Raw genomic sequence first — 55,679 nt, forward strand, 5'->3', positions numbered from 1 at the left:
CCGGGTCGCCGAAGGGCTGTCGGCCGATCCGGAGCAGGCGTTGCGCGTGCACGTGCGCGAGGAGCTGGGCGTCGACCCCGACGACCTGCCCTCGCCCTACCTGGCGGCCGGCTCGTCGTTCCTCGCCTTCGCCGCGGGTGCGCTGGTGCCGCTGGCGCCGTTCCTGTTCGGGGCGTCGGGGCTGTTCCTGGCGCTGGCGCTGAGCATGGTGGCGCTGTTCGGGTTCGGCGCGGCGGTGGCCGTGATGACCGCGCGGCCGTGGTGGCTGGGCGGCCTGCGCCAGCTCGGGCTGGGCGCGGGCGCCGCCGCCGTCACCTTCGGCCTCGGCCACCTGCTCGGCGTCGCCGTCTCCTGACGCGACCGCGCGCTGGTTCACGGCCGGGCCGTCGAGGGGCCGGTCAAGGGCGGCCGGCGACGGCCAGGTTGACGCCGAGGCCGATGAGCGCGGCGCCGGTCAGCCCGTCCACGGCCTTGCGCACGCCGGGCCGGGCGAACACCCGGCGCAGCGTGCTCACCACGTTCGCCACCGTGAGGAACCAGACCATCGTGCCGGCCAGCGCGACCGCCGACAGCAGCAGCGTGTCGCCGAACGCGGCCCCCTCGCTCACGAAGTTCGGCACCAGGGCCACGAAGAACAGCGCGGCCTTGGGGTTGAGCACGTTGGTCAGCAGCCCCTCGGCGAAGGCCGCCCACGGGCCGCGGTCGGCGGGGGCGGGCAGGCCGAGGTCGAGCGCGCCGCCCTTGCGCAGGGCCGCGCGCAGCGCCTTGACCCCCAGGTAGAGCAGGTAGGCGGCACCCACGATCTTGACCACGGTGAAGGCCGTGGCCGAGGCCGCCAGCAGCGCGGCCACGCCGGTGCCGGCGGCCATCACCCAGACGGCCACGCCCACGGCGATCCCGGCCGCCGCGGCCATGCCGTGCCCGCGCCCGGACAGCGCCGAGCGGCGCACCACGACCGCGAAGTCGGGACCGGGCGACATCGCCCCGAGCAGCACCAGAGCGCCGAATCCCACGAACTGCGTCAAAGAGGTCATCATGGCGTCCACCTTACGAGGACCCGGCCCTCGGGGATCAAGGTGGACAGCTCCCACGTCCAGCTCGGCACCGTGATCATCTCGGCCGGGTGGTCGAGCGGGACGGGCGTGTCCAGCAGCACGGAGTGCGAGGTGAGCGGCAGCCCGCCTTCGGGGACGACGACGCTCACCAGCGGGGTGCGCAGGCTGGGCCCGTCGGGCTCGTCCAGGTCGCTGGACACCCAGGTGGGCTCGCCGTCGAAGAACGTGCACACCAGCGCCCCCGCCGGCGCCGCGCCGGAATGGCGCAGGGCGCCGGCGGGCAGCCAGGCGTGCTCTCCCGGCAGGTACGCCACCCCCGACACCCGCAGCTCGCCCTCCAGCAGCACGAACTCCTCCCCCGCCAGGTAGTGGCCGCGGCCGGGACGGCTCCACCGGGGCGGGAAGCGGACCAGCGACGTGCCGCCGCCCAGCGGGGCGACCCGCACCGGCAGGTTGGAGCCGGGCAGCAGCGCCTCGTGGCCGGGCAGCCCCGCGTCGAGCAGATCGATGAGCACGTCAGATGATGTGCCCCCGTTACCTCCTGTGACGCCACTTCTTGAAGATGGTCCGGATCGTCAGCACCAGGGCGAGGCCGACGAGCTGGCCGCCGAGCACGATCCGGTTGACGTCGACGGCCGGACGCCACTGCACGTCGCCGTCCTTGATGACGAACACCCCGGCGGGGGTGGCGCTGTAGCCGAAGCCGCCACCGCCGCCGCTGCCGAGCTCCTCCCCCTTCTCGTCCCGGCCCTGCCCCTGACCGGCCCCGCCGCCCTGGGCGACCCGGGCGACGGGGATGACCAGGACGTCGCCGTGGTGGATCGGCTCACCGAAGACGCGCCTGACGGTGACGGCGTCCTTCGACTGTTCCAACAGCTCCTTGATGTCCATGGGCCCATCGTTCACCCGGATCGGCCGCTAGTCGAACGTGGTGGAGATCTCGTGCCAGCCGCCCGGCGGAATCTTCTCCGCCGGTTCGGGCCCCCAGGTGCCCTTCTCGTACGGCAGCGGCTGGTCGGGCAGGTCGAGCAGCCGGCCCACGATCCGCCACGACTCCTCCACCAGGTCGAACCGGGCGAACCGCCGCGGGTCGCCGCTGACGGCGTCGGTCAGGATGCGCTCGTAGGCGGCCTCCATCGGCCCGAGCACCTTGGTGAAGTCGACGCTCACCGGCACCGGGATCGTCCGCTGCCGGCCGGGCTCCTTGGCCAGCACGTCGAAGGTCACCCCGGCGTCGGGCTGCAGCCGGAACCTGATGAGGTTGGGCCCCGGCGGCACGTCGCCGCCGCGGAACATCGTCACCGGCGGCTTGCGCAGCTCGGCCACGATCTCCAGGTCGGTGGTGGGCAGCGCCTTGCCAGAACGGATGCACCAGGGCACGCCCGCCCACCGCCAGCTGTCGATGTAGAGCCGCATGGCGACGAACGTCTCGGTGGTGGAGCCGGGCCGGACGCCGGGGGTGTCGAGGTAGCCGTCGTACTGGCCGCGCACGACGTGGGCCGGGTCGACGGCCTGGACGGCGCGCAGCACCCGCCACTTCTCGTCGAGCTGCGCGCGGGCGTCCATGGACGGCGGCGGGTCCATCGCCAGGATGGCCAGCAGTTGCAGCAGGTGGTTCTGGACCACGTCGCGGACCGTGCCGTTGGCGTCGTAGAAGCCGCCGCGGTCGGCGACGTCGAAGTCCTCGGCCATGGTGATCTGCACGCTGCGCACGTAGTTCCGGTTCCACAGCGGTTCGAGCAGCATGTTGGCGAACCGGAACACCATGAGGTCCTCGACCGGCTCCTTGCCCAGGAAGTGGTCGACCCGCCGCAGGTGGTCCTCGTCGAAGTACTTCAGCAGCTCGTCGTTGAGCCTGCGCGCGGAGTCGAGGTCGTGCCCGAACGGCTTCTCCACCACGAGCCTGGCCTCGTGGTTGAGCCCGGCCCCGGCCAGCCCCTCGGCGACGACGGAGAACAGCGCGGGCGGCACCGCCAGGTAGTGGACGAGGAACCCCTTGCCCTCGACCTCCTGCCGCAACTTCGCGAACGTCTCGGGGTCGCGGTAGTCGCCCGCCACCAGCCGCAGGTTGCCGGCCAGCTTCTCGAAGGCGGCGTCCTGGACGCCGCCGCACGCCTCGCGGGCGTGCTCGCGCAGCGCGTCGAGGTCCATGTCGGTCTTGGCGACGCCGATGATCGGCAGGTCGAGCCTGCCGTCGGCGGTCAGGCGGTAGAGCGCGGGGAGCAGCATCTTGCGCGCGAGGTCGCCCGTGACGCCGAACAGGACCAGCGCGCCCGCCCGCCCCATCTCTAGGCCCGCCTTCCGCGCAGCTCGCGGTACCTGCGCACGAGTTGTTCGGTCGAGGAGTCGGGGAAGGTCTGCGGCGGCTCGTCGGAGGTGAGCGCGGGCGCCACGTCGAGCGCCATCTTCTTGCCCAGCTCGACGCCCCACTGGTCGAAGGAGTCGACGCCCCAGATCGTGCCCTCGACGAACACGATGTGCTCGTAGAGCGCGACGAGCTGGCCCAGCGTGGACGGCGTGAGCTTGGTCGCCAGGATCGTCGAGGTGGGCCGGTTGCCCGGCATCACCTTGTGCGGCACGATCTCCGGCGGCGTGCCCTCGCCCGCGATCTCCTCGGCGGTCTTGCCGAAGGCCAGCGCGCTGGTCTGGGCGAGCAGGTTGGCGGTGAGCTGGTCGTGCATGCCCTCGCGGTCCTCGAACGGCTCGGCGAAGCCGATGAAGTCGGCCGGGACGAGCCGGGTGCCCTGGTGCAGGAGCTGGTAGAAGGCGTGCTGGCCGTTGGTGCCCGGCTCGCCCCAGAAGATCTCGCCGGTCGGGACGGTCACCGGGCTGCCGTCGGCGCGCACCGACTTGCCGTTGGACTCCATGGTGAGCTGCTGGAGGTAGGCCGGGAAGCGGTGCAGCCGCTGGCTGTAGGGCAGCACGGCGCGGGTCTCGGCGCCGAAGAAGTCGGTGTACCAGATGCCGAGCAGGGCCATCAGGACCGGCATGTTGGCGTTGAAGGGCGCGGTGCGGAAGTGCTGGTCCATGCTGTGGAAGCCGGACAGCATCTCGCGGAACCGGTCCGGCCCGACGGCGATCATCAGCGACAGGCCGATGGCGCCGTCGTAGGAGTAGCGGCCGCCCACCCAGTCCCAGAAGCCGAACATGTTGTCGGTGTCGATGCCGAACTCGGCGACCTTCTCGGCGTTGGTGGAGACGGCCACGAAGTGCTTGGCGACCGCGTCCTCGCCCAGCGCGCCGACCAGCCAGGAGCGGGCGACCCTGGCGTTGGTCAGCGTCTCCAGCGTGGTGAAGGTCTTGGAGGCGACCACGAACAGCGTGCTGGCCGGGTCGAGGTCGCGCAGGTTGCCCAGGATGTCGGCGGGGTCGATGTTGGAGACGAACCTGGCCTCGACGCCGGCGTCCACGTAGTCGCGCAGCGCCTCGTAGGCCATGGCCGGGCCGAGGTCGGAGCCGCCGATGCCGATGTTGACCACGGTCCTGATCGGCTGCCCGGTGGCGCCCTTCCACTCCTTGGACCTGACGCGGTCGGCGAAGGCGCTCATCTTGTCCAGCACCGCGTGCACGTCGGCCACGACGTCCTGGCCGTCGACGACCAGCTTGGCGTTCTCCCGCATGCGCAGCGCGACGTGCAGGACGGCGCGGTCCTCGCTCACGTTGATGTGCTCGCCGCCGAACATCGCGGCGATGCGCTCGCGCAGGCCCGCCCGCTCGGCCAGGGCCACCAGCAGGTCGATCGTCTCCTGGGTGGCGCGGTGCTTGGCGTAGTCGAGGTAGAGGTCCCCGGCGCTCACCGTCATCCGCCCGGCTCTGCCCGGGTCCTCCGCGAACAGCTCACGAAGCCGCTTTCCCGCCAGCTCCTCGTGATGCTTGCCCAGAGCCGCCCACTCCTGGCTCTGGCTGATGTCGCCGTTCACCGCTTCCTCCTCATACGTCGTCAAACCTGATCACATCGTCCCGCACTCGCGGGAGATCCGCTGAGCCGGGCTCCCGTAGGGAACCCCGTACCCCACGGGGAAGATTCCGCGCATGGCGCCGGGCACTCTTTGCTCTCAATGGGACTCCCGGCCGGGGGCGTCGCCGGAGGAGCCCGTCAGGAAGTCGAGGTCGGCGCCGAGGTGCGCCTGGGTGACGTGGTCGACGTACAGGCGCTCCCAGCCGCGGGCCGGCCGGGCGTGGCCGGTCATGACCGGCTCCCTGGCGGCCAGCTCGGCCTCGGGGACGTCCACGTCGAGCCTCCTGGCGGCCACGTCGAGCACGATCGGGTCGCCGGTGCGCACCCGTGACAGCGGGCCGCCGGCCGCGGCCTCCGGCGAGGCGTGCAGGACGACCGTGCCGTACGCGGTGCCGCTCATCCGGGCGTCGCTGACCCGCACCATGTCGCGCACGCCCCTGGCCAGCAGCTTGCGCGGCAGCGGCAGGTTGCCGACCTCCGGCATGCCCGGGTAGCCCCTGGGGCCGCAGCCGCGCAGCACCAGCACCGAGGTCTCGTCGACGTCGAGGCCGGGCGAGTCGAGCCGGGCGCGGGCGTCCTCGACGCCGTCGAAGACGATCGCCCGGCCGCGGTGGCGCAGCAGCTCCGGCGAGGCGGCCGCGGGCTTGATCACGGCGCCGTCGGGCGCGAGGTTGCCGCGCAGCACGGCGATGCCCGCGTCGGGCAGCAGCGGGTCGGAGCGCCGCCGGATCACGGTGTCGTCCCAGATCTCGGCGCCGGCCAGGTGCTCGACGAGTGGCCTGCCGGTGACGGTGATCGCCCCGGGGTCGAGCAGGTCCTCGACCTCCCGCAGCAGGGCGGTCAGGCCGCCCGCCCGGAACAGGTCGTCCATCAGGTGGCGGCCGGCGGGCTGGAGGTCGGCCAGCAGCGGCACGCCCGAGCCGGCCCGGTCGAAGTCGTCGAGGCTCAGCTCGACGCCGAGCCGCCCGGCGATGGCCAGCAGGTGCACGACCGCGTTGGTCGAGCCGCCGATCGCGGCCAGCGTCACGATGGCGTTGAGGAAGGAGGCCCTGGTCATGACGTGGCTGGGGCGGCGGCCCGCGCGTACCAGCTCGACGGCCAGCCGGCCGCTGTCGTGCGCGCGTTCCAGCAGACGGCTGTCGGGGGCGGGGGTGCCGGCCGTGCCGGGCAGCGTCATGCCGAGCGCCTCGGCCATGCAGGCCATGGTGGAGGCGGTGCCCATCGTGTTGCAGTGGCCGCGGCTGCGGATCATGGACGACTCGGAGGCGAGGAACGCCTCGCGGGAGAGCGTGCCGGCCCGCACCTCCTCGCTGAGCCGCCACACGTCGGTGCCGCAGCCGAGCGGCACGCCGCGGAAGTGGCCGGTCAGCATGGGCCCGCCGGGCACGACGAGCGCCGGCAGGTCGACCGAGGCGGCGGCCATGAGCAGCGCCGGAACGGTCTTGTCGCAGCCGCCGAGCAGCACCACGCCGTCGATCGGGTTGGCCCGCAGCAGCTCCTCGGCGGCCATCGCGGCCAGGTTGCGCCAGAGCATGGCGGTCGGGCGCACGTTCGTCTCGCCCAGCGACAGGACGGGCAGGTCGAGCGGCACGCCCCCGGCCGCCCACACGCCGTTCATGACGCCGCGGGCGACCTCGTCGAGGTGGGCGTTGCAGGGCGCGAGGTCGGAGGCGCTGTTGGCGATCGCGATGTGCGGCCGCTCGCCCTCGAACGCCTCGCGCGGCAGGCCGCGGCGCATCCAGGCCCGGTGGATGTAGGAGTTCCTGTCGTCACCGGAGTACCAGAGGGAACTGCGCAGCGCCATGTGACGGCACATTATCGGCAGCCCGGGGATTCAGCACCGCCTGCGGAGGAATGGGCAAGGACATGGACCACATAGACGCGTACTGGCGGGCGGCCAACTACCTGTCCGTCGGGCAGATCTACCTGCTGGACAACCCGCTGCTGACCGAGCCGCTGCGCCCCGAGCACATCAAGCCGCGGCTGCTCGGCCACTGGGGCACCACCCCGGGGCTGAACTTCTGCTTCGCCCATCTCAACCGGGTGATCTCCGAGCGCGACCAGGACATGATCTACATCGCCGGTCCCGGCCACGGCGGGCCCGCCGCCGTCGCGCACGCCTGGCTGGAGGGCTCCTACACCGAGCGCTATCCGGACGTCTCGCAGGACGTCGAGGGCATGCGGCGGCTGTTCCGGCAGTTCTCCTTCCCCGGCGGCATCCCCAGCCACGTCGCGCCCGAGACGCCCGGCTCCATCCACGAGGGCGGCGAGCTGGGCTACTCCCTGGCCCACGCCTACGGCGCCGCGTTCGACAACCCCGGCCTGGTGGTCGCCTGCGTCATCGGCGACGGCGAGGCCGAGACCGGCCCCCTGGCCGCCAGCTGGCACTCCAACAAGTTCCTCGACCCCCGGCGCGACGGCGTCGTGCTCCCCATCCTGCACCTGAACGGCTACAAGATCGCCAACCCCACCGTGCTCGCCCGCATCCCCGAGCAGGACCTGTTCAAGCTCATGGAGGGGTACGGCTACCGCCCCCACCTGGTCGGCCCCTCGCACGAGGAGATGGCCGCCACCCTCGACACCGTCTTCGACGAGCTGGCCGAGTACAAGGACGGCCAGGACCGGCGGCTGCCGATGATCGTGCTGCGCACCCCGAAGGGCTGGACCGGCCCGCGCGAGGTGGACGGCAAGCCGGTCGAGGGCACCTGGCGGGCCCACCAGGTGCCGCTGGCCGGGGTCCGGGAGAACCCGGCGCACCTGGCGATGCTGGAGGAGTGGATGCGCTCGTACCGGCCGCAGGAGCTGTTCGGCTCCGACGGCAAGCCGGTCGGGGAGGTGCTGGCGACGGTGCCGCGGGGGCCGCTGCGGATGAGCGCCAACCCGCACGCCAACGGCGGCGAGCTGCTGCAGCCGTTGCGGCTGCCGGACTTCCGCCGGCACGCGGTCGAGGTCAAGTCCCCGGCCGCCCAGCTGACCGAGCCGACGCGGGTGCTCGGCGGGTTCCTGCGCGACGTGATCGCCGGCAACCCGCGCAACTTCCGGCTGGTGGGCCCCGACGAGACCGCCTCCAACCGGCTGCAGGACGTGTTCGAGGTCACCGACCGGGCGTGGGAGGCCGAGCTGCTGCCCACGGACGAGAACCTGGCCCCGGGCGGCCGGGTGATGGAGGTGCTGAGCGAGCACCTGTGCCAGGGCTGGCTGGAGGGTTACCTGCTGACCGGCCGGCACGGCCTGTTCAACTGCTACGAGGCGTTCATCCACATCATCGACGCCATGTTCAACCAGCACGCCAAGTGGCTGGAGTCGTCGCAGAAGATTTCGTGGCGGCGGCCGGTGGCGTCGCTGACGTACCTGCTGTCGTCGCACGTGTGGCGGCAGGACCACAACGGCTTCAGCCACCAGGACCCCGGCTTCCTCGACGTGGTCGTCAACAAGAAGGCGTCGGTGGTGCGGGTCTACCTGCCGCCGGACGCCAACACCCTGCTGTCGGTGGCCGACCACTGCCTGCGCTCGCGCGACTACGTCAACGTGATCGTCGCGGGCAAGCAGCCGGTGCTGGACCTGTTCACGATGGAGGAGGCGATCGCGCACAACACGCGCGGCCTGGGCATCCTGCCGTGGGCCTCCACCGACCAAGGCAGCGAGCCGGACGTCGTGCTGGCCTGCGCGGGCGACGTGCCCACCCAGGAGACGCTGGCCGCCGCGGCGCTGCTGCGCGAGCACCTGCCGGAGCTGAAGGTGCGGGTCGTCAACGTGGTGGACCTGATGCGGCTGCAACCACGGTCGGAGCATCCGCACGGCATGCCGGACGCCGAGTTCGACACGCTGTTCACCGTGGACCGGCCGATCATCTTCAACTTCCACGGCTACCCCTCGCTCATCCACCAGCTCGCCTACCGCCGCACCGGGCACGCCAACATGCACGTGCGCGGCTACAAGGAGGAGGGCACCACGACCACGCCGTTCGACATGGCCATGCTCAACGACATCGACCGCTACCACCTGGTCATCGACGTCATCGACCGGGTGCCGGGGCTCGGCTCCAAGGCCGCGCACCTGCGCCAGCGGATGAGCGACGCGCGGCTGCGGGCCCGCGCGTACACCAGGGAGCACGGCGAGGACCCGGCGGAGATCAGGTCGTGGACATGGCCGGCCGAATACTCGTCCTGAACACCGGCTCCTCCTCCATCAAGTACGAGCTGGTGGACGTGCGCACCCGGGAGCGGCCGGCGCGCGGGCTGGTGGAGCGCATCGGCGAGGAGCGCGGGCGGCTGACGCACCACGCGGACGGCGGGCCGCCGTACGTGCGGGAGGAGCGGTTCGCCGGGCACGCCGAGGGGCTGGCGGCGATGCTGGAGGCGTTCGCGCGGGCCGGGCCCGAGCTGGAGCCGGTCGCGGTCGGTCACCGGGTCGTGCACGGCGGCACCCGCTTCACCGGCCCGGCGCTGGTCGACGACGAGGTGATCGCCGCGATCGAGGAGCTGGCGCCGCTCGCGCCGCTGCACAACCCGGTGAACCTGGCCGGGATCCGGGTGGCGCGGACGGCGTTCCCCGGGGTGCCGCAGGTGGCCGTGTTCGACACGGCGTTCCAGCTCACGCTGCCGCCGCAGGCGTACACGTACGCGGTGCCGCGGGCCTGGCGGGAGCTCGGCGTGCGGCGCTACGGCTTCCACGGCACCTCCTGCGCCTACGTCTCCCGCCGCGCCGCCGCCCTGCTCGGCCGCGACCTGGCCGGCCTCGACCTGGTCGTGCTGCACCTGGGCAACGGCGCCAGCGCGACGGCGATGTCCGGAGGGCGCAGCGTGGACACCTCCATGGGGCTGACCCCGCTGGAGGGGCTGGTGATGGGCACCCGTTCCGGCGACGTGGACCCCGCGATCGCCGGCTACCTGGCGCGGGTGCGCGGCATGGGCGGCGAGGAGGTGGAGCGCGCGCTCAGCCACGAGGGCGGCCTGCGCGCCCTGGCCGGGACGCTGGACATGCGCGAGGTGCGGGCCCGCGGCGACGAGGAGGCCCGGCTGGCCCTGGAGGTCTACACCCGGCGCATCCGCAAGTACGTGGGCGCGTACTACGCCCTGCTCGGCCGCCTGGACGCCATCGTGTTCACCGGCGGCGTCGGCGAGCACGACGCGGCCACCCGCGCGGAGTCGCTGGCCGGGCTCGACCGGCTCGGCATCACCGTGGACCCCGCGCTGAACGCGGCCGGCCCGGCCGGTGAGCGGGCGGTCTCGCCGCCGGGCGCGGAGGTGGCGGTGCTGGTCGTGCCCACGGACGAGGAGTGGGAGATCGCCCGTCAGTCCCTGGAGGTGCTCCCCCGCCGCTGAGCGCCGCTGCGGTCAGGCGTGGGGGACGGCCGGGACCCAGAAGTCCACGGTGGTCCCGGCCCCCGGCCGGTCGGTCAGGCTCCACCAGCCGCCCGCGATCTCGGCCCGTTCGCGCATCTCGATCAGGCCGAAGTGGCGCAGCGGCCCCTCGGCGTCCGGCGGCAGCCCGGTGCCGTCGTCGGCGACGCGCACGTGCACGCCGCGGTCGAGCGAGACCAGCGAGAGCCTGATGGAGGTGGCGCGGGCGTGCTTGCGCACGTTGGTGATCGCCTCCTGGCAGATCCGGAAGATGGTGACGGCGGCCTCGGGCGGCGGGTCGGCGTCGAGGCGGTGGTCGATCTCGAACGACAGGCCGGTGCCGGCCGTCACCTGCCGCAGGTAGCCGGCCAGGCCCTCGACCAGGCCCTCCTCGTCGAGGGCCGGCGGGCGCAGCTCGAAGGTCAGGTCGCGCAGGCGGGCGACGGCGGCCTCGACGGCCTCGCCGATGCCGCGCACCTCGGCGGCCCGCTCACCGGCGAGGCCGCGCTCCATCGCGCGCAGGCGCATGCCGACGGCGACCATGGACTGGATCGTGTCGTCGTGCACGTCGTAGGCGATGCGCCGGCGTTCGACCTCCTGGGCGCGGACCAGGTGGGCCAGCAGCATGCCGCGTTCGTCGAGGGCGCGGGCCACGTTGCGGCGCTCGGTCAGGTCGCGGGTGACCTTGCCGAACCCGCGCAGCTCGCCGCGGTCGTCGTGCAGGGCGGTGATGACCACGCTGGCCCAGAACCTGGTGCCGTCCTTGCGGACGCGCCAGCCCTCCTCCTCCCACCGGCCGTCGGCGACGGCGACCTCCAGCTCCATGGCGGGTTTGCCGGCCGCGACGTCCTCGGGCGGGTAGAAGACCGAGAAGTGGCGGCCGATGATCTCCTCGGCGCGGTAGCCCTTGATGCGCTCGGCGCCGGCGTTCCAGCTGACGATCCGGCCCTGGGCGTCGAGCATGAAGATGGCGTAGTCGACGACGTTCTGGACCAGCAGGCGGAAGCGCTCCTCGCTGTCGCGCATCGCCTGCTCGGCCAGGCGGCGCTCGGTCAGGTCGCCGGTGACCTTGCCGAACCCGCGCAGCAGGCCCCGCTCGTCGCGCAGGGCGGTGATGACCACGCGCGCCCAGAACCGGGCGCCGTCCTTGCGGACGCGCCAGCCCTCGTCGGCCACCCGGCCGGCCGCCGCCGCGCGGCCCAGCAGTTGTTCCGGACGACCGGCCGTGACGTCCTCGGGCGGGTAGAACACCGAGAAGTGGCGGCCGATGATCTCCTCGGCGCGGTAGCCCTTGATGCGCTCGGCGCCGGCGTTCCAGCTGGTCACATGGCCCGCGGGGTCGAGGAGACAGATCGAGTAGTCGACGACGCTGCGGACGAGCAGCTGGATGTCCTCTGACTGCCTGTCTTGACCGGGCATACTGCAGCTTCGCACGGCCCGGCGGCAGACCGAAACTCGATCATGCCCTGGAGCGCTCCTGGGCGGGCGCGACGACGTGCGGCGCCAGCTCGCACCACACCACCTTGCCGCCTTCGCCGGCCCCCTCGGCGCGGGAGACGCCCCAGCCGGTGGACAGCAGCTCGATGACGTGCAGGCCCCAGCCGTTGTCCGGACCGGGCTCGCGCGGCTCGGGCAGGCGGTGGCCGCAGTCGCGCACCTCGATCCGCACGTGGGCGGGGGTGCAGCGGATGCGTAAGGCGGGCGGGCCGTCGCCGTGCACGAGCGCGTTGGTCACCAGCTCGGAGACCACGAGCAGGACGTCCTCGCGGCGCCCGCGGTAGCCGCACGCGGCCAGCACCTCACGTGCTCTCTGTCGGGCCGCGGTGATGCTGCCCATCTCTTCCGGCAGCTGGGTGTCCACCTGGTACGGCGCAGCGAAACTGCCCATCCTCCTACTGTCGGGCAGTACAGGACTGATCACGAGACGCAGTGGAACCACCTCTACCGGTGCGGATGAGGGGCGCCGTCTGGTGCGTCTGCGTCAGTCGAGCAGCCCTTCCCTGCGCGCGACGGCCACGGCCTCCAGCTTGGACCGGGCCCCGAGCTTCTCCAGGACGTGCTGGACGTGGTTGCGCGCGGTGTTGCGGGCCACGCCGAGCCGCGCGCCGATCTCGTCCGTGCTCGCCCCTTCGGCCAGCAGCCGCAGCGTCTCGCGCTCGCGCGCGGTCAGCGCCGCACCCGGGCTCCGCACCCGGCCGGTCAGGCGGTCGAGCACGCCGGGCAGCAGGCCGGGCGCGAACACCACGCCGCCGGCGGCCACCTCGCGCACCGCCGACTCCAGCTCCTCCAGCCTGGACGACTTCACCAGCAGGCCCGCCCCGCCCGCCTCCACCACCCGCGCGGCGACCGAGGCGGTGGCCTCGCCGGTCAGCACCAGCACCCGGGCCCCGGGCGCGACCGCCGCGAACCGGCTGATCGCCTCGACGCCGTCGCCGTCGGGCAGCCGCCGGTCGAGCACCACGACGTCGGGCCGGCGGCGGGCGGCCGCGGCGAGTGCGGCGGCGACCGTGCCCGCCTGCGCCACGACCTCGATGCCGGGCGCCCGGCCGAGCGCCAGGCCGATGGCCTCGGCCACCATCGCGTGGTCCTCCACGAGCAGCAGCCGGATGGAGGAAGTGGTCGGCATCGCTTCGTCTCGCCTCTCCCGCGGCAACGTCCCCGGCATCTTCCCACCCGCGTCCCGCCCGCGCCGCCCGTTCCCGGCGGGCCGGACGGGTGCCGCCGCGGGCGGCCGGAGAGCGCCGGACGGCAGGCGAGGGCGGGATACGAGGAGGTCAAGCGGGCGGAGACCGTTGGTAGTGTTGTCCAGAAATATGCATATTTTTTGGGATGGGTGGGATAGGTGGAGGTTGAGCAGACAGCGTTGCCGGGCATCGGGCTTCGGCACGATTTCACCACCCGCGCCGGCCAGCGGGTAGGCATCGTCTCGCACCGCACCGGCCGTCGCGACCTGGTGATCTACGACAAGGACGACCCCGACCGCGCCTGTCAGACGGTCAAGCTGAACGACGAGGAGGCCGACGCCCTGGCCGAGCTCCTCGGCGCCCCCCGCATCGTGCAGCGGCTCAACCAGCTGCACCAGCAGGTCGAGGGCCTGGTCAGCGTCCAGCTCCCCATCCCGTCCGGCTCCCCCTACGCCGGGCGCGCCATGGGCGAGGCCCGGGTCAGGACCCGTACCAGCGCCTCCATCGTCGCCGTGGTCCGCGGCGGCCAGGTGTTCGCCAGCCCCGGCCCCGACTTCGTCTTCCGCGAGGGCGACGTCGTGGTCGTGGTGGGGAGCGCGGACAGCACCGCGGACGTCGCCGGCATCCTGGCTGACGGGTAGGACCGCGGGTGCACGAAACCGCGGTCATCTTTCTCGAGTTCGGTGCTGTTCTTCTGGGTCTGGGGGTTCTGGGCGCGCTCGCGCTGCGCGTCGGCATCTCACCGATCCCGCTCTACCTCATCGCCGGTCTGGCGTTCGGCACGGGCGGCGTGCTGCCGCTGGCGACCAGCGAGGAGTTCATCTCGGTCGGCGCGGAACTGGGCGTCGTCCTGCTGCTGCTGACGCTCGGCCTGGAGTACAACGCCGACGAACTGGTCACCAGCCTCACGAGCAACGCGCGGGCCGGCATCGTCGACCTCGTGCTGAACGCCGCCCCCGGCGCGATCTGCGCCTTGCTGCTGGGCTGGGGGCCGGTCGCGGCGGTGGCCATGGCGGGCGTCACCTACGCCACCTCCTCCGGCATCACCGCCAAGGTGCTGTCCGATCTGGGCTGGATCGGTAACAGGGAGACGCCGACGGTGCTGTCCCTGCTGGTGTTCGAGGACCTGACCATGGCGGTCTACCTGCCGGTCCTCACCACCTTGCTGGCGGGCCTGAGCCTGGTCAGCGGGGCGATCTCGGTCGGCATCGCGCTCGGCACGGTGAGCGTCGTGCTCGTCGTGGCGCTGCGCTTCGGGCGCTTCATCGAGGCGTTCGTGTCGAGCCCCAACTCCGAGGTGCTGCTGCTGAAGGTGGTCGGGCTGGCGCTGCTGGTGGCCGGGCTGGCCCAGCAGCTGCAGGTGTCGGCGGCGGTCGGCGCGTTCCTGGTCGGGATCGCGCTGTCGGGGCAGCTCGCGCACGACGCGCAGGCGCTGCTCGCGCCGCTGCGCGACCTGTTCGCGGCGGTGTTCTTCGTCTTCTTCGGGTTGCAGACCGATCCGGCGAAGATCCTGCCGGTGGCGGGGCTGGCCGCGCTGCTGGCGCTGGTGAGCATGGTGACCAAGCTCCTGACGGGCGCGTACGCGGCCAGACGGGCGGGCATCGGCAAGGCCGGTCAGGCACGGGCGGGCATCGCCCTCATCCCGCGCGGCGAGTTCAACATCGTCATCGCGGGCCTGGCGGTGGGCGCCGGGGCCCATCCCGACCTCGGGGCCCTGGCGGCGGCGTACGTGCTGATCCTGGCGGCGTTCGGGCCGCTGGCGGCCAAGCTCGTCCAGCCGCTCATCACGGCCATCGCGAACAAGGCGTGATCCGCTAGTTTGTTCGCATGGCCGACCGTAAGCACGGGGTCCCCGCGCCCCCGATCGAGACGACGATCCACGCCGACGACTGGGACAGGACGGAGATCGCCGGTGAGACCTTCCACCGGGTCCTGTTCCAGGGCGTCGACCTGACCGAGCTGGTCGACCAGGGGGCGTCGTTCGAGGAGTGCACGTTCAGGAACGTGCGGCTCAACGTCTCCACCCACGAGGACGCGCGCTTCCTCAACTGCCTGTTCAGCCGGTGCTCCCTGTTCGACGCCACGTTCAGGGGGTGCAAGCTGACCGGCAGCATGTTCGACGGCTGCACCTTCGGGCTGCTGAAGGTCGACGGCGGCGACTGGTCCTACACCGGGCTGCCCGGCGCCGACCTGCGCGGCAGCGCCTTCCACGGCGTCCGGCTGCGCGAGGCCGACCTGACCGGGGCCCGGCTCGCCGGGGCCGAGCTGCGCCGGGCCGACCTGTCGGGGGCCTGGCTGCACGGCGCCGACCTCACCGGCTGTGACCTGCGCGGCAGCGACCTGAGCACGCTCGACCCGCACACGGTCACGCTCAAGAAGGCGGTCATCGACCCCTTCCAGGCCACGGTCGTCGCCGAGGCACTGGGCCTGGAGGTCCGCTCCTGAGCGCCGGCCTGGAGGTCCGTTCCTGAGGCGCCGGGCCTTGAGGTCCGCTCCGGCGGCGGGTCGGCGATGATGGCGGTGTGCCGAACGCCGATCTCAACGACGCCGAGCGGGCCGTGGCCGCCGCGCTCGCCCACGGCCGCGCCGTCGACCTGCGCACCGGCGACCCCGCCGCCGACGACCCGGCCGCGGCCGCGTCCTGGGATCCCGGCCGCACGGTCCGGGGCGAGGTGCTGGCCGGGCTGCTGCTCGGCGGGTTCGACGAGCCCGCCGCCAAACCCCGGCTGATCCTGGCCGGGGCGCGGATCACCGGCGCGCTCAACCTGGCGTTCGCCGAGCTCCCCTTCCCCGTCACCTTCCAGGGCTGCGCCTTCGACGCCGCCCCCGACCTCTACCACGCCCGCACCCGCTTCCTCAGCTTCAGCGGCTCGCGGCTGCCCGGCCTGACCGCCTCGAACGTCCAGGTCGAGGGCAACCTGCGGCTGGCGGGCAGCCACGTCACCGGCGAGCTGCGGCTGCCCGGCGGCCGGATCAGCGGCAACCTCGTGCTCAACTGCGCCCGCCTGAGCCATCCGGCGGGCACGGCGCTCAACGGCGAGCACCTCGACGTGGCCGGTCACCTGCGCGCCCAGGACGGCTTCGCCTGCGACGGCACGCTCGTCCTGGCCTCCGCCCGGATCGGCGGCGCGATCGAGCTGGACGGCGCCCGCCTCAACGCGCCGGGCGGCACGGCCCTGGAGGCGTCCAACGTGATCGTCCAGGTCGGGCTGTTCGCGCGGGACGTGGAGGCCGACGGCGAGGTCAGCCTGCGGTTCGCCCGCGTGTCCGGCCCGCTCACGTTACGCGGCTCGCGCATCCGGCGGCCGGGCGGGCTCGCGCTGCGCGCCACCGGGCTCAACGCCGAGGCGAGGCTCTTCCTGGCCGGGCTGACGGCCGAGGGGCAGGTGCGCCTCAACCGCTCGGTCATCGGCGGCACCCTCGGCCTGGAGGGCGCGCGGCTGAGCGCCCCGGGCGGCGTGGTGGTCGCCGCCGACGGCCTCACCGTGAACGGCTCGCTGCTGGCCTGGCGGGGGCTGCGCGCCGAGGGCGAGTTCAGCCTGCTCGACGCCACGGTCACCGGACCGGCGCACTTCGAGGGCGCGACCCTGGTCAACCCCGGCGGGGCCGCGCTGTCGGCCAACGGCCTGTCGGTGGGCAAGGTGCTCAACCTCTGCGACGGCTTCTCCGCCCGCGGCCGGATCAGGCTGACCAGCGCCCAGGTCGGCAGCCGCCTGTGCCTCGACGACGCCACCCTGTCGGCGCCCGGCGAGGTGGCGCTGAAGTGCTGGCGGCTGGAGGCCCGCGAGCTGGCGCTGCGCACGGCCGCGCCGGTCGAGGGGGTGGTGGAGTTACGGTACGCGCGGATCGGCGTCCTGCGTGACGACCCCGCCGGGTGGCCGCGGGCGATGCGCATGGACGGGCTGTCGTACGAGGTGCTCGACCCCATGCTGCCGGCCGCCGGGCGGCTGCGCTGGCTGCGTGCCGACCCCGACGGTTACCTGCCGGGCGCCTACGAGCAGCTGGCCGCGATGTACCGGCGGCTCGGCGCCGACGCCGACGCCCGCGAGACGCTGCTGGCCGGCCAGCGGCGACGCCGCGCCGCGCTCCCCGGGTACGCCCGCTTCTGGGGCCACCTCCAGGACGCCACCGTCGGCTACGGCTTCCGCCCCCTGCGCGCGGCGGCCTGGCTGGCCGCGCTGCTGGCCGCGGGCACGGTCGTGTTCGGGCTCGACGTGCCGCCGCCGTTGAAGCCGGGCGAGGCGCCGCCGTTCCACGCGCTGGTCTACACCCTCGACCTGCTGCTGCCGATCATCGACCTCGGGCAGGAGAAGGCCTACAACCCGCAGGGCGGCGCGCAGTGGCTGGCCTGGGGGCTCATCATGGCCGGCTGGGTGCTGGCCACGACGATCGCCGCCGGTCTGACCCGCTCGCTGCGCCGGACCTGAGGCGCGCGGCCCCGGGGGCCGTCAGCACAGCGCCATGGCGGCCCGTCAGCACAGCGCCATGGCCGTCTGCCACAGGCTGGGCAGGGCGGCCAGCACGTGGTCGCCGCGGCGGCGCCGGTCGGCGAACGTCTCGGCGCCGAGGTCGGCCAGCAGCTCCTGGAAGCCCTCCTCGTACCCGGCCGGCGCGCCGGCGGCGGCGCGTTTGTCCAGGCAGCGCGCGTACGTGGCGACCAGCCAGAACACCGCCTCCCGGTGGAGCCCGGCGGCGACGAGCTCGCGGCTGCCGTCGATGGCGATCGGACGCGCCTGCGGCGTGATGTCGGAGGTGAAGCGGTAGGACGGCGCCTCCAGCCCGGCGGTCGCGTCGAAGACCGCCTCCAGGGCCGCCAGGTGCCGCTCCACCCGCTGCGGGGTCATCCGCGCGCAGCCCAGCAGTTCGAGCAGGTGCTCGTGCCAGTCGAGCCGGCCGTGCCCGGCCAGCAGCTCGCGCACGGCGGCGTACCGGCGGCGCACGGTCGGGTTGCGCAGCCCGGCGACCAGCAGGACGTGCGTGGTCACGCCCGTGCCGAACAGCCAGGACGCCACCTGCTCGGGGACGGGCGCGTTCTCGTCCATGGAGTTGATCCAGCCGCGCACCCGGTCCATCGCCTGCGTGCAGCGGGCGATGATCCAGGGTCGTTCGGCGAAGTCGCGGGCCACCAGGCGCTGGATCTCGCCGAGCCGCCCGGTCGGGTCGGCCAGCACGCTGGGCAGGTGGAAGCTGCCGGCCAGGTGGTAGTCGCTCAGCACCTCGTGGGTGGAGCCGATGCGGGCGATGCCGGAGACCTCCAGCAGGACGCCCTCGTAGCGGAACTTGCCGATCGCGGGCGGCGGGTCGGCGAGCACCATCACGTCCACGTCGGACGTGGGGCCGAGCTCCGTGCCCGGGGCCGCCCACAGCGCGGACCCGGTCAGGAACGCCCCTTCGAACCCGGGCAGGCGGGCGCCCTCGTCGAGCACCCACTGCCGCGCGAGCTGCCTGGCCCGCTCAACCAGCATCCACGTCCTCCCGGTCAGGGCCGCGGCGCGCGCCCCTGATCAGGAGGACCGCGCCCAGCACGACGAGCACCGCCAGCCCGCCCCAGATCCAGCCGGGGACGCCCGTCGCGGCGGGCCGTTCCTCGACGGGCGAGGGCGCCGCTGCCGGTTGAGAAGTAGATCCTTTCATGACGAACGGGATTTCGCCCTCGATCGGATGGCCGTCGGAGGACACGACACGCCAGGCGATCACGTACGAACCGGGCGCGGGCTGCCGGGGCACCTCGGCGAACACCTTGGGCCCCTCGACGCGGGGCTTGCCGACCTCGACGGCCTTGCCCGCCGCGTCGTGCAGCACGACGAAGGGGAACTGGACGTGGGCGTTGAACTCCAGCTCGATCCGCTCGATCGCGGACAACTGCGCGTTCTTGGCCGGTGAGCTGCTCTTGAGCGTGTCGTGGGCGAGCGCCGCGGTGGACGGCAGCAGCGCCAGGAGGGCCGCGCAGGCGAGCGCGGCCAGGCGGAAGGGCCAGGAGGGTTTCATGGGAACTCCGGATGCGGACGGCCGGACCGGCGCCGGGGCGCCGTCCGGGCACGGAAGAGCACGGAAGAGCACGGACGGGGACGCGTCCTGAACCGGACGCGGGACTTCAGCGGAGGCGGAGCCGCCGGGGTGGTCCTCGCCGGGTGACCGTGCGGCAGGCGGTCCTGCCCATCGGAGTGGGGACGTCGGCGTACGCCGGAGCGCGCCCGTCGGGGCGGCGCGGCGGGATCGGCGCCTCGACCGGCGCGAGCATCAGCGGCCCGAGGATCGGGGGCGGCGCGGCGGACAGGCGGATCATGAGCCACAGCGCGCGCTCGCCGCGGTGCAGCCACCAGGCCGTCAGCGCGGCCACGGTGAGGTGGACCAGCGCCATGGCGGGCGCGGGATGGCCGTGCCCGGCGGCGGCGCCCGTGGCGGGCGCGAGGCGTTCGAAGAGCTGGTGCAGCACGAGCTGGGTGAGCGTGGTGGCGGCCAGGATCGCCGCGGGGCCGCGCTCGCGGCCGTTGATCGTGAGCGCGGCGGCGAGGGCGGCCAGCACCCCGAGCGCGCCGCCCCAGAGCGGGACGGCCCCGCCACCGGCCAGCAGGTGCCCCGCCGCGGACACCAAGCCGCAGACCGTCGCGAACACGACGGCCCGCGACAGACGCAGCCAGACTGACGCGGCGGTCACAGCCGCCATCCTTACACAACCGCCACACTTACCAGGCGGCGCGTTCGGCGTGTCCGCGCGGGGGCAGCTGACTCTGATGGACTTCGCCCGAGGCGATGGGCCGGATCTGGAACTGGTGGTCCGGCGGGAGCTGACCGACGCGGGTTTCAACGTCGAACCGTCCCTGCTGCCGGTCGACGGGGGGCTCACCGTCTGGCTCGATCCGTCCCGCGGCGTGGTGGTCGTCTGGGGTCCGGCCGGCGCCGACACCGCCGCCCACCTGGCGAAGTACGCGACCATCCGCACCGCGGTCCTGCTCGCGCTGCGGATGGTCCTGGCCGGGGCCGGCCATGAGATCCGGGAGGATCAGGAGGGCCTGGAGCTGGTGGTCACCTCCTGAGGGGCGCGCAGCGGCGCCCCGACGTCGTGCAGGTGCCGCATGGCCTGGGCCCACGACTCGACGAGCCCGCACTCGACGTACGCGACGCCGAGCTCGCGGCAGTACTCGCGCACGACGGGCCGGGCGCGGCGCAGGTTGGCCGAGGGCATGCCGGGGAACAGGTGGTGCTCGATCTGGTAGTTGAGGCCGCCGAGCGCGACGTTCATCAGCCGGCCGCCGCGCACGTTCCTGGAGGTCAGCACCTGGCGGCGGAGGAAGTCCAGGGAGTCCTCGGCGGTGAGCACCGGCATGCCCTTGTGGTTGGGCGCGAACGTGCAGCCCAGGTACACGCCGTAGCAGGCCTGGTGGACGGCGAGGAAGGCGAGCGCCTTGCCGGGCGGCAGCACCGCGAACACCCCCGCGAGGTAGGCCAGGTTGTGCGCGACGAGCAGCAGCCCCTCGGTTCGTCCGCCCTTCACCCTGCGCAGGGCGCGGAAGCCGGCCACCTTCAGGTTCAGGCCCTCCAGCGTGAGCAGGGGGAAGAACAGGAACGCCTGCCACCTGCCGATGAAGCGGGGCAGCCCGCGGCTGGCCTCGGCCTGCCGCCGCGACCAGATGAGGATGTCGGGCGCGACGTCGGGGTCGTGGTCCTCGTGGTTGGGGTTGGCGTGGTGGCGGGTGTGCTTGTCCATCCACCAGCCGTAGCTGAGCCCGACGGTCAGGTTGCCGACCACCAGCCCGGCGATCCTGCTGCGCCGCCGCGACCGGAACACCTGGCCGTGCGCCAGGTCGTGGGCCAGCAGCGTGACCTGGGCGAAGGCGACGGCCAGCAGCGCCGCGACGCCGAGCTGCCCCCAGGAGTCGCCGACCGCGGCGAACAGCGTCCACCCTCCGGCGAACAGGGCGGCCACCAGGCCGATCCTGATCGCGTAGTAGGCGGGCCGCCGCTCCATCAGCCCCGCCTGGGCGATGCGGCGCGACAGCTGCGCGAAGTCGCTCCCCCGGGGCGCGGCGCGAGGGGTTTCCACCACGGTCAAGGCTCTCTCCGATGCTGGTGAGGCGGGCGTGAACACTCCTCAGCATCGCGGCGGCGGCCTTCCGGCGGACCCCCGCTGTCACCCGTCCTGATGGTGGGGCAGGCACTACCATCGGCGGCCCCCGGCGGGGCCGCGCGGGTCAGCGGTAGTAGCCCTCCAGCGGGGCGCTGGCCTCGGCGTACAGGGCCGGGCCCTCCTGCGGGACGTGCGGCCAGCCGGGGCCGGTCTTGAGGCCGGCGAGCTGCTCGTTCGACAGGGCGTACACCACGCGGCCGAGGCCGGAGCGTTCGATGGCGCCCGCGCACATGCCGCACGGCTGGCAGCTGGTGTACATGGTGGTGGCGGCCGCGGCCTCCGGGGTCAGCTCGCGGGCGGCCCAGCGGGCCAGCTTCAGCTCCGGGTGGGCGGAGATGTCGCGGTCGCCGAGGACCGTGTTGTGCTCCTCGGCCAGCACCTCGCCGCCGGGGCCGGCCAGCAGCGAGCCGAAGGGGGCCTCGCCGTTCGCGCGGGCGCGGGCGGCCAGCTCGATGGCCCGGCGCAGCAGGGTCTCGTCATCGGGGGTCATCGTCGTCCTCCTTGGACAGGTCGCGGGATTCGAGGTCCCAGTGGCCGGCCACGGCGGCGAGCGCGTGCCAGGCCGTCTGGGGGTGCAGCGTCTCGGCGGGGTCGCCGGCGAACGGGTCGAGCACGACGGTGTCGGCGCCCAGCTGCCGCAGCGCGTCGAGGTCGGCCAGGATCTGGTCGAGGGTGCCCTCCCCGGCGTGGCGGCCGGGGCCGGTGACCGGCTCGGCGGTCAGCCGCAGCAGGATGCGGGGCGCGAACGCGGGCACCGGGCGGCCGAGCTCGCCGGCCACGTCCGCCAGCCGCCCGGCGGCCTCGCGCAGCCAGGGCAGGGTGTTGCGCAGGGGGTGCCACGCCTGGCCCAGCCGTACGGCGCGGCGCAGGCCGGCCTCGCCGTTGCCGCCGACCCAGAACGGGATGGGCCCGGCGCGGTAGTCGTCGGCGGCGGACCAGGCGGCGCGCATGGCCAGCAGGTGGTCGTCGGTCAGTCGTCCGCGCCGCTCGAACGGCACCCCGAGCGCGTCGAACTCCTGCCGCGCCCAGCCGATGCCCACGCCGAGCACCAGCCGGCCGCCGCTGAACCGGTCGAGGTTGGCCGCCATCCGGGCCATCACCAGCGGATGCCGGTACGGCACGATGAGCACCGAGGTGCCGAGCCTGACCCGCGTGGTGATCCCGGCCAGCCAGGAGAGCGTGGTGAACGGCTCGTAGAAGGGACCCGGGTACTGCTGGGCGACGTCGGGGGTGATCGCGACGTGGTCGGAGATCATCAGCAGGTCGTAGCCGAGGCCCTCGACGGTCTGCGCCCATCGCCGCAGCGTGGCCGGGTCTGTGCCGGGCCCGAAGTTCGGTACGTTCACGCCGATTCTCATGACACCGAAGGCTATCCAGGCCGTCCCCCCGGGCTGAAGGCCCCGCTCACGGTGTGCGGCGGGGATCGCCGTGGATCTGCCGGTATATTCGCCGGATGGCCGAGGATCTCGACGACACCGACTGGGCGATCCTGGCGGAGCTGCAGCGGGAGGGCCGGCTGCCGCTGACCGAGCTGGGCCGCCGGGTCAACCTCAGCGCCTCGGCGACGACCGAGCGGGTCAGGCGGCTGGAGGCGCTGGGCGTCATCGCCGGCTACCGGGCGGAGGTCGATCTGGGCAAGGTCGGGTTCGGCGTGCTGGCCGTCGTGCGGCTGAAGTATCCCGGCAGCCGGCACGAGCCGCTGCGCCGCCTGCTCGGCGAGCGCCCGGAGATCCTCGAATGCCTGCGCACCACCGGCGAGGACTGCTACACGCTGAAGGTGGCGGCCGGCTCGATGCCTCACCTCGAACGCGTCATCGACGAGCTGGCCCGGTTCGGCAGCACCACGACCAGCATCGTCTACAGCCAGACCCTGCCCTACCGGGGCCCGGCCGCCCCGCCCGCACGGATCTGAGGCGGGCGCGCCGGGGCCTCCCGGAGGGCGGCGGGGTCAGATCGGCTGCAGCGCGGGAGCGGTGCGGGGCGCCGCCTCGTCGCCGTAGATGTGCAGGTCGGCGCGGAAGGCCCGCAGGTACGCCCGCCGGTCGTGGAACGTGGCGGCCAGGGCGTCGCCGTAGTCGATGAGCTGCCGGTGCGCCTGCCGGCGCGGCTCGTAGCGGGCCTGGAGCAGCTTGTCGAGCAGCGGCAGGTCGCCGCCGGCCGCGGAGATGACGTCGGCCAGGATCTCGGCGTCGTACAGGGTGTAGCTCATGCCCATGCCGGTCATCGGGTGGCAGGCGAAGGCGGCCGAGCCGAGCAGCGCGGCGTTGCCCCTGTGGTACGCCCCCACCCGCAGCGACGAGACCCTGATCGGCTGCCAGGCGGCGGCCTGCAGGGAGGCGAAGGCGTCGGTGCTGTCGGTGACGAAGCCCTTCAGCATGTCGGGCAGGCCGGCGGCGCCCCGGCCGAAGACCTCGTCGTCCTGCTCGGGGGGCAGGCCGACGAACACTCTGGCCTGGTCCTTGTCGAGCGGGTACAGGTAGGCGAGCCAGCCGCCGGAGCTGAAGTAGAGCCGGTTGAGCTGGGCGACGCTGGCGCTCAGCGGCACGGTGGCCACCCGCATCAGCAGCCGGTCGTAGGGCATGGTGACCTGGTCGATGTCGAGCGCCCGGCGCACGGCCGACTTGGTGCCGTCGGCGCCCACGACCACGTCGGCGCGCAGCCGGCTGCCGTCGGACAGCGTCAGCAGCTCGATGCGGTCGCCCTCGCGCTCGACGTGCTCGATGGCGGCGTCGAAGCAGAACTCGACGCCCTCCATCGCGCAGCAGGCGTAGATGAGCTCGACCAGCTCGCGGTAGGGGCGGATGAGGAAGCCCCCGTCGGGGAAGCGGCACTCCCTGATCGGCTCGCCGTCGTGGTAGTAGCGGATGAGGTCGCGCCGCAGGCCGTGGCGCTCGACGAGCTCGGCCAGCCCGTGGCGGGCCAGCACCCGCAGGCCGGGGGGCTTGAGGAAGTCGGCGCCCGCGCTGGGGATCGAAGGTCCCTGCTCGATGACGACGACGCGCTGCCCGCGGCGGCGCAGCAGCAGTGCGAGGAAACAGCCGCCGAGCCCGGCGCCGACGATGGCCACGTCGCACGAGGTGGTTGCCATGACGAGAGCCCTTCTTGAGGTTGTACTAGACGTGCGTGGTTCCGTAGGTCTCCGAGCTCTCTGCCGCCCGGGGCCTCGGGATGTGATCCCTGGGGGTCGTGCGGGTCTCGACAGGCAGCAGCGCGTCGGCCTCCGCCGCGACGGTGGCGAGGGTCATGCGCAGCTCCAGCAGCAGCCGGCGCGGCACCTTGATCATGTCGTCGCCCGGGTCGGTCCGCAGCCGGGTGATCTTGGTGAGTGCGATGGCCCCGATGAACACCGAGATGGCCACGCACATGGCGAGCGCGCCGGCCAGCCCGGCCAGCGGGCCGGTCAGGATGAACGGGTGGTCGATGACGAGGGACACCACGGCGATGCCGACGGCCCCGCCGACCATGCGCGCCATGGTGGCCGCGCCGACGGCGGAGGCGTACTGGCTGGGGCGGGCGGCCAGGGTGGTGGCCACGGAGGTGCCGGGCGCCAGCGCGCCGACGCCCATGCCGACCACGACGCTGGCGATCAGGCCCCACACCGTCGGCCCTGACTGGGTCAGCACCAGCACGCACGCGCCGCCGCAGAGCAGGGAGCCGGCGTAGATCAGGCCGTACGCGCCGATGTGCTTGAGCAGCTTGCCGGCCAGGTAGCTGGTGACGACGACGGCCACCGAGGTGGGCGTCAGCCACATCGCCACCTCCAGCATCGGGTAGCCGAGGTGCAGCAGGTACAGCGGCTGCACGGTGAGCAGCCCGTAGGACAGGGCGCCGAAGAACCAGGTGGCCAGCCAGCCCCAGACGAACTTGCGCTGCCGCCACAACGCCAGGTCGATGGCCGGCAGGCGGTGGTGCCTGGCCTGGGCCAGCGCGCCGCCGAGCAGCGCCAGGGCCGCGACGGCCAGCCACACGACGTCCATGCCCCAGGCCATGGCCTTGGAGATGGCCAGCACGATCACCGCGATCCCGGCGGCCAGCAGCCAGGCGCCCAGCACGTCCGGCACGCCCTTGGCCGCGGCGCGCCTGCCGGACGGGAGCGCGGCGCAGGCGATCAGCAGCGCGACGCCCATGACGACGTCGGGCACGAACAGGGCGCGCCAGTCGACGGTGGCGGCCAGCCAGCCGCCGCCGGCCTGCATGAGCAGGCAGCCGAGCCCGGAGGCCGAGCTCCACAGCGCGATCGCGCCCCGGCGCTGCGACTCGGGCAGCTCGCCGAGCAGCAGCCCGAGGCTGGCCGGGATCATCGCCGCCGCGCCCGCGCCCTGCACCGCCCGCGCGGCCAGCACGAACGACCAGGACGACGCGGCCACGGTGGCGATCCCGCCGGCCACGAAGACCACCAGCCCGAACGCCAGCACCCGGCGGCGGCCGAACAGGTCGGCCCAGCGGCCGGCCGTGGCCAGCAGCGCCGCGATCGGGATGAAGGCGGCGCTGGTCAGCCAGACCAGGTCGCCCAGCGGCATGCCGGCGCCCGCGGGGGTGTAACGCAGCACGCCGACGGCCAGGGTGGTGGCCGTGGTGTCGGCCATCACGGTCAGCATCACGCCCGCGCCGACCAGCCGCAGCATCACGGCGTGACGGCGGGTCACGCCGGTTGCTCTGACGGCCACTGGTGTCTCACGCACTCGGTCCTCCTCGCAAGAAAGCCTCAGGTTCCCCGCCGGCCGGCACACTGCGGTGGGTGCGACCGGCGCGGGGTGGTTCGGGGGGTCAGGCGCCGTAACGGCCGGGAGAGAGCAGGCCGTCCGGGTCGAGAGCGGTCTTGAGCCGGTGGAGCATGCCGAGGCTGGCGGTGCTGGTCTCGGACCAGACGTCGGCGGCGGCGTGGTCGATGTCGGAGCGGTAGATGGCGCAGCCGTTGCCGCGCAGCAGGCAGCTCGCGTCGTTGCGCAGCTGGTGGGCGCGGTGGGCGGCGTCGGCGTCGGCCCGGTCGAAGAAGATCTGGATGACGGCGTTGGCCATGTGCGGGCTGACCAGGTTCCACTCCACCATGAGGGCGATGCCGTGGGTGTCGACGGCGGTCTGCAGGGCGTCGAGGATGCGCTCGGTCCTCGTGGCGTGCAGCGGCATCAGCGGCAGCAGCACGAGGAAGCCCATGCCGCCGGCGTCGATCTGGTCGCAGGAGGTGACGCCGAGCGCGTTGCGCACGCCCTGGCAGGTCGGGATGCCCTGGGCGGTGAGAGCCCTGGTGTAGAGCGGGTCGTCGGGGCCGACCGCGGCGGCGTCGAGCACGCGCAGCGTCTCGCCGCCCTCGACCTCGATGAGCGCCTTGCGCAGCATCTCCTCGGCCAGCTCGACGGTGGCGCCGGTGCCGAGCAGCGGCCCGAGGACGGTGAACTTGCCGGTGTCCACGCCCGCCGGCAGCAGCCAGCCGCCGTCGCGGCCGGGCGCGAGGGCGAGCTCGCGGAGCCGCATGAGCCCGCCTGCCGGGTTGCCGCGGCGCAGGAACCCGGTCATCGCGCCGATCGCGGCGCCGACCTGCTCGCGCCGGATGCGCGCGTGCACGAGCCCGATCGTCTCCGGGCGCGGCACCAGCGAGACGGCCATGGCGGTGACGACGCCCAGGTTGTGCTGGACGAACGCGGCCGTCAGGTCGGGCCCGGCGACCCGGCCGTGGTAGACGCCGGTGGGGTCGAGCCCGCCGGTGGTGATCACGCTGCCGTCGGCGAGCACGGCCTCGATGCCGGCCACGTCCTGGACCCGGGAGCGGAAGCAGCCGTCGCCGCGTTCGAGGGCGTTGCCGATGACCGAGGTGTCGGCGCAGGAGGCGGTGACGTTGAGCATCCACGGCGTGTCCCGCAGCGCCTCGGCGAGCTGGGCCTGGGTCACGCCGGGCTCGATGACGGCGTAGCCGGCCTCCAGGTCGAGGCCGCGGATGCGGTTCATCCGGCTGAGGTCGACGACGACGTTGTCCTCGGTGACCGGCAGCGCGGAGCCCATGCCCCAGTTCCTGCCGGTGCTGACCGGGTAGAGGCGGCTCTTGCTCACCATGGCCCGGCGGACGAGGGCGCGTACCTCGTCCAGGGTGTGCGGGGTCTCGGTGCCCGCCAGCGAACGCGGTCGGTGGGCGCCCACGTCACGCGGCCGCAGATCCACTCGCGATAGTCCCTGCATGGCTCTCCTCGGGGGATGCGAAAACACGTCAGGCGGTGTGCTGGAGGAGGTCGTCGATGGAGCCGATGGCCTGGGTGGACATCTCCCTGATCTCACGCAGCCGCTGCTCGGTGAGCGCCTCGTAGGGCGCGGGCGGGACGGCGGCGGGGGCGGGGAAGTCGAGTGAGCCGCGCGGGGCGGCCTGTGCGGGCACGTCGTGCGGGCCGTAGGGGTGGCGGCGGGCGCGGGTGCGTCCGGTGTCGGACGACTCGTGCCGGACGAGCGCGGGCAGATGCGGTGGGGTTCGCATGACGGGAGCTCTCCTACAGGGTTCGTACGGGTTGTGCGTGCTGCCGCCCGTGGAGCGGCACGTGGGTCGTCACGTGCTCTCCTGGTGGCCGGAGCGGGGGATGACGGCCGTGGGGGTCGCCCTCGGCACGCCGTGGTTGATGACGCTGGCGGCGATCCGGCGCTCGGTCAGCCCCATGTGCGGACGGGGCGCGCCGGCCGGACGCACGGCGGCCGTGCCGCGGATGATCGAGCTGGCGTGCACCCACCGGCGGGTCTCGGCCAGCACCTCGCGCTGCGCCCTGGGCAGGTCGCCGTGGGCGGCGTAGTGCTCGCAGACGGACCACGCGAGGGCGCGGGCCATGATCAGGTGCTCTTCGCAGGCCGCGGCCACCTTCGACTCCAGCCCGACCACCTGGGCCAGGAGCAGTTGCAGGTGGGACAGGCCGGAGCTGCGGTCGAACCCGTCGAGCTCGGCCAGCCGGGCCGGCCAGCGCAGCCGCCGCTCGACGGCGGCGCGGGTCGCGGCGGCGACGTCGGCCGCGGTGCGGCCCCGCGGGTCCTCGCCCTCCAGTTGCACGGCCCGCTGCGCGGTGTGCTCGAAGTCGGACAGCCGCTTCAGCCCGCTCTGCAGCAGCCTGATGCGGTTGTGCAGGCAGGCGGCGCTCCAGCCGAGCACCAGCAGCCGGTCGCTGTCGGCCTCGCAGTGCCAGCCGACGAGGCTGACCTCGCGGGCCATGCGGTGGTGGAGCACCCATGCCTCGCGGGGGTCGACGTGGACGGGGGCGTCGATCCACACCTGCAGGCCGCCGGGGGGCAGCTCGCCGACGCCGACCTCGACCCCTTCGGGTGCCACCCTGGCGCAGATGCGCTGGACGACCTTCTGCTGCGCCGCCGTCTCCGGCGCCACCGGCGCCGGGTCCGCCGCCCAGACCGGCGGCACGCGCTCGGGGGCGACTCGCGCCCTGGGCTCGATGCTCATCTGAGGCCACCTCCAGACCCGAAGGTCCCTCCTGCGTAAATTGACACTTAATCCTGCAGCTCTGATCCTCGGGTCGCAGCCGGTCGCTGTCAACTGACACTTAACGAATACCTATCGGACGCACGGTTGGCAACCCTGGGACGCAGGTGAAACAAGGGGCCTGAGGGGGCAGAGACAAGGCATGGCCTCGCCCGTCGCGAGGCGGCCGCCCGCGAGCGGCCACGAGAGGAAGGAGTCCCCGGTGGCGATGCCCAGAGCCGCGCTGGCGGCGGTGTTCCTGGCCGCCGGGCTGCCCGCGGCCCATGGGGTCACGCACGCCGGCGAGACGTTCTGCCGTATGCCGGAGTTCACCGGCAAGTCGGTTCCGGAGGGGCCTTACCTGATCGACACTGATGTCTCACCGCGGTGGATCTACCCGTACCCGACGCCCGCCGAGCGCGAGCCGTCGTCGGAGCAGCGGCTCGACTTCGCCGGGTTCCCGAGCGTGGCGGCGCTGGACACGGTGGGCCGTGACGGCGCTCCGGTCAGGAAGCTCCTGGTCACCTACGCCACCAACGTGGACAAGGTCGTGACCCTCTCCAGCGAGTCGGCGACCTCCGACGACGGCGGCGTCACGTTCGGGCCGAGCAACCGCACGCCGCTGCGGGAGGCGCCGATCGAGCTGCGCGACGGCCGGCTGCTGGCCCTGGAGTACTACCTGCGGCGCTCCGGACCGGGCACCGCCAAGCTGGGCGTGCTGTCCTCCACCTCGGCGCACGACGAGAGCTGGGTGCGCTGGGAGGCCACGGTCTCCTCGCCGGACGCCGGCGCCTCCGGCGGGGCCGCACACGGCCTGCCGATCCAGCTCGCCGACGGCACGATCCTGTTCACGGCCTACATCCGCCAGGGCGACACCGAGGCCTACCAGGCGGAGGTGTTCGCCAGCGACGACGGCGGCCGCACGTTCGCCAGGCGCGGCGTGATCGCCCCGCCCCAAGGGCCGTTCGTCCACAACGAGACCGCCCTGGCCCAGACGCTCGACGGCTCCCTGCTGGCGGTGCTGCGCAGGGACGGCGAGCCGCCCTCCACGCTGCACCAGAGCCGCTCCTCCGACGGCGGCCGCACCTGGTCGCCGGTCCGGCCGCTGCGCATCGACGGCCAGGACTGCCTGGTGCGCGGCGTGGCGCCGCGGCTGCTGCTGATGCCGGACGGCGTGCTCGTGCTCAGCGCCGGGCGTCCGCACAACTGGCTGGCGATCGCCCCCGACGGGATCGGCGAGGAGTGGCGGCAGCAGACGGTGACGTACCGCAACAGCGACGGCGTGCGGGACGTGCACGGCTCCTCGGGCTACACCGCCGTGGCCGCGGTCGGCCCGCACCGGCTGATCCAGGTGTTCGACAACTGCAAGCTGCCCGGCGTGCGCCCCGACGGGCTGCTCAACGAGACGGCCTGCCCGGCCCACGGCAAGTTCGAGAACGGCGGCTGGTACGCGATCAAGCGCCGCCTGTACACCGTCACGCCCCCCGGCCCCGACCTGCTCGACCTGGCCGCCCTGTACCGCCGCGGCGCGCTCAAGGTCGAGACCGACATGCGCTGGACCCGCCCCGGCCGGCCGCGCACCGGCCCGTCGGGCGCCTTCGACGGCAGCACCGACTACTGGTCCGGCGCCGTCGCCGCCGGCCCCGGCCGGTACGTCCTGCACCTCGACCGCCCGTACGCGATCAACCGGATCGGCCTCGCCCTGCGCCCCGGGCACGCGGCCGGCGCCCGCGTGTACGTCTCCGCCGACGGCCGCTCCTGGGGCGAGCCCGTCGTCACCGTCGAGGACCGGACCGACTACGCCATGCGCTACCACACGGTGGCCCGCACCGGCGCGCACGTCATGGTCGTCACCGAGCCGACGGACGACTGCGACGCCGAGATCGGCGACTCCTGCAGCATGCTCAGCGAACTCGAACTCTACGGACGCTGAACCCGGCCGGAATATGCGGATTATCAGGCGGGCCGAAATGGCGCGAGCCTACGGAATGTGACGCCCGGACCCAGTGGGCTTTCCGGGACCGGAGTTTTCCCGGCCGGGCGGAAACGCGCGGCTCGGTTACTGTGACTTCCGTTCCTCTCTGCCCGCCTTCCGGCCCGCCGCGGTGACGAATGGCCGGACCGATGTTCCGGAGAGCCGATAAATTGCCGCCCCACTCCCCCGGCGCCGAGGCGTCGCCGTGCGCCTGATCCCCTCCCGCCCCTTCGACAGCGCCGCCGTGTGCGGTGTGACGGGCACCGTCGCGCTGCTGTGCGCCGCCGAGGCGGCCGGCCGCCTCGGGCTCGTCTCCCAGCTGGAGCTGCCGCTCGCCTCGGCGGTCCTGGCCACCGCCGCCGGGCTCGCCGCCGACCCCGCCTTCCTGGCCGACGTGCTGGCCACCTGCGGCGCGTGGGCGCTCGGGCTGCTGACCGCCGTGGCGGTGGCCGTGCCCGCCGGGCTGCTGCTGGGCAACCTGCCGCCGGTCGAGCGGGCCCTGCGGCCCGTGCTGGAGTTCCTGCGGCCCATCCCCTCGGTGGCGCTCATCCCCCTGGCCGCGTTCGTCTTCACCGGCCGCCTGGAGACGGAGGTCGCGATGATCGTGTACGCCGCCACCTGGCCCGTCCTGCTCAACACCATGTACGGGCTGCGCGAGGTCGACCCGCTGGCGAAGGAGACGATGCGGGCCTTCGGCTTCGGCCCGCCGGCCGTCCTGTGGCGGGTCAGCCTGCCGAGCGCGGCCCCCTTCGTGGCGACCGGCGTGCGGGTGGCCGCGGCCATCGCCCTGATCCTGGCCGTCAGCACCGAGCTGCTGGCCGGCACCAGCGGCATCGGCCACTTCATCATCGTGGCCGAGAGCAGCCCGGACGGCCTGCGGCTGACCATCGCCGCCACCCTGTGGGCCGGCGCGCTCGGCCTGCTCACCAACGCCCTGCTCGCCCACGCCTTCCGGCGGCTGCTGCGCTGGCACACGACGCTGACGGGAGCGGCACGATGATCAGATCCGTGGCGCGGCTGTGGGCCGTGCCCGTCGTCGTGGCCGTATGGGAGCCGGCCACCAGGGCGGCGGGCAACCCTTACTTCCCGCCGCCGTCCACGATCGCGCTGCGCCTGCGCGAGCTGTGGATCAGCCGGACGGCCCTGGACGACCTCTCCCACAGCCTGGGCCGGCTGCTGACCGGCTGGGTGCTGGCCGGCGTGCTGGGCGTGGCGGCCGGGGTCGCCATGGGCCGCTCGCCGCTGCTGTCGAGGTTCGTGGACCCGGCGGTGCAGTTCTGCCGGGCGCTGCCGCCGCCCGCGCTGCTGCCGGTGTTCCTGGCGCTGTTCTCGACCGGCACGCTCATGCAGGTCATGACCATCGCGTGCGGCATCGTCTGGCCGGTGCTGGTCAACGCCGCCGACGGCGCCCGCGACGTGGACCGGCTGCACCTGGACACCGCGCGGGCCTTCAGGCTGTCGGCCGGGCAGCGCCTGCTGCGCGTCGTGCTGCCCTCGGCGGCCCCGAAGATCCTCGCCGGGCTGCGGCTCAGCCTGTCGCTCGCGCTGATCCTCATGGTGATCGCCGAATTCTTCGCCACCGACGGCGTCGGTTTCCGATTGCGCGCCGCCCAGCGTTCCTTCGACCTGCCGGGCATGTGGGCGGCCGTCACCGTGCTCGGGGTTCTGGGTTATCTGCTCAATCAGGTTTTCCTGATTCTGGAACGCCGGTTGGTGGCGCATTATGGCGCGACCGAATAAAGCCGCCCGGGAATGCGGAAGATTGCCGGACGGCTGTTCTTTTTCCCCGGCACGCTTTGTTCGCGAACTCAACTCTCTGGGAGCGTTTTCATGCGTCTGTTACTCGCGGCGGTCGCCCTCGCCCTGGCGATGACCGGGTGCGGCGGGGCGGATCCCCGGCCGTCGTCCGGCGGGCCGGAGAAGGCCGTGCTGAACCTCGGCATGCTGGCCCTTCCCGAGGTCGCGCCCGTCCAGATCGCCATCGACAAGGGGTTCTTCGCCGCGGAGGGGCTGACCGTCAAGCCCGTCGTGATCCAGGGCGGGGCCGCCGCGATGCCCGACCTGATCAGCGGCAAGCTCGACGTCCTGCACAGCAACTACGTCTCGGCGATGCTGGCCGCCGCGCGCGGCGTGGGCCGGTTGAAGGTCGTCGGCGACGCCTACGCGGCCAAGCCCGGCAACTTCGTCCTCATGACGAGGAAGGACTCGCCCGTCACGAAGCTGGCCGACCTCAAGGGCAGGAAGGTCGGCGTCAACACCCTCGGCAACGTCGCCACCCTGGCCGTGAGCGCGCTGCTCAAGCCCGCCGGCGTGGCGCCCGCCGACATCACCTTCGTCGAACGGCCCTTCCCGCAGATGGCCGGCGCCTTGGCCAACGGCGACGTGGACGCCGCCGTGCTGCCCGAGCCGTTCTGGCAGACCGCGGCCGCCACCAGCGGGGCCCGCAGCCTGTCGGACCTGTTCACCGGGGCCACCGCCGACTTCCCGATGGCGGGCTACCTGACCACCGAGGGCTTCGCGGCCGACAATCCGCGCACGGTGGCCGCCTTCCAGCGCGGCCTGCGCAAGGCGGTGGACCTGGCCGTCGCCGACCCGGCCCAGGCCAAGGCCGCGCTGCTCAAGTACACGAGGATCGACAAGGCGACGGCCGACCTGATGGCGCTGGGCGGCTACTCCACCACCGTCGACAAGGCCCGGTTGCAGCGGGTGGCCAATCTCATGCTGGAGTTCAAGGGCAACGGCTACCTGGAGGCGCCGTTCGACGTCTCCACCCTGCTCCTTCCCGGCGGCTCGTCATGACGGGCCTCGCGGGACGACGCCCGCGGCGGGTGGTCATCGCCGGGGCGGGCATCGCCGGGCTCACCGCCGCCCTCAGCCTGCACGCGGCCGGCATCACGGACGTGACCGTGCACGAGGCCGTCAAGGACATCCGGCCGCTCGGCGTGGGCATCAACCTGCTGCCGCACGCCGTGCGCGAGCTGATCGAGCTCGGCCTGGGCGACCGCCTGGCCCGGGTCGGCGTCGAGACGGCCGACCTGACCTTCGTCACCCGGCGCGGGCAGCGCATCTGGACCGAGCCGCGCGGCCGGGCCGCGGGCCACGCCTGGCCCCAGTACTCGATCCACCGCGGCCGGCTGCAGCTCCTGCTCCTCGACGCCGTACGCGAGCGGCTCGGCCCGGACGCCGTGGTGACCGGCTCCCCCGTCACCGACCTCGACCATGACGCCGACCTGCTCGTCGGCGCCGACGGCATCCGCTCCGGCGTCAGGGCCGCGCTGTTCCCCGGCGAGGGCGAGCCGCTGTGGGGCGGTCACGTGCTGTGGCGCGGCACGTCCCGGGCGCGGCCGTTCCTCACCGGCCGATCCATGATCATGGCGGGCGACGGCGCCCAGAAGATCGTCATCTACCCGATCGCGCCGCCGGACCCCGACGGCACGCAGCTCGTCAACTGGGCCATCCAGCACCGGGCCCCCGAGACCGTCCCCCGGGGCGACTGGAACCGGGAGGTGGAGATCGGCAAGTTCCTGCACCACGTGGCCGACGTGCGCTCCGACGCCCTCGACGTCCCCGGCCTCATCGCCTCGGCCGACAAGGCGTACGAGTACCCGCTGGTGGACCGGGACCCGCTGCCGTACTGGTCGTCGGGGACGGTGACGCTGATGGGCGACGCCGCGCACCCGATGTACCCGACCGGGTCCAACGGCGGCACGCAGGCCGTCATCGACGCCCGCGTGCTGGCCCACGCGCTGGCCACCGGCCAGGGCCTGGAGTTCTACGAGAGCCGGCGGCGGCCGGTCACGAACCGGATCGTGCTGGCCAACCGCGAGGACGGGCCCGAGGTCGTCCTGCGGATGGCGCACGAACGCGCCCCCGACGGGTTCGCCGACATCGAGGAGGTCATCCCCAGGGACACGCTGGAGAAGATCGCGCTGCACTACAAGCAGCTCGCGGGCTTCGAGCCGGCCACCCTGAACGCCCGCCCGAGCTGGTCGGTCCCCCCGGACACCGGCCAGGGGTCTGCTTCCCTGAACACCGGCCAGGAGTCGGTTCCCCTGAACGCCGGCCAGGAGTCGGTTCCCCTGAACGCCGGCCAGGAGTCGGTTCCCCTGAACGCCGGTCGGTCCGAGAGCTCGCCCTGACCGCGGGACGTGTTCTGGAGGTGGGTGTGGTGAGGCGGGGGCGCGTGGGCGCCCCCGCGGGACCGGGCGCGGCCTCCTACCGCTTGGGCGGGAGGTCGTCACCGCGGTTGCGGTTGCGGGTGTGCTCGCGCGCGTCGCCGTCCTCGTCGACCTCCAGGCGTTCCCTCCTGACCTGGCCCTCGACGGTCTCCTCGTGCTCGACGCGCTCCTTGTGCACGCGGATGTGCTCGACCGGCCTGGTCTCCTTGCCGATCACCGGCCGCTCCTCGTGCAGGGTGATCTGCTGCTCGTCCTCGCCGATCTCGTACGTGCCGGGCTCGCCGTCCCTGATGGGCTCGCGCTCGATCACGACCTCCTCGTGCGCGAGCGGCACCCGCTCCTGGACGTTCTCGGTCTCGACGTACTTGCGCAGCCGGACGTGGCCGCTCTCGCGGCTCTCCTTGCCGATGTGGAGCTGCTCCTCGGACGTGGTCATGTCGATGTCGCGGTCGCCCACGTCCCGGCCGCGCATCCGGCCCGGCTGCCCCGGCTGGCCCATCGCGCCTGTCTGGCCGGTCGGCGGCTGGCCGGTCATGCCCGGGCGCATGCCGCGTTCCCCGGCCGTCCGCGGCTCTCCGGTGGGCCGCTGGGCCTGCCGCTCCCCCGCGGCGGGCGAGCGCTGGGACGGGATGGTGGACGGCTGCATCCCGTAGTACCGGTAGAGCTCGGCCTCCTCCTCCAGCGACAGGCGGCCGTCCACGTCGATGTTGGGCGCGCCCTTGATCATCTCCTTGTCGAAGGGGACCCTGATCTCGTCCCCGGAACGGCGGGCGTTGGCCAGCGGCACGAAGGTCTGCTTCATGCCGAAGAACCCCGTGCGCACGGTCACCCACTCCGGCTCGCCGGTGCGGTCACTGAGGTAGACCTGGCCCACCTTGCCGATCGACTGTCCGTCCGACCCGATCACATGGCACTCGAGCAGGCTCCGGATCTCTGTTTGCATAGCCACGACGATCCCCCCGATTGTTCGTCCTGGTTCAAAAAGGACAAATACCCCAGAGAGTCGCATTTGCACACACGGGTCGGCCAGTCTTTGCCATGGATCGGCCTATGGCGGAGGCACGCCGCGGCCCTGCCGGGAGCCCTCGTAGGCGGCGCGCCGCAGCCTGGCCGTCCATCCGGCCGGACGCAGGCAGGGGGCGCTGTTGAGCACGGGGTCGAAGGTCAGGTCCTCACCGGGCAGCGCGGTGTGCAGGCGCAGACGGGCCAGATAGCGACCGCCCGCCCACAGGTGGAACAGCAACGGGCCGCAGGCCAGCGCGCCGGGCAGCAGCGCGGGATCGGCGGGCACGCGCTCACCCTCGGGCCGGGCGACCAGCCGGTACCGGCCGGTTCCGTACACGTACGCCGTGAGGCTGGAGTACGGCCCCGACGTGAAGGTGCGGCGCGGCACCGGCACCGGGCCCGCGCCGGTGGACAGCAGCAGGTCCACCCCGTTGGGCAGGCGCACGGCCAGCCCCAGCACGTCGGGCAGCCGGCCCGGCAGGGACAGCCCCTTGGACAGCCGGGCCCGCACCTCGTGCTCGCCCGGCTCGCCCAGCGGCGCCGCCTCGACCGTCAGCGTGCCCGCCAGAAGCAGCCCGCGCCGGTGCAGCGCGCGGCCGTGCCGGAGCCCGGCCAGCACGCGCGCCGCGGCGCGGGCGAAGGAGTCGAGCGCGGCCGGAGGGCCCGTGCCGCCGGGCATCGCGGACGTCTTCGTCAGTAGTCTTCCTGCGCCTTCTTCAGCGCCTTGAGGTGCTCCTGCAGCGTCGGGGACGCGGACTTGGCCAGCGCCACCACCGCCGGCGAGGAGCCCTTGGAGATCTCCTCCTTGGTGGCCTCGATCGCCGACTTGTGGGCCTTGACCATGCCGACGACGAACTCCTTGTCGAACTCCTTGCCCTTGGCGTCCTGCAGGCGCTTGGCCATGGCGGCCTGGGCGGAGGTCGGCGCGGCGGGAAGCTGGATGGCGAGCTGGCTCGCGGTCTCGGTCACCTTCTTGTCGAACTGGGTGTGGTCGTCGACGAGCATCCGGCCGATCGACTTGATCTGGTCGGTGGCGCCCTTCTTCTCGGCCAGGCGGCCCGCCTCGATCTCGGCCAGGTTCCCCTGGTGGATGGTCGCCATCCAGGTCCTGTCCTGCTCGGACGGCTGAGCGTCGGTCCGCGGCGTCAGCCCCGCGGTGTTGGTGGTGGCGCTTTCGCCGCACCCGGACAGGGCGACGACGGCCGCGGCGGCCAGCAGCATGGTCAGACGAGTACGCATGAGGTTTCCTATGACATGGTGACACTTCTCCGACACAGAGAGTAACCATGCGCTCGCGACTTCCCCCTCAGGCGCGCCGCGTCGCACCCCTGGCTGCCGGGTGTCGCGGGCCGCCGCCATGAGCCGTCATCATGTTGACGGACGAGACGCGGTCGGACCTGACCGCCGAGAGCGCGAGGAGAAGGATGACGCCACCGGCCCGATCACCGGAGCAGCGCAAGCGGGACACGCTCGACCGGCTCGAACACGACGTCGACGCCTGGGTGGCCACGGCGGGCGACGGCGGCCCGTACATGACGCCGCTGTCGTTCCTGTGGGACGGGCACCGGCTGCTGCTCTCCACCGCCGACGCCACGCCCACCGCCCGCAACCTGCTCGACGGCGGCACCGTCCGCCTCGGCCTGGGCCTGACCAGGGACGTCGTCCTCATCCACGGCACCGTGACCGCGCAACCGGCCGCCACGATCCCCGGCGAAATCGGCGACGCGTTCGCGGTGAAGACCGGGTTCGACCCGCGGGTGTCGCGCGGCCCGTACACGTACTTCTGGGTCACGCCGGTGCTGGTGCAGGCGTGGCGCGAGGTGAACGAGCTCGCCGGGCGCGACCTCATGCTCGACGGGAAGTGGACCGTCTAACCGAACCCCAGCACCAGCGTGGTGTGCCGCTTCACGATGACGAACTCCTGTCCCGCCCCCTGGGCGGCACTCTCTGAGGTGGGGCTTTCTGACGTGGGGCTCTCTGGGGCGGCGCTTTCTGGGACGGGGCTTTCTGGGGCGGGGCTTTCTGGGGCGGGGGTGCGGTGGGCGGTCAGGCGTAGGTCGGTGGTGCGTGGGCGGCCTGCGGCGGCCCATGCCCTGACGTGCGCAGCCAGCTCCTCGGCCAGCGCCGCGCCGCCCGGCCCGTATCCCTCGGCCACCAGCTCGGCGCCCCCCGCACCACCCGCCGCGGCCGTCGGATCGACGCCCCCCGGACCACCTGCCGCGGCCGTCGGATCGGCGCGCCCCGGACCACCCGCCACGGCCGTCGGACCGGGGGCGTCGGGGTTCCGTCGCCTGGTCGGATCGGCGGCGTCGGGGGTGTCTCGCCCGGTCGGACCGGGGGCGCGGGAGGCGCGGGGGGCGAGCACGGCGATGGCGGAGCCGTCGGTGAGGCCGAAGGTGCCGCCGTAGCCGCCGTTCCGGTAGCCGCCGAGCACGCACCAGCGCGGCTCGTGCAGCGCCAGCCACAACGCCACGTCGGCGCCCGCCTCCGCGAGCGGATCCCGCCCCGCCGCCGGGCCCGCCGTCGCGAGCGGATCCCGCCCCGCCGTCGGGGCCGCCGTGGGGCCCGCTGCCGGTCCTGCTGTCGGGCCCGGCGGCGGGGCCGGCGTCGCGGGTGGTTCCGGGAGCGGGGCGGGCGAGGTGACGGCGACGGTCGTGGGGGCGGTTTCCAGGGCGGTCACGAGGTCGCCCAGCTCGCGCGCCACCGGGAGCGCCAGCCACAGGTCAGGGTCCCGGCGCAGCATGACCACCGACTCCGGCCCCGCGGACGGCCCCCGCAGGCGCATGAACCCGCAGGGCGCCACCGTACGTCCGGCCCAATGGCCGCCCGAACGTTCCAGCGCCACCGACACCTGCACCCCGCGCAGGTCGAGCGGCACCACCAGCCGCCCGCCCGGCGCGAGCTGGTCGAGCCAGGCCGGAGCCAGGTCCCACACGCCGACGGCGGCGATCACCCGGTCGTACGGCGCCGCCCCGGCGAACCCCTCGCCCCCGTCCGCGCACACCACCTCGACCTGCGGGAACCCGGCGGCCGCCAGGTTGCGCCGGGCGTCCCGCACGATGCCGGCGTCGAGGTCGAGGCTGACCACCCGCCCGTCCGGCCCGGCCAGGTGCGCCAGCAGCGCCGCGTTGTAGCCGGTGCCCGCGCCGATCTCCAGCACCCGATGGCCGGGCTCGACACCGAGCTGCCCGAGCATCGTCGCCATGACGGACGGCTGCGACGACGAGCTGACCGGCAGCCCGTGCTCGTCCCGCCGGGTGACGACCGGCACGTCGCGGTAGGCGGTGCGGGGATCGACGCCGGGCAGGAACAGGTGGCGCGGCACGGCGAGCAGCGCGTCCGCCACGTCGTCGGCGATCTCCTGGCGCTCGCGCAGGCCCGCGACCATGGCCTGCCTGAGCCGGACGGCATCCATGTCGCGATTGTCCACCGGCCGGGAATTCACGGTAAAGAAAACGCCAAGAAGGGTTGGGCTCCGGGATGGGGGGAATGGCAGGCAACTTCTGTACGTCGACCGTTTGGAGGAGCCGTAGTGCTCACCCTGACAGCCAACGCAGCCCAGGCGATCCGCGACCTGACCGCGTCCGCGCCGGAACCCGCCCAGGGCGGGATCCGCATCTCGTCGCAGGGCGAGGGCGCGAACTCGCTCACCCTCTCCCTGGCCACGGCCCCTGAGCCGGCCGACGAGGTGGTGGAGACCGAGGGCGCGCGGGTCTACCTCGATCCCGTGGCCGCGACCGTGCTGGACGACAAGTCCCTCGACGCCGGGGCCGACGCGCAGGGAAGCGTGTCGTTCATGGTGACCCCGCAGGCGGTGTGACGGGCAGCCGCCGTACCGGTGCTCACGCCGGTACGGCGGCCCCCACCCGGGTCAGCCGGCCAGGAGCTTGTGCAGGTAGCGGACCTGCTCCTCGGTCTGGTAGCCCGACCCGCCCTCGTGCCCGTTCCAGGGCCAGACGGTGATCTCCTTCGGCCCCTGCCAGTGGTTGTAGGCGGCGAAGACCGTGGAGGGCGGGCAGACGTAGTCCATGAGCGCGACCGAGTACAGCACGGGCACCCGGCCGCGGGCGGCGAAGTTGACGCCGTCGAAGTACGACAGCGTGCGGAACACCTGGTCGGCGCCGTCCCGGCGGGAGGCCAGGAAGCGCACCACCTCCTGGTACGGGTCCCGGTCGGTGATCTCCAGCGCCCGCCGGAAGTGCGTCAGGAACGGCACGTCCACCAGCGCGGCCCGCACCGACGGGCGCAACGCCGCCGTGGCCTGCGCGATCGCGCCGCCCTGGCTGCCGCCCGAGACCACGATGCGCCCGGCGTCCACCGCCGGATGGGCCGCGGCCACGTCGACCGCCCTGGCCGCGTCGGTGAACACGCGCCGGTAGTAGTAGTCCTCGGGGTCGAGGATGCCGCGCGTCATCATGCCGGGCGCCTGGACGTTGGCGCTGCCGTGCGGGTCGCCGGTCGTGCCGGGGCTGGTGGGGCTCGCGCCGCCGTGTCCCCGGGTCTCCATCACGAACACCGCGTAGCCGGCCGCGGGCCACAGCAGGTGGTCCTTCGGGAACCCGCGCCCGCCGCTGTAACCGATGTAGTGCATCACGCACGGCACCGGCTCCCGCACGCCGCGCGGCAGGATGAACCAGCCGCTGATCCGGTGGCCGCCCCACCCGGCGAACGACACGTCGTAGACGTCGACGCCGCTCAGCGGCAGATCGTAGGGCACGAACTCGGCGGCCGGGTCGAACGCCTCGGCCTCGGCCAGCGTACGGGACCAGAAGTCGTCGAAGTCGGCGGGCTCGTCGCGGTCGGGGAGGTAGGCGCGCAACTGCTCGATCGGGAGGTCGAACAAGGACACGGGGGGACTCCAAGCTGTAGGCAACCCTGATATTTCACCTCATCAGCCCAGGTAAGCGCTATCCTCCGCCGGCGGAAGCTGAAAGCGCGCGTACGGGGTAGTGGAGGTCGCGTGATCGAATACGTGATCGAGGTTCCTTCCTCCCATCTCTATCCCGGCCTGGTGCTGGAGGCCCCGGCGGACGCCGAGGACTTCCTCGTGCTGTTCACCGACGACTCCGAGTCGCGCGCCCAGCTCCTCGGCGACGCCTCGGGACGTCCGGTGCTCAGGGTCGGCGGATACATGACCACGAACGGGACCGTCATCGACGAGCGGGTGTGGACCGTGCGCGAGACGCTGCGCACCGGCGACCGCCTGCGCATCCGCCTGGGCCGCTCGCTCCCCTCCCCCGTCACGGGCTAGCGTCCCCTTTGTGAGGTCTTTTGCCGGGATGATGGCGGGCGCCGCGGTGCTCGCGCTGTCGCCCGTCGCCGGGCTGGCCGCGCTGGCCGGGACGGCGATGGTGGGCGCGCGGCCCGGGGCGTTCACGGTGGCCGGCCTCGCGGTGTTCGCCTCGGTGTGCTACCTCGGGCTGCTGCTGTGCGTGCCCCGGCCGCGCGCGACCTGGGGGCGGTGGTTACGGGCCGCGCTGATCCTGGTCGTCGAGGTGGCGGTGGTCTGGCGGGTCGCGGACGCGACGCTGACCCCGCCGCCGGCGCCGGCCGCGACCCCGTCGCCGGTGGCCGGGCAGCACGAGTGGCGGCTGCCGACGGGGTCGCGGCTGGCGTACGTCCGGGTCGCGCCGAAGCGGGTCACCCGCCCGGAGCCGGTGGTCTTCCTGTCCGGCGCGGCCGGCCTGGCGGACCTGGCCGCCGATCCGGCGTTCTACCGGCGGCTGGCCGCCGACGGGCACGAGGTCTACGTCTACGACCGGGTGGGCGCGGGACGCTCGGCGCGGCTGCCGGACCCGGCCGCGTACGGGCTGGGCCGCGACGTGGCGGACCTGGAGCAGGTGCGGCAGGCGATCGGCGCCCGCCGCCTGACCCTGGTCGCGCGCGGCGAGGGCGCCCGGCTCGCGGCGGCCTACCTGTCCGCCCATCCGGACGCGGTGTCGAGGGCGGTGCTCGCCTCCCCCGCCGACCTCGACCGGGCCCGTGCCGCGACGCTGCTGGACGACGGCCCGCCCAGCCCCAGGATGCTCGCGGTCTACACGCTGCTGCGGGTCGAACCGGCGGCGGCGCACGCGTTCGCCGGCGACGCCGAACTCGACGCCCGGGCCGCACCCTCCGCCGTCTGCCCGGCGGGCCGGCCTGCCGGGAAGCCGCCCCTGACCCAGTCGGACGGTTCGGGTGGGTATGCGTGGCTGGTGGACCGGCCGTCGCCGCCCGGGATGCGGGAGGCGCTGGCCCGGGTGACGGCGCCCGTCCTGGTGGTCAAGGGGGCGTGCGACGGGGAGAGCTGGTCGGCGGCCACCGACGTCCGGCGGGCGATCCCCGGTGCCGGGCTCGTCTACGCCGAGGGGCGGGGGGCGTACCTGGCGACGCTGCGGACGTTCCTGGCGGGCCGGGCGGTGCCGCCGTACGAGGGGGCCACGCCCCCGGCCGGTTACCGGGGGCCGTGGTGAACCCGGCTCAGCGGTCCCGCGTCCGGGGCTCCGGGCGGCCGGGGCGGGCGCAGGAGCCGGCCGTGGCCGCCACCACCTTCCATCCCGCGTCCGGGAACGGCGACATGAAGTGCGTCAGCAGGTCCACCGCGTAGTCGGGGGCCTGCCCGCCGGGGTCGAGGAAGGACACCATCTGCGGGCCGTCGGAGCCGCGCAGGGTGATCGAGCCGCCCCTGCCGCCGGAGGCGAAGCCGGGCTTGGCGTCCACGGTGAGGCAGGCGAGCCCGATCCCGGCGGCGGCGATCTCCTGGCGGGCGCCGATGCGGCGCATGCGCTGGTCGTAGCGGCGCAGGGCGAGTGAGGTGGCCCGGGTGAGCCGCAGGGAGCCGGTGAAGGCGTCCGCGCCGATCCTCCTGCTCAGCCTGACCCGCAGGGAGACGTCCGGCCGCAGGTCCACGCCCTTGGCGGTCAGGCGGAGGCGGTCGTAGGCGCCCTCGAAGCCGGGGGCGAGGAACCCGGCCGCGGCCGGCGCCTTGAGCCCGAACGGGATGCGCCCCGGCCGTACCCGCAACCAGGACACGCGCCGGACCGCCAGCGACACCTCCCGCACCGCGCTCGCGCCGAGCGCGAAGTCCCCGCCGACCTGGTAGGTGAGGAACCCCGAGGTGTACGGCACCTCCTTGGACACGGCGATCCGCTGCCGCTGGACCGGGCCCACGCGCAACCCGGCGCCCACCGCGACGCGGCCCGTCGGCCCGGGTTTCGAGACCAGGTCGAGCGACTGGTCGGGATTGAGGCGGATCGTCGTGTCGGCGGCCAGGTCCTCGACCGCGAGCGAGACCCCGCCGAGCCGCCCGGACGGGTCCACCAGGCGGCCGTCCACGGCCAGCCGGCCGTCCAGGGTGCTCGCGCCGCCCCGGTAGGTGAGCGTGGGGACGCTCAGCCCGGCGGCCGAGGCGTCGGCGTCCAGGCCGAGCACCGCGGGGACGTCGGTCAGCCGCAGCCCGCCGCTGCCCCGGCCGGGCAGGGTGACCTCGGCGGTCAGGCGTTCGACCGGCGCGGAGTTCCGTACCCGGATCCGGGTCTGGGCCCCGTACGTGCCCCGCACGTCCACGGCGGCCGGCACCGGGTCGAGGGCCACGTGGCCGCGCAGCCCGCCCGCCTCGGCCCGCACGTCGAGCGCGCCCAGCGTGGCAGGCGGCTCGACGCGGTAGGCGACGTGCCCGGCGTCCAGCGGGCCCACGGACAACCGGGTGATCCTCGGCGGCAGCCGGGTCAGCGTGGCCCGCGCCCTGATCGGGACCGGCGCGAGCACGCTGCTGTCCAGGTGGAGGGCGAGGGTCCGGCGTCTGGGGGCGAAGCCGGAGAAGGCGAACGTGCCGCCCGCCGGGTCGATCGTCACCTGGCTGGGCAGGCCGGTGACGTCGAGGTAGCCCTGCAGGCCGTAGCAGCCGCGTCCCGCCGTGCAGAACGGGCCCTGACCGCAACCCCCGGCCGGGCAGCCGCCGTCCGCCAGCGAGAGGCCGCCCTCGACGGCGGGCGCGGGACGCATGCGGGCCAGCGCGGCGGTCCTGCCGAGCCAGGCGCGGGCGGTCACGCCGAGCCGGGAGCCGGAGTAGGTGAGCCTGCCCTCGGGCGTGGCGGCGACGGTCAGGTCGCCCGGCACCGGCCCCACCCTGCCGAGGACGCCGAAGCGCACGTCCCCCAGGACGATGTCGGCGTCCACGGCGAGCCGCTGCCTGGCGGCCCGGAACCGGGCCAGGAACCCCTGGCCGGACGGGCTGAGCTCGACCCGCGACAGGCCCCTGACCAGCACGCTCGCGTCCAGGTCGCCGCCGGTCCTGTCGTAGTGGGCGGCCAGGTGCGGGCCGCTGGGGGACGTGGCGCCGTCGTGGTTGGCGACGGCCAGGGCCGCCGACCGCACCGGGCCGGACAGCCCTCGGAAGCGGTAGACGCCGTCCTTCCAGGCGGCCTCGAAGCGGGCCGGGACGCCGGTCACGTCGGCGGCGGCCCTGAGCACCCGGCCGCCCGTGCTGATCCGGGCCAGCGCCGACACCTTGGCCACGGGGGCGCTCGCGGTCCAGGCGAGGGTCCCGGCCGCGGTGTCGGCGGCCAGTTCGGCCCGCTTCGGCACACCCTCCACCGCCACCCGCACGTCGTCCCCGGCCGAGGCGCCGTCGAGGGCGGTGACGTACGACCTGGCCGCGTAGAGGCGGAGGGCGCGGAGCCCGCCGGACGTGGCGACCTCGACCGCCGAGCGCTCGCCCAGCGTCCACGCGGTCCTGACGTCCCCACGCACCCCGCGGACCGTGCCGTCGATCGTCGGCCCGCTCCGGACGTCGGCGTAGGCCGCCCGGACCCGGTCGATCGCGCCGCCGGCCCGGTAGACGGCCGTTCCGGCGGCGGGGTCGAGGGTGAGGTCGGCCCGGGCGGGCGTGTTGGAGATCTCCAGGCGTGCCAGGCGTTTCCCGTCGAGGCCCGCGGCCACGAAGGGCCGGCCGCTCGCCCTGCCCTCCAGGCGGGCGTGCGGCGCGCTGCCGTACGTGACGTCGAACCCCGACACGCCGGACAGCAGCGCCGAGACCCCGGCGGCGTCGCCGTTCTTGATCAGGGTGACGTGGCCGCCGGCGGGGCTGGAGATCGCGCCGCCGCCGCGTTGCAGGACCGCGGCGAACCGGCCGATCGGCGAACTGGCCGTCTGCGTGACGCGGTGCGCGGCCGGGTCGCTCTCCAACCGGACCCGGGCCGGCAGCCCGCTCAGCTCGGCCCGCAGCACGGTCCCGGACGCGGCCCGGTCGTAGTACAGCACCTTGGCCGAGCCCGCCCGCGCGGGCCCCGACGACTCGACGGTCAGGCTCTGCCTGCCGCCGGACGCGACGTGGGCGGCGGTGAACGAGCGGGGCACCTCGCGCAGCTCGGCGCTCGCCGCCGTGGCCAGGCGGCCGTCGCGGTAGAGGTGGGCGTGCAGCTCGGCGCGGGCGATCGGGGCTGGGGCGGTGAAGCGCATCCGTCCGCCGGCCAGGCGCACCTGGGCACGGGCAGGCATGCGGTCCAGTACGGCCTGCGTGTAGCGGCCCAGGGAGACCGCGATCATGTCCAGCCTGGCGGGACGGGACGCGGTCACGTCCAGCTCGACCGCCGGGGAGGTGGAGGTGTCCGGCTTGGCGGGCTTCGGCGTGGAGGTGTCCGGCTTGGCGGGCTTGGAGGTGATGGGGGCCGAGGTGAGGGAGTCGAGGGTGGCCTTCACGGCGAGTCGTTCGGTGGCCGGGGTCTGGCGCAGGCTCACCGCCGTGCGTCCGGTCAGTCCCGCCAGGGTGACGGCGGACGGTCCCGGGTCCTTGCGGGTGACGTTCGCCCTGACCGTCCGGCCGTCCGGGTCGATGGTGAACGTCCCGCGGTCGAGCGCCGACAGCGACGCGCCGCCGCGCAGGCCGTCGAAGCCGACGGTCACCTTGCCGTCGTACTCGGCCCAGACCAGCGCCCTGACCCTCTTCCCGGACAGGCTGCTGACCGCGAACCCGAGTCCGATGCCCCCGCTCCCGGGGTTCGCGACGGGCACCAGGTCGGCCGCCAGGTCAGGGAGGCCGTCGCCGGTGACGTCCGCGGCGACCGGCACGGCGACGGGCCGTCGCGCCGAACACGCCACCGCCCGCTCCACCCCCACCACACACAACCGATACGTCACCCCTTGTCTGGTCGGCAGAGCCCCACCGGCCGCATCACCCACCGGCCCTCCCGCCGAGACGACCGCGCCGCCCCGCTGCGGGGGGATTGCGCGGCCTCCCTGGGGGCGGATCAGGGGGCCGATGTCCAGGCGCAGGGCGTCCAGGGCCTTGGTGACGGACGGGGGCGGGCGCAGGAGGGTCAGAGGGGCGGCGCCGGTCGTGTCGGGGAGGAGGGCGGCGGGGTCGGGGGCCCGCCGTCCGAGCCCCTGCCGTTCCTGCCGCCGAACGGCCTGGGCGGCGATGGCGTCGGCGAGACCCGTCCCGGCGGGCGTGGTGACCTCCAGCCGTTCCGGCCCCACCGGCCCCTTCCCCATCGACCGTACGGCGGGCGACGGCCCCGACGGAACCCGCACCACGGCAGGCGGCGGCTCCGGAACCCCGCGCACCACCTGCGCCATCACCTGACCTCCCGTCGACGCCTGGACCACTCGCGCAGTCGAGGCATGACCGGAGGCTGCGACGACGGGCGGACCTGCCAGTGCCGTGGCTGCGATGGACGTCGAAGCGAGCACGCGCAGAAGGGCGTGCGGCATGAAGCGTTCCCCCGAACCCGTCTAACTCATCCCATCAGAAACAATGGTCACGAGATGACCATATTTCCTCACTAATCGTCAAACGCGGCGCAACGTGGAACTCCAATTCCCGCCCCCGCCACTTCGTCCCTGGCCGCCTCACCCCCCGCCGACGCACTCGCTCGGAGCCAGGTCAGCCGCTACGCCGCCCGGCGCGCCCCCGTCCGGCTCACCGCCGTGACCACGGTGGCCGCCACGGCGAGCACCAGCAGGACGCCCACCGCCAGCCGGTAACCGTCCTGCAGCACGTCGGCCACGCCGGACAGCCGGGCGGGGTCGGCGGCGTAGACCAGGTGCCGCTCGGCGGCCGGCACGGACGCGGCGACGATCGCCAGCGACATGGCGGTGCTGATCACGGTCGAGACGTTGACCAGCATGAGCCGTACACCGTTGACCACGCCGAGCCGGTCCTGCGGCGCGTCCATCATGATCGCGGTGGTGTTGGCGGTGATGAACAGCCCGCTGCCCGCGCCCACCAGCGCGAGCGCCGTCCCGAGCCAGGCGTAGGGCACGGACGGGTCCAGCGCGGCCAGCATGACCGCCATGCCCGCCGCGCTCACCGCCGAGCCGGCCACCGCCACCGTGCGCGGGTGGAACCGTCCGGTCAGCGCCCCGGCGACCAGCGAGGTCAGGGCCGAGGCGGCCGAGACGGGCAGCACGGCGAGCCCGGCCTGGGCGGGTTCGAACTGCCGGGTGGACTGCAGGAACAACGAGATCACCAGCACGATCGAGAACTGCCCGAGCGAGTTGAGCACGGCGGCCAGGTTCGCCAGCGCGAAACCGCGGTCGCCGAACAGCCGCAGGTCGAGCAGCGGCGTCCGGCTGCGCCACTCGACCAGCGCGAACACCGGGGCCGCCGCCGCGAACGCCACCCCGCCCGCCACCACCCACGGGCTCAGCCAGCCGAGCGAGCTGCCCTGCGACAGGGCCAGCAGCAGGCCGCTCAGCCACGTGAACAACAGGACGATCCCCGGCACGTCCAGCCGCTCGCGCGGGCCCCTCGGCACCGGGCGGAGAGTGACCGCGCCCCAGACGATGGCCGCGACCCCGACGGGCACGTTGAACCAGAAGATCCACCGCCAGCCCGCCGCGCCCGCCAGGAACCCGCCGAACGACGGCCCCACGAGCCCCGCCACGGAGATGATGGCCATGTAGACGGCCATGCCACGGCCCAGGCGGGCCGGCGGGAAGGCGCGGGCCAGGATGGCCGAGCTGTTGGCCAGGATCATGGCCGAGCCGCACGCCTGGGCGACGCGGGCCGCGAGCAGCACCTCGATCGAGGGCGCGAACCCGGCCGCCAGGCTCGCGACGGTGAACACCACGAACCCGAGTAAGTACGTGCCGCGCCTGCCGAACAGGTCGGCCACCCGCCCGAACACCACCAGCCCGACCGAGCTGACCAGCATGTACGCGAGCAGCACCCAGCTCGCCAGGAAGGCGCCGACGCGGAAGTGCGCGACGACGGCGGGCAGAGCGACGTTGAGCGAGCTGGAGTTGAGCCCGGTCAGGAACATGCCGAGGCTGGTGACCGAGACGGCCCGCCAGGCGTACCGCAGCTGCGCCGCCTCATCCTCCGCCCCCACCACCGGCACCGCCGCGACGGCCTCGGACTCAGTCACACCGGACCGCCTGAACGTTCATGCCCCACTCTTTCTAGAATCCCCCTCTAGGAAAGAGCCCGCCCCACAGATTGTCAAGATCCCAGCCCCAGGAACGTACGGCCACAGGCGCGGGCGAGGGTGGCGGTGAGGTGGGCTGGGGGCACGTGCGGGCAGCAGCACGGGCGGAGGCGCACAGGCAGAGGCGCACGCACAGCGGCGCACACGCAGAGGGCGCCGCACGCAGATCCGGGTGCAGGGAGCGGGCGCAGGGGGCGCTGCGGGAGTTGGCGCCCCGTGCGGGGAAGGTTCAGGCCAGTTTGCGGAGGGCCTGGTCCACGGTGTCGCCGGCGCCGACGGCCACCTCGCCGCCGTCGCCGTCACGCGCCACGGCGATCACGCCGGACCCGGTCGGATGGCGACTCAGGGTGACCGTGCAGCCGTCGCGCAGCAGCGTCTCCACGTCGGCCGTCCTCTGCGGCGCGGCCCGCTCACCGGAGCCGGGCCCGAGCAGGCGGGTGGCCGCGATCAGCGCGGCGACGGGCGTCCGGTGCCGGGCCAGGAGCACAGGGCTGTCGTCGTACGGCTCCGAGACCTGCCGGACGAGTTCCCCCAGCTTCGCCTTGGCCGTGGACAACGACACCACCGGCAATCCGGTCAGCATCCCGGGAACCTTGGACAGCGGCACCAGCGCGGCCCACTCCCAGCGCTCCCGCGTGATCAGCGTGATCCGCCCCTCACCCGCCGCGCCCACCAGCGCCCCCCAGCGGGACCGTGCCTCCTCGACCCCGATGGGCACGCCCAGCCTGTCCTCCATCTCGCTGTAATTGATCATGAGGAAAACCGTAAGGCACCTTACGATATTCGCGCAAGGATCCTCGCCCGCCCCGCGAGGCGTCCGACTCGCTCACCCCCCGCGACGCACCCTCCGGACGAGGTCGTCGGCGGCCTCCCGCCACTGCGGGTACTCGAAGGCGAAACCCGCCTCCAGCAACCGCCCCGGGACCACCCGGCGGCTCTTGAGCAGCAACTCGGTGTCGGACCGCAGCGCGTACGCGCCGAGCTCGGCCATCCACCGCGTCGCGGGCAGGCCCACCGGCACGCCCCAGGCGGACCGCAGCGTCCGCATGAACGCGGCCTGCGGCAGCGGCCCGGGCGCGGCCAGGTTGACCGGTCCGTCCAGGTCGTCCCGCCCGGCCAGGAACTCGACCGCGCGGACGAGGTCGCGGTCGTGGATCCAGGACACGTACTGCGCGCCGCCCGCCAGCGGCCCGCCGAGGCCGAGCCGGGTCATGCGCAGCAGCACGTCGAAGACGCCGCCGCGGTCGGGGCTCATCACCATGGCGGTGCGCAGGGCGACCTTGCGCGTGTGCGGGGTCTCGGCCCGCTCCTGCTCGCGCTCCCATGCCTTGGCGATCTCGACGCTGTAGCGCCAGTAGCCCGGGACGCCGGGCTCGTCGCCGCCGATCAGGCCGGTCGCCTCGTCGTTGGGGGCGTCGAAGCGGTGGGCGTAGAGGGTGGCGGTGCTCATCTGCAGCCAGACCCGGGGCGGACGTGCGGCGGCGGCGATCGCCCGTCCCACGACTTGGGTGGAGCGCACCCGGGAGTCCATCATGGCCCGCAGGTTGGCGGGGGTGTAACGGCAGTTCACGCTCCGCCCGGCCAGGTTGACCACGAGGTCGCTGCCGTCGATCTCGCGGGCCCACGCGCCCAGGGTCTCGCCGTCCCAGACGACCTCGCCCTTCCGGGACGGCCTGCGGGTCAGCACCACGACCTCGTGGCCGGCGGAGGTCAGCGCCCGGCGGAGAATCTCGCCGACCTGTCCGGTTCCTCCGGGAATCACGGTCTTCACTCTGCCGACCCTACTCCCGTCTTTTGAACGCGTTCAGGGCGGCCCCGAGCGCCGCCGGGCAGCGCGCTCGTCGCGGTGGAGGGCGTCGAAGAGGACGGAGGAGCGGAGGCGCCTGGCCGGGCGGGAGTTCGTGGGCGCAGCGGATCAGGACGTGAGGGCGTCCAGGGTCCGCATGTCCTCGTCGGTCAGGGTGAGGTCGGCGGCGGCCAGGTTCTCCGCCAGATGGACGGCCGAGCCGGTGCCGGGCGTGGGCAGGACGACCGGGGAGCGGTGCAGCAGCCACGCCAGCGCCACCTGCCCGGACGTCGCGCCGTGCCGGGCGGCCACCTGCTCGATCGCCGCCCCCGTCCCGGCCCCCGCGGCGAGGGACCCGTTCCCGAGGGGGAACCAGGGCAGGAACGCGATGCCCAGTTCTTCGCAGCGCGCCAGCACGGGCTCGGACTCCCGGTCCAGCACGTTGAACCGGTTCTGCACCGACGCCGGCCGCAGGAGGGTCAGCGCCTCGTCGAGCCGGTCCAGGGTGACGGTGTCGAGCCCGATGTGCCGGATCTTGCCCTCTTCGCGCAGTTCGGCCAGCGTGCCGAGCTGGTCGGCGAGCGGCACCGCGGGGTCGATGCGGTGGAGCTGGTACAGGTCGATGGTGTCGGTGCGCAGACGGCGCAGGCTCGCCTCGCACATGGCGCGCAGATCCTCGGGGCGTCCGGCCGGATGCCACTTGTCCGGACCGGTGCGGATCACGCCGCCCTTGGTGGCCAGCACCAGGTCGCCGGGGTACGGATGGAGGGCCTGGGCGATCAGCTCCTCGGCGATGTCCGGGCCGTAGTTGTCGGCGGTGTCGATGAGCGTGACGCCACGGTCGACGGCCAGGCGGAGGAGCGCGACCGCCGCGCTGGGCGTGAGGCGCGGGCCCCAGTAGCCGGGGCCCGTGAGCTGGGCGGTGCCGTAGCCGAGGCGTCGCACCCGCAGCTCACCGGCGATCTCGAACGTCCTGCCCACCACCGCGCCCGCCCTTTCCCCGATGAAAGGGCCCATCGTACGGCCGCCTCACCGCCGGGACCGCCGCCCCCTGACGGGGCGGCGCTCGTCCAGCAGTGACGACCGGTCGGGCTCCCGCCGGAACCGGGGAGCCGGAAGCGGGGAGCGGGGAGCGGGAAGCCGGGAGCCGGGAGCCGGGAAGCCGGAAGCCGGGAAGCCGGGAAGCCGGAAGCCGGGAAGCCGGAAGCCGGGAAGCCGGGAAGCCGGAAGCCGGGAAGCCGGAAGCCGGGAAGCCGGAAGCCGGGAAGCCGGAAGCCGGGAAGCCGGAAGCCGGGAAGCCGGAAGCCGGGAAGCCGGAAGCCGGGAAGCCGGAAAGCCGGAAGCCGGAAAGCCGGAAGCCGGGAAGCCGGAAGCCGGGCATCCGACACTCCCAGGGCCGCCCGGCCTGTTCTCAGAGCGTGGCCACCACCGCGTAGCGCTCGTCGGTGATCTCCTTGCCCCACAATGCCGGGTCGGGCAGGGGATGCACCCGAAGGTCGCCGACCAGGGGACGGAGGGTCGTGGTCAGGTTGGCGGCGGTGACGCCGCCCATCCACGGGAAGTGCTCACCCGGCACGTAGTCGGACTGCCCGCCGGAGGTCTGCCAGCGGCCCTCGACCAGTACCAGCCGGCCGCTGGGGCGCAGCAGCGACACCCAGCGGGCCAGCGCCGCCTCCGGATCGGGGATGGTCCACAGCAGGTGGCGGGCCAGCACGACGTCGAAGCGGCGGTCGCCGACGGGCGGGTCGGCCGCGTCTCCCGTCAGCACCGTGGCGCCGGTGGCGGCCAGCTTGGCCCGGGCCCGTTCGACCATGCGCGGGGCCAGGTCGACGGCGGTCAGACGATGGTCCTGGACGGCCAGCAGCAACGACAACGAGCCCGTGCCGCAGCCCAGGTCGAGCACGTCGAGCGGCCCGGCGGGCACCCACTCGGCCAGGCGCGCCGCCCAGGCGGCCCTGACGTCGGGGTCGCGGAGCCCGTGGTCGGCTTCGTCGTCGAAGGAGTCGGCGGCGGCGTCCCAGAAGCCTGCGATGGTCGTCATGAGTCGCATCCTGGCAGCCGCCGCCGACAGTTTCGGGCCGGCGTCCGTACGCCGCCACGCGCCGGGATCCCCGCCCCGACACGGCCCCCCTGACCCACCGGCCGTTCCGCGCGCCCCCACGCGCGCGATCCCGGGCGGGCAGCGCGAGGCGGGCGACGCGGGAGGGCGACGCCGGGAGGGCGACGCCGGGAGGGCGACGCCGGGAGGGCGACGCCGGGAGGGCGACGCCGGGAGGGCGGTCGTGGGGTGCGGGCGGTCGTGGGGTGCGGGCGGTCGTGGGGTGCGGGCGGTCGTGGGGTGCGGGCGGTCGTGGGGTGCGGAAACCTGGTGTACTGGTCTGACCAGTCGCTAGTGTTTCTCAGCATGACGGGATATGACGCGCTGTTCCGCCTCGACGGGCGGCGGGCCGTGGTGATCGGGGCCGGCAGCGGGATCGGCAGGGAGTCGGCGTTCGCCCTGGCCGCGCATGGGGCGTCCGTGGTGTGCGCGGACCGGGATCTGGCAGCCGCGGAGGAGACCGCCGCCGGGTGCGGGGGCACGGCGCGGCTGCTCGACGTGCTGGATGCCGACGCCGTCCGGACGGCCGCCGCCGAGGAGCCGGCCGACGTGCTGGTGTTCACGGCGGCGACGAACGTGCGCAAGCGGCTGCTCGACTACTCCGGCGAGGAGTTCGACCGGGTGGTGGGGCTGAACCTGCGGGCCTCGTTCGACGTGGTGCGGGCCTTCGGCGCCGGGATGGTGCATCGAGGGCGCGGGTCGATCATCGGGTTCGCGTCGATCCGGGCGTCGGTGACCGAGCCGGGGCAGGGCGTCTACTCGGCCACGAAAGCAGGGCTGGTGCAGTTGCTGCGGACGGCGGCGGCCGAGTTCGGCCCGCACGGCGTGCGCGTCAACGCGATCGCGCCCGGCGTCGTGGAGACCCCGCTGACCCGGCAGATCAAGGACAACCCCGACTGGTACGCCGCGTACGCCGCCAAGAGCGCCCTCGGCCGGTGGGCCACCGCGCCCGAGATGGCCGGCGCGGTGGTCTACCTGGCCGGCGACGCGGCGAGCTTCGTGACGGGCTCGGTGTTGTACGTGGACGGCGGCTGGACCGCCGTGGACGGCCGTTTCGATCCACCCAATTAACTCGAATACTCCCGACCGGATGGGGCAGCAGGCACGGGTCCCATTGAAGGGAGGGACTCATGAGAACAGCACGGAGCCACTTAGCACCCGCGGGAATCGCGGCCGTGCTGGCGTTGACCGTGTCCGCCACGGCACCCGCCGCGGCCCAAGCCGCCACCACCGTCCGGCCGGTGGCCGCGCCCGGCGCCGCAGCCGCCCCGTCCGTCCAGGCGTTCCACGCCTCGGGCCAGGACCGGGCGTACCTGCGGCAGGCGCACCGCGGCAATCTCGCCGAGATCGCGGCCGGGAAGGCCGCGCTCCGCAGGTCGCACGACGAGGACGTGCGCGAGATCGCCTGGCGGCTGATCCGTGACCACCGCAAGCTCGACGCCCGGCTGCGCGAGGTCGCGCACCGGCTGCGCGTCAGCCTTCCTGACGCGCCGAGCGCCGCCCAGCGCGACGACCTGGACGCGGTGCTCGCCCGCCGTTCCGGCCACCGGTTCGACCGGGCGTGGCTGCGCCTGGAGGCCGGGGCGCACGAGCAGACGCTCACGCTGATCCGGCGCGAGCTGCGGGACGGTCACTCCGGCTGGGTGCGGGACCTGGCGCGCGACGGCGCCCCCGCGGTCCGGCACCACCTGCGCGAGATCCGCGCGGAACTCGACCGGCACACCCGCTGACCGGGCGTGCACCATCCCGCCCCGTGACCAGGATGCGAACCGTCTGACCAGGACGCGAACCCTCTGGCTGGAGACGCGAACCGTCTGACCAGGACGCGAACCCTCTGGCTGGAGACGTGAACCGTCTTACCGGAGACGCGAACCGGCTGACCAGGACGCGAACCGGCTGATCGGGACGGTGGTCGTCGTGGTCGCGGGCGTGATCCCCGGGCGGGGGCGCCCCCGCCCCCGCCCGGGTCAGGTCGCGGGACTCAGCCGCACCTGCACCGGCCGTCCGTGCACGGTCTCGAACTCCAGGACCGTGCGCGGCCCGGTGATCCTCGCCCGGCACGGCTGCCCCGCGTCCGCCCGCCACCGGCCGTCCAAGGTCACCCTCATGCGGTGCGGGTGGCTCGGGCTGGCCAGCCAGGGCCGCGACCACGGGCTGTAGTGCCCGACGTAGCGGCCCTTCTCGTACTGGTCGTGGTCGATCCCGCCGTAGAGGCGCAGGTCCGGATCGCATACCGCGATCACCAGCGTCTCCCCCTCCGTACGGACGAGCAGCATCGAAGGCGTGTCCACCTCGCGTACCAGACCTTCCAGACGGGTGCGCTCGAACACCGCGTACCCGGTGATGCCGGTGTCCCGATCCCGTACGACGTGGGCCGCCGTGTCGGCGCGCAGCACCCGGTAAGGGGCGCTCGCGGCGTCCTCCATCGCGGCGGCGAAGCCGGCCATGCGCTCGGCCGTGGCGTTCACCACCATCGCGTACTCGTACGTCCCGTTCCGAGGGGCGGTGCCGTGCCTGATCCAGGCTGTGGCGAAGTCTCCGCTGGTGGGCTCTTCCGTGGCGTTGTTGCGGGAGGTCTGGGCCGAGCGGGTCAGGGCCACTTTCTGCCCGGGCGCCAGGTAGTAGCCGATGCCCTTGTCGTCGAGCAGCCAGCGCGGGCCGCCGTCGAGCGCCTGGTGGGGGAAGGCCGTGACCGCGGCGCCGTCCACCACGGTGGGCGCGGTCCTGGCCGGCAGCCGGGTCTGGAAGAGGGTGGTCTCCGTCTCGTCCGCGGTGTCGTCGTTGGTGATGCCGGTGCCGAGGGCCACGACGCGGTCGTCGAACAGGAACACCGACTTGCGGGCCCGGTGCGTGCCGTCGTACTTGGGGTGTCCGTGCAGGTCCATGGCGAACAGGGCGTTGCGTCCGTCGATGGTGCAGGCTCCGGCGAAACGGGAGTCGGTGAGGAGCATCTCCTCGATGGCCCCGGTCAGGTCGCCCTTGAGCTGGTCGAGCGGTTTGTGGATGACCGTGGTGCCGGGGCGGCGGTTCCAGTCCCAGCCGGGCTGGGCGTAGCCGCTGTCCTGGTTGGTGACGGGGTCGCCGCGGTGCAGGACCTGGATCTGGCCGTAGGTGTTGTAGCGGCCGTACCAGTTGGCGCCGACGTAGATCTCGGTGCTCCACAGGTAGCGGTTGTGCCCGCGTACGGTGATCTGCCATTCGTCGCGGCGGTGCACGGCCAGCGCCGCGTAGTTGAGCGCCCAGGCGCCGGTCGGAGCCGGTTCCGGGGCGATGCCGCGCGCGGCGAGCCGGGCCGCGAGCTCCTTCTGCCGCGGCGTCGGGTTGCCGGGCAGCAGGCGCAGGAAGGCGGCGGCGATCTCATCGTCGATCGGGGCCAGCCACTCGAACGGCACGATCGACAGCGCGGTGGCGCCGCTGGGATTGCGGCCGCTGATCGAGATCGGCCAGTGGTTCTTGTTGGCGTAGACCCGCTGCGTGAGCAGCGCCTTGCGCAGCCAGCCGGACGCCTCGGGCGAGATCGCGAACGAGCCGCCGTGCAGGACGTAGACCAGCGGCGCGAGCCCGGCGAAGCCGTCGCGGACGTAGTCGGGGAAGAAGCCGACGTGGTGGAAGGCGGTGCCGTCCA

At 73.7% G+C, this 55,679-nt stretch carries 52 protein-coding genes (2 of these 52 cut by a window edge); 20 read left to right on the forward strand and 32 right to left on the reverse strand.

Annotation, left to right across the window (positions count from 1 at the left end):
• Nucleotides 1-355 carry the end of a VIT1/CCC1 transporter family protein gene (locus ACWEJ6_RS26885; protein WP_358010508.1) on the forward strand. The gene continues 368 nt to the left of window position 1, outside the view, so the window shows 355 of its 723 coding nt (coding positions 369-723); its start codon lies off the left edge, out of view; the stop codon is at nucleotides 353-355.
• 43 nt (nucleotides 356-398) lie between these two features.
• Here ACWEJ6_RS26885 and ACWEJ6_RS26890 read toward each other — a convergent pair whose 3' ends face one another.
• The 6 genes from ACWEJ6_RS26890 to ACWEJ6_RS26915 form a co-directional block, all read right to left on the reverse strand.
• Entirely contained in the window at nucleotides 399-1,037 is a 639-nt protein-coding gene (locus tag ACWEJ6_RS26890; protein ID WP_387669431.1) for a LysE family translocator, read from the reverse strand.
• Nucleotides 1,034-1,570 (reverse strand): cupin domain-containing protein, encoded by a 537-nt coding sequence (locus ACWEJ6_RS26895; RefSeq protein WP_364337566.1) that lies wholly within the window; start codon nucleotides 1,568-1,570, stop codon nucleotides 1,034-1,036. The genes ACWEJ6_RS26890 and ACWEJ6_RS26895 overlap by 4 nt, the downstream gene beginning before the upstream one ends.
• Nucleotides 1,571-1,589: 19 nt before the next feature.
• On the reverse strand, nucleotides 1,590-1,946 hold the full coding sequence (locus ACWEJ6_RS26900) for a GerW family sporulation protein (RefSeq protein WP_387669433.1): 357 nt from the start codon (nucleotides 1,944-1,946) through the stop codon (nucleotides 1,590-1,592).
• A 27-nt stretch (nucleotides 1,947-1,973) separates the two neighbouring features.
• Complete coding sequence (zwf, locus tag ACWEJ6_RS26905; protein WP_452427111.1) at nucleotides 1,974-3,341, reverse strand: glucose-6-phosphate dehydrogenase; 1,368 nt, start codon at nucleotides 3,339-3,341, stop codon at nucleotides 1,974-1,976.
• Between the two features lie 2 nt (nucleotides 3,342-3,343).
• The gene (gene pgi / locus ACWEJ6_RS26910; protein WP_452427113.1) at nucleotides 3,344-4,975 is read right to left on the reverse strand and encodes a glucose-6-phosphate isomerase; all 1,632 of its coding nucleotides are present in this window, start codon (nucleotides 4,973-4,975) and stop codon (nucleotides 3,344-3,346) included.
• 135 nt (nucleotides 4,976-5,110) lie between these two features.
• Nucleotides 5,111-6,817, reverse strand: a complete 1,707-nt coding sequence (locus ACWEJ6_RS26915) for an IlvD/Edd family dehydratase (protein ID WP_452427115.1) — start codon at nucleotides 6,815-6,817, stop codon at nucleotides 5,111-5,113.
• 62 nt (nucleotides 6,818-6,879) lie between these two features.
• Here ACWEJ6_RS26915 and ACWEJ6_RS26920 point away from each other — a divergent pair, with 62 nt between their 5' ends.
• Together ACWEJ6_RS26920 and ACWEJ6_RS26925 are read left to right on the forward strand one after the other, a co-directional pair.
• Nucleotides 6,880-9,183, forward strand: coding sequence for a phosphoketolase family protein (locus ACWEJ6_RS26920; RefSeq protein WP_452427117.1), 2,304 nt, complete (start codon nucleotides 6,880-6,882; stop codon nucleotides 9,181-9,183).
• Nucleotides 9,159-10,337 carry an acetate/propionate family kinase gene (locus ACWEJ6_RS26925; protein WP_452427119.1) on the forward strand — a complete coding sequence of 393 codons (1,179 nt, stop codon included), beginning with the start codon at nucleotides 9,159-9,161 and terminating at the stop codon, nucleotides 10,335-10,337. Before ACWEJ6_RS26920 ends, ACWEJ6_RS26925 begins: the two co-directional genes overlap by 25 nt.
• A 12-nt stretch (nucleotides 10,338-10,349) precedes the next feature.
• On the opposite strand, the gene ACWEJ6_RS26930 is transcribed toward ACWEJ6_RS26925, so the two are convergent.
• The 3 genes from ACWEJ6_RS26930 to ACWEJ6_RS26940 form a co-directional block, all read right to left on the reverse strand.
• Nucleotides 10,350-11,774 carry a PAS domain-containing sensor histidine kinase gene (locus ACWEJ6_RS26930; protein WP_452427121.1) on the reverse strand — a complete coding sequence of 475 codons (1,425 nt, stop codon included), beginning with the start codon at nucleotides 11,772-11,774 and terminating at the stop codon, nucleotides 10,350-10,352.
• A gap of 40 nt (nucleotides 11,775-11,814) precedes the next feature.
• Nucleotides 11,815-12,243 (reverse strand): ATP-binding protein, encoded by a 429-nt coding sequence (locus ACWEJ6_RS26935; protein WP_452427123.1) that lies wholly within the window; start codon nucleotides 12,241-12,243, stop codon nucleotides 11,815-11,817.
• A 93-nt stretch (nucleotides 12,244-12,336) separates the two neighbouring features.
• Nucleotides 12,337-12,981, reverse strand: a complete 645-nt coding sequence (locus ACWEJ6_RS26940) for a response regulator transcription factor (RefSeq protein ID WP_358286274.1) — start codon at nucleotides 12,979-12,981, stop codon at nucleotides 12,337-12,339.
• 216 nt (nucleotides 12,982-13,197) lie between these two features.
• Here ACWEJ6_RS26940 and ACWEJ6_RS26945 point away from each other — a divergent pair, with 216 nt between their 5' ends.
• From ACWEJ6_RS26945 to ACWEJ6_RS26960, 4 genes are all read left to right on the forward strand, one after another.
• The gene (locus ACWEJ6_RS26945; protein WP_358286272.1) at nucleotides 13,198-13,680 is read left to right on the forward strand and encodes a cation:proton antiporter regulatory subunit; all 483 of its coding nucleotides are present in this window, start codon (nucleotides 13,198-13,200) and stop codon (nucleotides 13,678-13,680) included.
• 8 nt (nucleotides 13,681-13,688) lie between these two features.
• Nucleotides 13,689-14,849 (forward strand): cation:proton antiporter, encoded by a 1,161-nt coding sequence (locus ACWEJ6_RS26950; protein WP_358286270.1) that lies wholly within the window; start codon nucleotides 13,689-13,691, stop codon nucleotides 14,847-14,849.
• A gap of 17 nt (nucleotides 14,850-14,866) precedes the next feature.
• A complete protein-coding gene (locus ACWEJ6_RS26955) occupies nucleotides 14,867-15,484 on the forward strand; it encodes a pentapeptide repeat-containing protein (protein ID WP_352351136.1) in 618 nt (205 codons plus the stop codon).
• Between the two features lie 77 nt (nucleotides 15,485-15,561).
• Entirely contained in the window at nucleotides 15,562-17,466 is a 1,905-nt protein-coding gene (locus tag ACWEJ6_RS26960; protein ID WP_452427126.1) for a hypothetical protein, read from the forward strand.
• A gap of 45 nt (nucleotides 17,467-17,511) precedes the next feature.
• On the opposite strand, the gene ACWEJ6_RS26965 is transcribed toward ACWEJ6_RS26960, so the two are convergent.
• From ACWEJ6_RS26965 to ACWEJ6_RS26975, 3 genes are all read right to left on the reverse strand, one after another.
• Nucleotides 17,512-18,504, reverse strand: coding sequence for a hypothetical protein (locus ACWEJ6_RS26965; RefSeq protein ID WP_387669449.1), 993 nt, complete (start codon nucleotides 18,502-18,504; stop codon nucleotides 17,512-17,514).
• Nucleotides 18,494-19,027, reverse strand: a complete 534-nt coding sequence (locus tag ACWEJ6_RS26970; protein WP_397156337.1) for a copper resistance protein CopC — start codon at nucleotides 19,025-19,027, stop codon at nucleotides 18,494-18,496. The genes ACWEJ6_RS26965 and ACWEJ6_RS26970 overlap by 11 nt, the downstream gene beginning before the upstream one ends.
• Nucleotides 19,028-19,133: 106 nt before the next feature.
• Nucleotides 19,134-19,697, reverse strand: coding sequence for a hypothetical protein (locus ACWEJ6_RS26975; protein WP_452427129.1), 564 nt, complete (start codon nucleotides 19,695-19,697; stop codon nucleotides 19,134-19,136).
• A gap of 76 nt (nucleotides 19,698-19,773) precedes the next feature.
• Here ACWEJ6_RS26975 and ACWEJ6_RS26980 point away from each other — a divergent pair, with 76 nt between their 5' ends.
• Entirely contained in the window at nucleotides 19,774-20,076 is a 303-nt protein-coding gene (locus ACWEJ6_RS26980; RefSeq protein WP_387669453.1) for a hypothetical protein, read from the forward strand.
• Here ACWEJ6_RS26980 and ACWEJ6_RS26985 read toward each other — a convergent pair.
• The 3 genes from ACWEJ6_RS26985 to ACWEJ6_RS26995 form a co-directional block, all read right to left on the reverse strand.
• On the reverse strand, nucleotides 20,043-21,008 hold the full coding sequence (locus ACWEJ6_RS26985) for a fatty acid desaturase family protein (protein ID WP_452427228.1): 966 nt from the start codon (nucleotides 21,006-21,008) through the stop codon (nucleotides 20,043-20,045). The two genes, ACWEJ6_RS26980 and ACWEJ6_RS26985, sit on opposite strands and share 34 nt — an antisense overlap.
• Nucleotides 21,009-21,231: 223 nt before the next feature.
• Nucleotides 21,232-21,657 carry a nucleoside deaminase gene (locus tag ACWEJ6_RS26990; protein WP_357976749.1) on the reverse strand — a complete coding sequence of 142 codons (426 nt, stop codon included), beginning with the start codon at nucleotides 21,655-21,657 and terminating at the stop codon, nucleotides 21,232-21,234.
• Complete coding sequence (locus ACWEJ6_RS26995) at nucleotides 21,644-22,525, reverse strand: LLM class flavin-dependent oxidoreductase (protein WP_452427132.1); 882 nt, start codon at nucleotides 22,523-22,525, stop codon at nucleotides 21,644-21,646. Before ACWEJ6_RS26995 ends, ACWEJ6_RS26990 begins: the two co-directional genes overlap by 14 nt.
• Before the next feature lie 95 nt (nucleotides 22,526-22,620).
• Here ACWEJ6_RS26995 and ACWEJ6_RS27000 point away from each other — a divergent pair, with 95 nt between their 5' ends.
• A complete protein-coding gene (locus tag ACWEJ6_RS27000; RefSeq protein WP_387669459.1) occupies nucleotides 22,621-23,079 on the forward strand; it encodes an Lrp/AsnC family transcriptional regulator in 459 nt (152 codons plus the stop codon).
• A gap of 36 nt (nucleotides 23,080-23,115) precedes the next feature.
• On the opposite strand, the gene ACWEJ6_RS27005 is transcribed toward ACWEJ6_RS27000, so the two are convergent.
• The 5 genes from ACWEJ6_RS27005 to ACWEJ6_RS27025 form a co-directional block, all read right to left on the reverse strand.
• Entirely contained in the window at nucleotides 23,116-24,255 is a 1,140-nt protein-coding gene (locus ACWEJ6_RS27005; RefSeq protein WP_358286253.1) for an FAD-dependent monooxygenase, read from the reverse strand.
• Nucleotides 24,256-24,280: 25 nt separating this feature from the next.
• A complete protein-coding gene (locus tag ACWEJ6_RS27010) occupies nucleotides 24,281-25,849 on the reverse strand; it encodes an MFS transporter (RefSeq protein WP_358286251.1) in 1,569 nt (522 codons plus the stop codon).
• A gap of 85 nt (nucleotides 25,850-25,934) precedes the next feature.
• On the reverse strand, nucleotides 25,935-27,320 hold the full coding sequence (locus ACWEJ6_RS27015; RefSeq protein ID WP_452427135.1) for an FAD-binding oxidoreductase: 1,386 nt from the start codon (nucleotides 27,318-27,320) through the stop codon (nucleotides 25,935-25,937).
• Nucleotides 27,321-27,366: 46 nt separating this feature from the next.
• Complete coding sequence (locus ACWEJ6_RS27020; protein ID WP_452427136.1) at nucleotides 27,367-27,627, reverse strand: hypothetical protein; 261 nt, start codon at nucleotides 27,625-27,627, stop codon at nucleotides 27,367-27,369.
• Nucleotides 27,628-27,696: 69 nt separating this feature from the next.
• Nucleotides 27,697-28,587 (reverse strand): hypothetical protein, encoded by an 891-nt coding sequence (locus ACWEJ6_RS27025; protein WP_387669467.1) that lies wholly within the window; start codon nucleotides 28,585-28,587, stop codon nucleotides 27,697-27,699.
• Nucleotides 28,588-28,834: 247 nt separating this feature from the next.
• On the opposite strand from ACWEJ6_RS27025, the gene ACWEJ6_RS27030 reads away from it, so the two are divergent.
• From ACWEJ6_RS27030 to ACWEJ6_RS27050, 5 genes are all read left to right on the forward strand, one after another.
• On the forward strand, nucleotides 28,835-30,538 hold the full coding sequence (locus ACWEJ6_RS27030) for an exo-alpha-sialidase (RefSeq protein ID WP_452427230.1): 1,704 nt from the start codon (nucleotides 28,835-28,837) through the stop codon (nucleotides 30,536-30,538).
• Nucleotides 30,539-30,785: 247 nt separating this feature from the next.
• A complete protein-coding gene (locus ACWEJ6_RS27035) occupies nucleotides 30,786-31,580 on the forward strand; it encodes an ABC transporter permease (RefSeq protein ID WP_452427138.1) in 795 nt (264 codons plus the stop codon).
• Nucleotides 31,577-32,320, forward strand: coding sequence for an ABC transporter permease (locus tag ACWEJ6_RS27040; protein ID WP_452427140.1), 744 nt, complete (start codon nucleotides 31,577-31,579; stop codon nucleotides 32,318-32,320). The genes ACWEJ6_RS27035 and ACWEJ6_RS27040 overlap by 4 nt, the downstream gene beginning before the upstream one ends.
• Before the next feature lie 90 nt (nucleotides 32,321-32,410).
• The gene (locus ACWEJ6_RS27045; RefSeq protein ID WP_452427142.1) at nucleotides 32,411-33,379 is read left to right on the forward strand and encodes an ABC transporter substrate-binding protein; all 969 of its coding nucleotides are present in this window, start codon (nucleotides 32,411-32,413) and stop codon (nucleotides 33,377-33,379) included.
• A complete protein-coding gene (locus ACWEJ6_RS27050) occupies nucleotides 33,376-34,719 on the forward strand; it encodes a flavin-dependent oxidoreductase (protein WP_452427144.1) in 1,344 nt (447 codons plus the stop codon). Before ACWEJ6_RS27045 ends, ACWEJ6_RS27050 begins: the two co-directional genes overlap by 4 nt.
• A gap of 76 nt (nucleotides 34,720-34,795) precedes the next feature.
• Here the strand turns inward: ACWEJ6_RS27050 and ACWEJ6_RS27055 are convergent, their stop codons facing one another.
• From ACWEJ6_RS27055 to ACWEJ6_RS27065, 3 genes are all read right to left on the reverse strand, one after another.
• The gene (locus tag ACWEJ6_RS27055; RefSeq protein ID WP_452427146.1) at nucleotides 34,796-35,701 is read right to left on the reverse strand and encodes a DUF2382 domain-containing protein; all 906 of its coding nucleotides are present in this window, start codon (nucleotides 35,699-35,701) and stop codon (nucleotides 34,796-34,798) included.
• A 105-nt stretch (nucleotides 35,702-35,806) separates the two neighbouring features.
• The gene (locus ACWEJ6_RS27060) at nucleotides 35,807-36,442 is read right to left on the reverse strand and encodes a hypothetical protein (protein WP_452427148.1); all 636 of its coding nucleotides are present in this window, start codon (nucleotides 36,440-36,442) and stop codon (nucleotides 35,807-35,809) included.
• 14 nt (nucleotides 36,443-36,456) lie between these two features.
• Nucleotides 36,457-37,002, reverse strand: coding sequence for a DUF4142 domain-containing protein (locus ACWEJ6_RS27065; protein ID WP_452427150.1), 546 nt, complete (start codon nucleotides 37,000-37,002; stop codon nucleotides 36,457-36,459).
• 131 nt (nucleotides 37,003-37,133) lie between these two features.
• Between ACWEJ6_RS27065 and ACWEJ6_RS27070 the strand changes: the two genes are divergently transcribed.
• Nucleotides 37,134-37,637, forward strand: a complete 504-nt coding sequence (locus ACWEJ6_RS27070) for a pyridoxamine 5'-phosphate oxidase family protein (protein WP_452427152.1) — start codon at nucleotides 37,134-37,136, stop codon at nucleotides 37,635-37,637.
• Here ACWEJ6_RS27070 and ACWEJ6_RS27075 read toward each other — a convergent pair.
• A complete protein-coding gene (locus tag ACWEJ6_RS27075) occupies nucleotides 37,634-39,178 on the reverse strand; it encodes a methyltransferase domain-containing protein (RefSeq protein ID WP_452427154.1) in 1,545 nt (514 codons plus the stop codon). The two genes, ACWEJ6_RS27070 and ACWEJ6_RS27075, sit on opposite strands and share 4 nt — an antisense overlap.
• A 117-nt stretch (nucleotides 39,179-39,295) precedes the next feature.
• On the opposite strand from ACWEJ6_RS27075, the gene ACWEJ6_RS27080 reads away from it, so the two are divergent.
• On the forward strand, nucleotides 39,296-39,583 hold the full coding sequence (locus tag ACWEJ6_RS27080; RefSeq protein WP_352327979.1) for a HesB/IscA family protein: 288 nt from the start codon (nucleotides 39,296-39,298) through the stop codon (nucleotides 39,581-39,583).
• A gap of 51 nt (nucleotides 39,584-39,634) precedes the next feature.
• On the opposite strand, the gene ACWEJ6_RS27085 is transcribed toward ACWEJ6_RS27080, so the two are convergent.
• Complete coding sequence (locus tag ACWEJ6_RS27085) at nucleotides 39,635-40,612, reverse strand: acetylxylan esterase (protein ID WP_387669480.1); 978 nt, start codon at nucleotides 40,610-40,612, stop codon at nucleotides 39,635-39,637.
• Nucleotides 40,613-40,723: 111 nt separating this feature from the next.
• On the opposite strand from ACWEJ6_RS27085, the gene ACWEJ6_RS27090 reads away from it, so the two are divergent.
• Nucleotides 40,724-41,014, forward strand: coding sequence for a hypothetical protein (locus tag ACWEJ6_RS27090; protein WP_364337599.1), 291 nt, complete (start codon nucleotides 40,724-40,726; stop codon nucleotides 41,012-41,014).
• Nucleotides 41,015-41,024: 10 nt separating this feature from the next.
• On the forward strand, nucleotides 41,025-42,215 hold the full coding sequence (locus tag ACWEJ6_RS27095; RefSeq protein WP_452427157.1) for an alpha/beta hydrolase: 1,191 nt from the start codon (nucleotides 41,025-41,027) through the stop codon (nucleotides 42,213-42,215).
• Nucleotides 42,216-42,222: 7 nt separating this feature from the next.
• Here ACWEJ6_RS27095 and ACWEJ6_RS27100 read toward each other — a convergent pair whose 3' ends face one another.
• From ACWEJ6_RS27100 to ACWEJ6_RS27125, 6 genes are all read right to left on the reverse strand, one after another.
• Nucleotides 42,223-46,320, reverse strand: a complete 4,098-nt coding sequence (locus tag ACWEJ6_RS27100) for a hypothetical protein (protein ID WP_452427159.1) — start codon at nucleotides 46,318-46,320, stop codon at nucleotides 42,223-42,225.
• Nucleotides 46,321-46,631: 311 nt separating this feature from the next.
• Entirely contained in the window at nucleotides 46,632-48,110 is a 1,479-nt protein-coding gene (locus tag ACWEJ6_RS27105) for a DHA2 family efflux MFS transporter permease subunit (protein ID WP_452427161.1), read from the reverse strand.
• 289 nt (nucleotides 48,111-48,399) lie between these two features.
• Entirely contained in the window at nucleotides 48,400-48,924 is a 525-nt protein-coding gene (locus tag ACWEJ6_RS27110) for a type II toxin-antitoxin system prevent-host-death family antitoxin (protein WP_452427163.1), read from the reverse strand.
• 72 nt (nucleotides 48,925-48,996) lie between these two features.
• Nucleotides 48,997-49,941, reverse strand: coding sequence for a TIGR01777 family oxidoreductase (locus ACWEJ6_RS27115; protein WP_452427165.1), 945 nt, complete (start codon nucleotides 49,939-49,941; stop codon nucleotides 48,997-48,999).
• A 144-nt stretch (nucleotides 49,942-50,085) separates the two neighbouring features.
• Nucleotides 50,086-50,973, reverse strand: a complete 888-nt coding sequence (locus ACWEJ6_RS27120; protein ID WP_452427167.1) for an aldo/keto reductase — start codon at nucleotides 50,971-50,973, stop codon at nucleotides 50,086-50,088.
• Nucleotides 50,974-51,367: 394 nt separating this feature from the next.
• Nucleotides 51,368-51,997, reverse strand: coding sequence for a class I SAM-dependent methyltransferase (locus ACWEJ6_RS27125; protein WP_452427169.1), 630 nt, complete (start codon nucleotides 51,995-51,997; stop codon nucleotides 51,368-51,370).
• A 363-nt stretch (nucleotides 51,998-52,360) separates the two neighbouring features.
• Between ACWEJ6_RS27125 and ACWEJ6_RS27130 the strand changes: the two genes are divergently transcribed.
• On the forward strand, nucleotides 52,361-53,125 hold the full coding sequence (locus ACWEJ6_RS27130; protein WP_452427171.1) for an SDR family NAD(P)-dependent oxidoreductase: 765 nt from the start codon (nucleotides 52,361-52,363) through the stop codon (nucleotides 53,123-53,125).
• Between the two features lie 59 nt (nucleotides 53,126-53,184).
• On the forward strand, nucleotides 53,185-53,784 hold the full coding sequence (locus ACWEJ6_RS27135; RefSeq protein ID WP_452427173.1) for a DUF4142 domain-containing protein: 600 nt from the start codon (nucleotides 53,185-53,187) through the stop codon (nucleotides 53,782-53,784).
• 237 nt (nucleotides 53,785-54,021) lie between these two features.
• Here the strand turns inward: ACWEJ6_RS27135 and ACWEJ6_RS27140 are convergent, their stop codons facing one another.
• A protein-coding gene (locus tag ACWEJ6_RS27140; protein ID WP_452427175.1) for a chondroitinase family polysaccharide lyase crosses the window boundary here: on the reverse strand, nucleotides 54,022-55,679 show its 3' portion. The gene runs 1,456 nt beyond the window's last position; only the last 1,658 of its 3,114 coding nucleotides appear in the window; its start codon lies off the right edge, out of view; the stop codon is at nucleotides 54,022-54,024.

The sequence above is a fragment of the Nonomuraea sp. NPDC004702 genome (assembly GCF_053601695.1).

Excerpts from the sequence above, each read along its gene's own strand:
- ACWEJ6_RS27050 (WP_452427144.1), top strand. The coding sequence starts at position 33,376 with ATGACGGGCCTCGCGGGACGACGCCCGCGGCGGGTGGTCATCGCCGGG.
- ACWEJ6_RS27045 (WP_452427142.1), top strand. The coding sequence starts at position 32,411 with ATGCGTCTGTTACTCGCGGCGGTCGCCCTCGCCCTGGCGATGACCGGG.
- ACWEJ6_RS27110 (WP_452427163.1), bottom strand. The coding sequence starts at position 48,924 with ATGATCAATTACAGCGAGATGGAGGACAGGCTGGGCGTGCCCATCGGG.
- ACWEJ6_RS27055 (WP_452427146.1), bottom strand. The coding sequence starts at position 35,701 with ATGCAAACAGAGATCCGGAGCCTGCTCGAGTGCCATGTGATCGGGTCG.
- zwf (WP_452427111.1), bottom strand. The coding sequence starts at position 3,341 with ATGGGGCGGGCGGGCGCGCTGGTCCTGTTCGGCGTCACGGGCGACCTC.
- ACWEJ6_RS27000 (WP_387669459.1), top strand. The coding sequence starts at position 22,621 with ATGGCCGAGGATCTCGACGACACCGACTGGGCGATCCTGGCGGAGCTG.
- ACWEJ6_RS27125 (WP_452427169.1), bottom strand. The coding sequence starts at position 51,997 with ATGACGACCATCGCAGGCTTCTGGGACGCCGCCGCCGACTCCTTCGAC.
- ACWEJ6_RS27075 (WP_452427154.1), bottom strand. The coding sequence starts at position 39,178 with ATGGATGCCGTCCGGCTCAGGCAGGCCATGGTCGCGGGCCTGCGCGAG.
- ACWEJ6_RS26990 (WP_357976749.1), bottom strand. The coding sequence starts at position 21,657 with ATGACCCCCGATGACGAGACCCTGCTGCGCCGGGCCATCGAGCTGGCC.
- ACWEJ6_RS26985 (WP_452427228.1), bottom strand. The coding sequence starts at position 21,008 with ATGGAGCGGCGGCCCGCCTACTACGCGATCAGGATCGGCCTGGTGGCC.
- ACWEJ6_RS26955 (WP_352351136.1), top strand. The coding sequence starts at position 14,867 with ATGGCCGACCGTAAGCACGGGGTCCCCGCGCCCCCGATCGAGACGACG.
- ACWEJ6_RS26900 (WP_387669433.1), bottom strand. The coding sequence starts at position 1,946 with ATGGACATCAAGGAGCTGTTGGAACAGTCGAAGGACGCCGTCACCGTC.
- ACWEJ6_RS26995 (WP_452427132.1), bottom strand. The coding sequence starts at position 22,525 with ATGAGAATCGGCGTGAACGTACCGAACTTCGGGCCCGGCACAGACCCG.
- ACWEJ6_RS27005 (WP_358286253.1), bottom strand. The coding sequence starts at position 24,255 with ATGGCAACCACCTCGTGCGACGTGGCCATCGTCGGCGCCGGGCTCGGC.
- ACWEJ6_RS26890 (WP_387669431.1), bottom strand. The coding sequence starts at position 1,037 with ATGATGACCTCTTTGACGCAGTTCGTGGGATTCGGCGCTCTGGTGCTG.
- ACWEJ6_RS27025 (WP_387669467.1), bottom strand. The coding sequence starts at position 28,587 with ATGAGCATCGAGCCCAGGGCGCGAGTCGCCCCCGAGCGCGTGCCGCCG.
- ACWEJ6_RS26935 (WP_452427123.1), bottom strand. The coding sequence starts at position 12,243 with ATGGGCAGTTTCGCTGCGCCGTACCAGGTGGACACCCAGCTGCCGGAA.
- ACWEJ6_RS27070 (WP_452427152.1), top strand. The coding sequence starts at position 37,134 with ATGTTGACGGACGAGACGCGGTCGGACCTGACCGCCGAGAGCGCGAGG.
- ACWEJ6_RS26980 (WP_387669453.1), top strand. The coding sequence starts at position 19,774 with ATGGACTTCGCCCGAGGCGATGGGCCGGATCTGGAACTGGTGGTCCGG.
- ACWEJ6_RS27135 (WP_452427173.1), top strand. The coding sequence starts at position 53,185 with ATGAGAACAGCACGGAGCCACTTAGCACCCGCGGGAATCGCGGCCGTG.
- ACWEJ6_RS27130 (WP_452427171.1), top strand. The coding sequence starts at position 52,361 with ATGACGGGATATGACGCGCTGTTCCGCCTCGACGGGCGGCGGGCCGTG.
- ACWEJ6_RS26925 (WP_452427119.1), top strand. The coding sequence starts at position 9,159 with ATGGCCGGCCGAATACTCGTCCTGAACACCGGCTCCTCCTCCATCAAG.
- ACWEJ6_RS27030 (WP_452427230.1), top strand. The coding sequence starts at position 28,835 with ATGCCCAGAGCCGCGCTGGCGGCGGTGTTCCTGGCCGCCGGGCTGCCC.
- ACWEJ6_RS27060 (WP_452427148.1), bottom strand. The coding sequence starts at position 36,442 with ATGCCCGGCGGCACGGGCCCTCCGGCCGCGCTCGACTCCTTCGCCCGC.
- ACWEJ6_RS27065 (WP_452427150.1), bottom strand. The coding sequence starts at position 37,002 with ATGCGTACTCGTCTGACCATGCTGCTGGCCGCCGCGGCCGTCGTCGCC.
- ACWEJ6_RS26930 (WP_452427121.1), bottom strand. The coding sequence starts at position 11,774 with ATGCCCGGTCAAGACAGGCAGTCAGAGGACATCCAGCTGCTCGTCCGC.
- ACWEJ6_RS26940 (WP_358286274.1), bottom strand. The coding sequence starts at position 12,981 with ATGCCGACCACTTCCTCCATCCGGCTGCTGCTCGTGGAGGACCACGCG.
- ACWEJ6_RS27020 (WP_452427136.1), bottom strand. The coding sequence starts at position 27,627 with ATGCGAACCCCACCGCATCTGCCCGCGCTCGTCCGGCACGAGTCGTCC.
- ACWEJ6_RS26920 (WP_452427117.1), top strand. The coding sequence starts at position 6,880 with ATGGACCACATAGACGCGTACTGGCGGGCGGCCAACTACCTGTCCGTC.
- ACWEJ6_RS26965 (WP_387669449.1), bottom strand. The coding sequence starts at position 18,504 with ATGCTGGTTGAGCGGGCCAGGCAGCTCGCGCGGCAGTGGGTGCTCGAC.
- ACWEJ6_RS26970 (WP_397156337.1), bottom strand. The coding sequence starts at position 19,027 with ATGAAACCCTCCTGGCCCTTCCGCCTGGCCGCGCTCGCCTGCGCGGCC.
- ACWEJ6_RS27120 (WP_452427167.1), bottom strand. The coding sequence starts at position 50,973 with ATGGGCCCTTTCATCGGGGAAAGGGCGGGCGCGGTGGTGGGCAGGACG.
- ACWEJ6_RS26915 (WP_452427115.1), bottom strand. The coding sequence starts at position 6,817 with ATGGCGCTGCGCAGTTCCCTCTGGTACTCCGGTGACGACAGGAACTCC.
- ACWEJ6_RS27040 (WP_452427140.1), top strand. The coding sequence starts at position 31,577 with ATGATCAGATCCGTGGCGCGGCTGTGGGCCGTGCCCGTCGTCGTGGCC.